We start from the raw sequence: 57671 nt of genomic DNA, 5'->3' as shown, positions 1-57671 counted from the left end.
CTCCCCCCAAAAAGCAAAATATAGACTCAGTTAAAGAAGTAGATTTTCAAGAAATTGACAGCAAAATTGTAAAGAAAGAAGAAAACCTTTAATGGATAGTTCATTTAAGATCTCTATAAGGCCGCGCAGGTTAAGAAAATCGTTCCAAATTAGACAACTTGTTCAAGAAAATCGGTTACACCCTTCTAATTTCGTTTTTCCACTATTTCTTGAAGAAGGTAGTAAGATCAAGAACCCCGTAAAGTCTATGCCCGGTATTTTTAGATTCTCAATTGATACAGCACTTTTTGAAATTGAAGAATTATTGAATTTGGGTATCTGTGCAGTCGATCTCTTTGGGATTCCGAACGCTAAGTCTGATGATGGGCACACTGCTTTAGACCCTAACGGAATCCTTCAACGTTCGATCAAAGAATTTAAAAAGCATTTCCCCGAACTCTGTATCATGACAGACGTCGCATTAGACCCTTTTACCGAACACGGGCATGATGGTATTGTTAAAAACGGTGAAATACTCAATGATGAAACCGTTAGCGTTTTGTGTAAGATGGCGCTTTCACATGCAGATGCTGGGGCAGATTTTGTTGCTCCAAGTGACATGATGGATGGCCGCGTAAAAGCGATAAGGGACACCTTAGATTCTTACGGGTTTTCTCAAACAGGTATTGTTGCATATTCCGCAAAGTATGCCTCTTCCTTTTATGGACCTTTTCGTGATGCACTAAATTCCTCCCCAAAATTTGGTGATAAAAAAACCTATCAAATGAACCCTGCAAATTCTCGCGAAGCTCTTCGTGAAGTATCTCTCGATCTTCAAGAAGGTGCTGATATTATCTTGATAAAACCGGGTTTATCATATCTTGATATTGTAAGTCAAGTACGAAATTTTATTGACTTACCACTTGCGGTTTATAATGTTTCCGGTGAATATTCTATGGTAAAAGCAGCTTCGGAAAAAGGTTGGATTGATGGAGAAAGAATCATGATGGAGATGTTGCTCTCTATGAAGCGTGCGGGAGCCGATATTATTTTCACATACTTTGCCAAAGAGGCCTCTCATATAATAAAAAGGGGGTATTGATTCATTTTGTTCTCAAATGATAAAGGGCTCCGAAGAGCCCTTTATCATTTTAAACCTTCAATTAAAATTGAGGATTTGGAGTAGGCGTTGGACTTGGCGCTGGTGTCGGTGCTGGTGTTTCCGGAGCTGGACTTGGCGCAGGCGTCGGTGCTGGTGTTTCTGGTGCCGGACTTGGCGCAGGCGTCGGTGCTGGTGTTTCTGGTGCTGGACTTGGCGCAGGCGTCGGTGCCGGTGTTTCTGGAGCTGGACTTGGCGCAGGCGTCGGTGCCGGTGTTTCTGGTGCCGGTGCCGGACTTGGGGCAGGTGCTTCTTCTACTGGCTTTTTAGATTCATTCAGTGCGCGTCTTATTTGTTCAAGATTTGCTTCAATACCTTGACGGCGGCGTCTGAACTCTTCAATTTTTCTTGCAATTGTTTCTTTATCTTCATCAATTTCTTGAATTTTCCTAATCAATGAATAAGAATCCTGCGATGATGGCATTACTTGACCATCAGAGAATTCATCAAATCCACCACTTCCACCAGAATAAGTCGTATTTCTGAAAGTCGGGAAATTCATTTCAAAACCAAGAATTCCTCTCCAATTGGTGTAAGGAACTCCTGTAATTGCTGAGGGGCGAGGAACAATACCGTTAATTGGGGAAAGAACTGTTGTTGATTCTGAACCGCCACCCACGCGATATTCAAAACCTAATGTTATGGAAAAACTACGAGAAGTTCTAAATTTCATCGCAGCTGATAAGAAAGATGCATTGAGTCTTGTATATGCATTTACTGGTGGTTCTGTTGCAAAAGACCAACCCCAATACTCAAGCATCAAGTCAAAATTTTGAAAAGGTATTTTTGCACCAATAGCATAATTTAGAGATGTGGTCGAGGCACCTTGATTGAGCAATTCACGGTCAGAAACATTTGCCAAATTACCGCCAACATCATTAAAGTTGTAAAAGCCAAAATTTGCAGTAAAACTTATCGATTCTTGTGGGAATATCTCGTCTAAGTAATAAGACAAAAGAACATTACCACTATATTCCACACCACCAGCAGAGTATGGGTTACCATAGGAATTCCAAACACTATTACCACCAGTTGGAACCATTACTGAAAGCAACAATCCAGCATAGATATTATCAGAAAAAAGAGAGATAGAACCCACTTTTCCTACTAAAGTAACATTATTAAGGAATGAACTGAACTTGTCACGATGGTTAATATCTTGATAGAGCATCGCATTTAAGCCAAATTGAACATTGTCAAGTAATGAGTAATCGGCGTGTAGCGATGTTCTCACTAATGAGTGAGCGACTGGGATTCCATTATTTCTATAAGCATCAGGTAAAAAGTTAAAATCCGTTCTGCTAAAAAAAGCATAGCTACCAGATCGTTGAATCAACGCTTCTTGAGCCTGAATCAATCTTCCACTTGCCGTATAAGTGTATTGTGCAAATGTTGAGCTAACTGTTAATACAAGCAGTGAAACTAATAACAAAAACTTTTTAGTATAATTTTTTGACATAAAGCGTTGATATTTGTTATTAAAAATTTATTTAGGTTCGTTTGTTGAAGGTTGAGAAGTCCCTTGTTGACTTTCTGCTTGACGCAAAATTTGCCTTAAGACTTCAAGATTTTGTTCTATTTCTATTCTTCTCCGACTCAATTCTTCTTTTCCTTTGGTTGTAATGGCATCATCCTTACCTCCGGGCCTGTAATTTTCTTCCAATTTGCGTAAAATTATCATAGCACCCTGAGATGTTGTTTCGGGCAGAAGAACTTCTTCTTCAGTTGAGCCAAATCTGGTGGTGCTTGCAGTTCCGTTACTGATATTGACTTGAATACCGATAATGGCTCTCCACTGTGTATAATTGATAGGGTTTGCTCCGGGCCTCTGAATGATATCATAAAATGAGTTGTAAGAGGTTTCATCTTTATTACCCGATAGCAAGTAATCAATTCCCAATGTTAAAGCAGCCGTTTCAAGTGGCCTCAATTTTAAGCCAACAGTGATAAAAGATAAATCTTCTCTTGTATAGGCTTGAAGTGGTGGCTTGTTTACAAACGACCATCCCCAAAATTCAGCCATTAACTCTACAGAAGAAGTTGGAAGCCTAAAAGCTAAAGCATAATTCAGCGCTGAAGCAGAGGCTGAAGAAGGCAACGGATTTGAGTTATTTGAGATGTCTTTACCGTTATCAAGAAAGTTATAATAACCTAAATTTAGGTTAACGCTAAATGATTCTCTAGGGAAAAGTTCATCGGTGTAATAGGATAAAATCGTCATAACTCCGATTTCAGTCCCACCAGCTGTGTAAGGATTTCCATAAGAATTATAGACACCTGAACCTAACGGAATCATTAAACTTCCTAAAAATCCAACATAAATATTTTCATTAAATAGAGGGAGAGATGCGTACTTCGCAACCAAAGTGATGTTTTCAAGGAAACTGCTTTTGGTATCAAGATGGTGAACATCTTGATAAAGCAAAGCCGCTCCCGAAACTTGTAAATTTTGGAAAACCACATAATCACCGACGGTGATATTTCTCATTAACCATTGTGGAACAGCTCCCCCAAACCCATCTCCATAAGCACCCGCTACCGTATTAAAGTCAAAGTGATTATAAATTGAAAACGCCCCCACATTTGGAAGATATGCTTCCTGAGCTCTCATCAGCCTTCCCCCAGATGTAAGTACATATTGAGAAAAAACCTTCTCTGTAGTAGAAGAGAAGAGAAACAGAATTAAGACAACTTGTAAAAATTTCTTCATAAGACACTTAGAGTGCAGTTTGTTAGGTCTGGAAGCAATAGTGTAAAATAGTACTTTTTTTTGTTTCAATAAAGGCTTCTTTTAAAAAAATCAACGATTTCTAAGCGTAACGAGAATTAAAGTAAAATTCATTAACCCAAGAATTGTTTGTAAAACAAAGTTAAAATCGCGTATCAAGTTTAGAGTTCCACCCGGTACAATGATTGTGTCTCCACGAAGCAACACTGGAATACCGGACATATCACCAGTCTCAATAAACCTATCTATATCAACTCTTAATACACGCTCAACAATTGTTGTGTCTTGATTTGAGTAACGGATGATACGGATTTCATCAAGCTTGGCCTCCCGATCTGGCCCACCAGCAACAGATAGCAAATCGATAAGGTTCGTTACATATGAAATGTAATGCTTTCCCGGCCGGCCTACAAAACCCCATAAATTTACATCAATTTGAACTCCCTTTGCCTGAGTAAATTGATAAACTGTTGGTCCTGCTGAGAAATCAACTCTTGGGGTTGAAACATCTTGGTTATTGCCAAAAGCTTGTGAAAAAATTTTTTCCGGTTGAACAGTAATCAGCAGAATTACAAAAAAAGGGATGGTCAGTTTAAACTTTTTCATTGAATTCAATTTTATGATGATAAAAAACCTATCGTATGATAAAAGGTAAGGCTTCAGAAGCTGATCCAAAATTAAGCTCTCTTCCTCTTGGATAAAGAAACACACGCCAACGATACTGCCTGTTTCCTGATTGTATTTTCTTAAAAACACGAATCCCTTCGTCAAAAGAAAGTTGTGTGCGAATCGTTCTAAAGTCAATCCTAAGTGAATCTGTAAACAAAAAGGTTGATTTCTGGTATCCTACTGCCATACATTCTTCTTCAATAAAGTTTTCAGACCCATTAAATTCGTAGACTTTAATAACATAATATCCACTGCTGACATTAGGTTTGTTCCAAAAAAAAGTTATTATACTATCACTTGGTAAATCTATAACATTTTTTGGGCCTAAAAGAGAAGGTCTTCTTGTTAATCGGTAACTTTCGGTGGTCGATAGATTGCTTTGAGTTCCAAATCTTGAATACGAGGCAACTTGATAATAATAAGCTGTATCAAGACCAACCTGTGTATCAAGAAAAGTAGTATCCCCGCCAATAACCTGAGTTCCAATTGGAATTTCGCGCAACAATCTGAAGTTAACAGGTCTTCCCCCTAAAGTATCAACGGTTCTAAATACACGATAACCTGAGATATCTCTTGAGTTAATGTTTTTCCATTCAATATAGATTCCATCTCTGCCATAGGCAGGCCTTATTCCTGTTTCGATTCTTGCAGTATCTGAACTCTTAGGGATAAATTCGGGAGTTGGTGGAACCGGTGGGTCGGCAGGTTCAACACATGCAGTTAAAAACAAAGTAATGGCATAGTAAAGAACTAACAAAACTTTTGTTGAGATCATCGATTCGAAATTTAAAACGGTTTTATATACTCTTTTGGAAGGTTTCATTAAAAGAGTTTTGCTAAATTCATCGTAAGACCTACTCTATGCGGACCTCCAAGATCATTGGCTTGATATGCATAATCAATATAAACCGCCTGAATAATCGCTATTCCTGCGCCAATAGTAAAGTTACCTTCTAATGTTCCAGCCCTTAGTGTTACTATATCTTGGAACTTATATTCAACCCCAATCGAATTTTCACCTTGATATTTGCTATTGAAAGTATAAGAGACGAGAAGTGAGCTGGATATAAAATTCAGTTGTTGCTTGTAAGATAAATTCACAAGAAACGATCTTTGTATGGTTGACCGTGTTCCTAAAAAAGTATTCCAAGAAACCGGCGTGTTAAACAAATCTCGAATTGTAAAACCCAAAGCAAAATCCCCAACAGCTTGTGTCTTAAAGAGTTGCCCTAAGTTCATCTTAAATAGTGTTCCTAAATCAACACCGATTCCACTTCCTCGGTAATCAACATTCGGATTCCCGCCAAAGCTTTGGTTGATATACTTAATCGTAAGACCAATTGGAATCTCGATTGGCACCTTAAAATATTGCCAACCAAAGTCAACTTGACTTAATAGATTTTTACCAAAGGTTAAAAATAGCGCGTCATCTGCGTTATTAAATTCACCTAAATTAAACTCACCATTTTTTACTCGTTGAATGATTTGATCAAACCCTTGTGTCGGGTCAATTGCTCCTGTTAATGGAATATTTGAAACACTGTTTCTAATCCAATTCACTGAAAATCCAAAACCACTTGAAAGTTCGTGAGAGTATCCAATATGAAAGTAATTTGAAAGAGGGCTTCCTATTGTACCAAATTGATTTGAATACATCGTAGAAATCACATTTCCTTTTGTTGCAGATACAGCAGCCGGGTTCCAGAAGAATGCTGTTCCGTCAATGTTATCGATGGGTGTAAACTGACCGCCTAAGGCTAATGCGCGTGCCCCCAAAGGGATATCTAAAAATGCGGCCGTGTATTGATAATCATCACGAACGGTTTGAGCTTCAATTTCTATTGAAAGCGCCGCTAAAAAAAGCAAAAACAATCCACTTTTTCTGAAGACAAAAACTTTTGATAACATAAAATAGATCATCCTCTCGGGTACGAAACACTTGGAAAAATTGAGTACGATTTTCATCTTACTTTAGCTGCTTTTAAGATTTGCTCAAAGCTTCTGCCTTGATAAGTCGCACGAATTCTGATGTAATAAACACCATTCGCAACTGGTGCACCATCTTTATCTTGACCCGTCCAGATTACGATTTTAGCACCAGTGCTATTCAAATCTGTAGAAGCTAAATTTTCAAGTATAAAGCCTGTAGCCCCAATTTCGCCGTTTCTCAAAGAATTAATGAGCTTTCCGGCAACATTATAGATTTTGATTTCAAGAACCTCGGCGGCTTGCTCTCCGCTAATCTCGTAAACAATTCGTGTTTGTTCCTCAAATGGATTTGGATAAACCCCATACACATTCAAGTTAAACTCTGTTTGCACCTGAAAAAGCATTGGTTCAGTTCGGGTCTCATTAAGATTTGCGTCGTTAAAAACAAATATTAATTCATGAGAACCTTGATCAAATTCATCATCATATACTACGCCAATTGTATTAGAATTGAATGATGCTTGAGGTATTAAGAGTTTTCCTTGAACTGCTTCCGAACTATCGCCATTTCGAATCACTTTCATTTGCCGTCGATCAACAAAAACCCCATTTTGATCTTGAATCGTGGCTGAAACTCTTGGCCTTTTTGGAGCCGGGCCATTTGGTAAATAAACCTGTCCCTCAATACCTAGCGTAACAATTGGCCTTTGTAAATCCGTCGTATGCATCAGTGCAAATTGACCTAGTTCGTTGACTTGACATGAAATTGTGGTATCGTTTAATCTCTGTTGATCAGGAATTTTTAACCACCTCTGAAAAGACGAATTGTAAATAAATGCATAAATGTTAGACCTGTCTGCGCTAAATACATTTTTGGCAATGTTAAATGTAAGTGTGACAGGTTTTAACAAAGGTTCAGCAGAATCTGAGGGTGAAATTTGAAATGCTATTGGATTGAAAGGATCGGATTGAAAAGGGACAAATTGATTGTCGGGCTGCAATATTTTTACTGGGTTAACAATTTTTGAAATTACAGTTGCTTTTGACAATTGAAATGTTGATGGTTCAAACTTAACTGTTAAATCTCCCGCAATCGAAATCGTCGTTGAAGTTAGATCATTTATTGTTTGAAGGGTGTAATTAATCGGAATTTGATTGGATAAGTTATTCTGATAACTTTCTTCATAACTCATACCGGAAGTATCTGCTAAAACCCTTATCCCGACATTCAGTGTGGAAAATAAATTAAGTGTGTCAGGAACTGGGATTGAGGCTCTAACGCCTGAGGTTTTGGTTGGGTCAAAAGCCGGAAGAGAAATCGTGTCAATTCCCAAAAGAATCGGGTTTGTTCTAAGGGTTGGTGGCTGTGATGTTTGTCTATTGATAACCGAATTATGATAGAAATAAACTAACGCCTTTTGAACTTCAGTTCCTTTCCAATTAAAGATATCAGCTCCAATTCTCGGTTTTCCATTTTCCATATAGAAACCAATTGTTTGGTTATCATAGTATTGGATTAACCCAGTTCTTGCTTTTGGAACCGCTGAGATGTCATTTGGATTGCCGATAAATTCAGATGAGACTTGTGATATTTGCCTCGTTCCGTTTCGAAATAACTCTGCATAATAAATGATGCGGTTGGAAAAGTTCATAAAGGCGGCCGGGATGGAATCAACCGCTATAAAGACATTCTGAGATCTGCTTGTCGAAAAGCTTCGGGTATAGATGAGGGTATTTTGATTTAGGTTGGTTGCACTTGGCCTGTAAATCTCAGAGACAATTCTGACACTATCAATTGGCTGACTAGACTCTGCTTGAACTGAAAAGGTTATCGATTTATTTTGCGCCTCTTGAATTGTTAATGATGGAATCACCTTTTGAATTGCCGTTCCCTGCAAAATAAAGGGTACTCTTCCCGAGATATCGGAAGGTTGCACACCATCTGGCTGAGCAGTTGAGCGAATGTAATACTTGAACTGCCCGCCTTTAAAATTTTGAACATTTGTAGCAGTAATCGTTGGAGGCTGAGTAATTTGAATAGCAAGCGTATCGCGAAACACGCCGCCAACGATTTGCCCTATTTTTCCTGAACGAACGACAAATGGTTGGAGTTGTACCGTAACATCAAAATTGTCTTGATCCGAAATTTTTGCAAAACCATTGCCTTCCGTAATACCCGGAATTGATCCGGTAATTCTTAATGAGTCATTTAACGCGACAAGGCTTGAAACTGCTTTAAGATTTGCGGTATTCGCTCCGCCTGAAAGTGAATTTCTGCTTCTTGTTACCCCTGCAGAAGCAAGCCTCAACGCAGGATCTCCAAAAACGCCGTATTGATACATCATTGAGGGTGCGATGTCGATGTCTGTGTATTTATACTGGAGGTAATAGCGTGTCTTACCTCGAAACAGCATATCACCGATTGAAAGCCCTTGATACTGGTCGGTTAATAAAAATTCAAAGACTGATTGGGACATCAGAAAGTCATTTCTGTACCAACCAAATCCCGCCGAAGCAATAACCCCAATCGAACCGACTCTTCTTGATAAAGTCAAAGCTTGAGAAAGCGTGTAGGCACCTATTCCATCGTCAAAAGCGCCTGTAAAGCAGGACATACTTGTAACGAATGGCAAGGCAGTGGTGTTGGATAGCCTCGAGACATCACCGAGTTCCATAACTTGACTATCGCTCCAAACCGCGCCCCCTCCGTGACCGATAAAGTTTAGGACCAAAGACCCATCGTTATTCATCAAGTTTCTTAATGTCTCACTGTTTCCAAGATGAATGTCTAGTTGCGGGTTAGATGGAAATCTTCCCTCACCTGTGTTGATTCTTGAAACAAAAAAATTGCGACCTAAATTTTGCCGGATAATTTCATCGGTTTGGATAATCTTATTATCGTTTGGATCGTTAAAACTGGTTCTACCCGCCTCTCCAGCGATCATAATCACTCGGTTTCGCCACTCTCCGGTAACAGCGTATTCTTCGTATTGCTTAAGCTTTTCTAAATAATTCGCTACATCTCCTGTGTTTGATGCCGCGATTCGTGAAATCTGCATATCAGGTAGGAGATCTAATTTTCCGGATTCATCTGTGCCATCAATCATGACATACCACGCATCAGCTGCGGTCGCTCCAAATTCAATGGTTTGAATTCTCATTGTTGGAACAAGATTCCCGGAATTTTTGATTCGGAAGGCACCCCCAATTAAGAGGACATAAATTGGAGATTCACGCCATTCGTGATAGGCATAATCAAGAAAATCTCGAATTGCTCTTGGACTTTTAATACCATAATTAAATTCATCGTAGATACTTTCTGCTGTAACCACCAATACTCTTGAACGCTCGCCAAGTTGTGCTAAGCGTTCCTCTCGGTATGTTTTATACTGAAAAATGACATTGCGAGAATCGTTAAAATTTTGCTCGCCAATAAATTTTGATGAGGTAATAATGATAAAACTGTAGTCATTTGTCTTATCAACCAATCTCACACCGGGCTCATAAAGATTTGAAGGAAGCAATTTTTCAACACGAAGTGGAAGCAATTTTTCTGTTTGTGGAATAGCGTCATAAATTACGTCATTTGGGTTGATGACATTATCTTGAAAGCGAATTCGATAAACTTGTTTTTCTATTCTTGTCGCAGAGCCATCTGGGTTTTCTATAATTTCAAAGTAAGGCTCTACAGTAAAGTTATTCAGGATACCAACACCTCTTTTGTAAATTTGAATATTCGGTGTTGTAAAACCGGTAATCAAAAATTCGTATCGACCCGCTGCGCGTCCAACAGGGATTGAAAAAGAGATTTTATCGTCAAATGCCTGATAGGTTCTTGGATATGAAATATTGAACCAATTAACAAAAAAAGAACGGCCTTCTTCTCCCGGCAGTACGGTCGAATTATCGTCCTGATTGGCAACTTGAATTGTTTTGATTGTATCATAATCTCTTCGAACACCCACAAAAAACTGACGGGCTGAGGTGACAAAGTTATCAATCTTCAGTTCTTGTGACTTTGCGCCATTTCCCCAATTGGTTTGACCTACAACAACGCCTCCCAACTGTAACACTGCTCGATTCTGTGGATTAAAGCGTGAATCGTAGCTTAAGCCGTGATAGGCAACTTTGATGCGGATAGAATCATCGGCGACATCCGCTAAGCCGGGAAGTTCAATCGGAAATTCCCGTTGCGAATTTAGAAATACCGCATCCCAAAATGCTCGGTCGCGAAAATCGCTTTCGTTCCTCGTCCTCTTATACTCTGTGGTATTGAACCTCGCGAACGCGCGACTGAGATTCTGTTCAATACTTTGGCTTGGTACAAGTCCACCTAATCCGCCAAGGTCTTCTTCGAAATGAAGGTTCGATCGAAAGGTTTGTGTTGCAAGATTAAAACCTCTTGCTACAGGATTCCTCACTTCCACGGGAATTTCAACAAGCCTTAAACCTCTATTGGTGTTGTTCAAACTGGGTTCCCAATACAAGTAATAGATGTTTTCATCGGAATAGGGATCGGTGTACATATCAGGCCGTTGGGAATCGGCAAATTTTAACGCATTTTTTTCGCCAAAAAACTCAATAAAGTCATTGCGATTAAATGCCCCATCTTGCTCACCTTTTACTAAAATCGGAATTTCAATTCCCTTATTAAACAAGCGTAAGGTTCTTGGGTCAGCCGTGAAAAAATCTGCTGTAATGCTTCCGCTCCTTAAATACTCTTGGAATTCAAAAAACCCGATACGATAAATTCCATCTTTATCGGTAATAATTTTTGCTTTTGGTCGAACCGGTAACGAAGAAAGTCCGGGAATTTGAGAAACCGGAAGATTTGCAATACGATTTTTACCTTCTCCAAGATTTGGGGAAGCCATTTGAATATTACCTTTTGATATACTTTGTGAGTAAGGTAATTTCTTTCTGGGTTTCGATTTTAAGATTGATTCTTCATCGATTCCAATTGCGATCTTATCGGACTCTGCGAGATCAAAACTTACTTCAACCGTCACGGTTTTTGAAACGGTTACCATTTTTTTTCGGGGATCATAACGATATGGTGAAACGGTAATTGTTGAAATTGGAACACCCCGCATCGACCCACCAAAGAAAAATGAAATCTCTTTTTCGGGAAATACATTGAATTCTTTTTGTCTTGATTCTCTTGAAACCGGTTTAGGCTTAGGTCCATCATTTCCGATTGGGATATCTTCAAATTCCTCGGGATGAAAGGTTAGCGAAAGCGGTAAGGATTCAAGATGCTCTTTCGAAACAATTTTTACTGAGGTGATTTTTCCTTGAATGATATATGAAAAAGAAGGGACATCGTATCCGATACCGGAAATTAAGTGATCAACTTTAGGCAAGCCAAGCGTTTCTTCAATTTTATCTGCGACACCCTTTAGCTTTTTGTAAGGAGAAGGAAAATTAAATGTAAGAATTGAAATCCCTTTCGACTTTTGCTTGAGAGATACAAGCGTTGGTTTTGTTTCACCGGTTGATTGTGACGCAAAACCTTCATCCAAAGTTTGAGGAAGTGACGACTCCAATGGGTTGGTATTTGTATTTAAGGGATTCTGAGCTGGACGATTTTCTTTTAATTCGCTTTGCGAATACACATCGCTTTGATTTAAAGCGATAAAAAGAAAAATTGCCAAAAAAGCAAAAAAAACTCTGTTCACGTTTAGCTTTTCAAAATAAAATGAATTCATTCTTGCGGATTCAATAATTCGACTTAAAAGAAATTGAAGCGAAATCTTTGGCTTATTCTAAATTAACGACAACCCCGACTTAATGTCAATGCCATCTCTTTGACCTGTGTTTTGGAACAAAAAATTCACACTAAAGCACGGGATTTCCAACCTACATTTTGCCGTGGCAGTTTTTATACTTCTTCCCACTGCCACAAAAACAGGGATCGTTGCGCCCCGGGGTTTTTTCAACTCGGATTGGTTCTTGTTTTGGTTTTTCTTCTTCAGCCACATCGGCACCACTTTCAGAGGCGGCCGCATGCGAGGCCGCAATGCTATATGCACTTTCAGCTGCAACATGTTTTGCAACTAATTTATCTTTTCTAACTCGTGCGCGAATTGAAATATCAGGAACTGATGCTGCTTTTCCCTTCCTTGCCCCGTCATCATTTGGGACGACCGGAAAGAGTTTAAAAGCCAATGAGAGCGTATTCTGTTGAATATTATCCAACATCTCTACAAAAAGTTTGAAGGCTTCTTGTTTGTATTCTAACAGTGGATCTTTTTGTCCATAGGCTCGGAGGTTAATCCCTTCCTTAAGATCATCGATATCGCGGAGGTGCTCGCGCCACGCTTCGTCAATAACACTTAGGACCGCAAACTTTTCAATTCTTGCCGTATAATCCTCACCAATTTGGTCTTCTTTTCGCTTGTAAAACTCAGCACCTGCATGATAAATCTTTTCGAGAACGCCTTCTTTTCCAATTTTTTGATACTCTTGTTCTGTAAGGGGCACATCAACAGAGAGTTCTCTGAGAACCGTTTCTCTTAAAGCAGTTGAATTGAACTCTGCGAAATAAGTTGAAGCGATACGCTCTGCATATTCATGAAGCATATCGAAGATTTCAATTCTTAACCTGTCTTTGAAAAGCGCATCTCTTCGGCGAGCGTAAATAATTTCTCGTTGTTGATTCATGACATTGTCATATTCCAACAGTCTTTTTCGAATTCCGAAATTTTGCTCTTCAACTCTCCGTTGGGCTCTTTCAATTGATTTTGTAAGTAATGGGTGTGCCAGCACTTCACCTTCTTGATAGCCTACCTTTTCCATATACGATGAAATCCGGTCGGAGCCGAAAAGGCGCATCAAATCATCTTCAAGTGAGACAAAAAATTGGGTAACACCGGGGTCACCCTGACGACCAGCTCGGCCTCGCAGCTGTCGGTCGATTCTCCGTGACTCATGCCGCTCGGTTCCTAAAATGAATAAACCTCCGTTTTCCTTTACTCCTTGACCCAATTTAATATCGGTTCCACGACCAGCCATATTGGTCGCAATCGTAATTGCCGAGCGTTGACCGGCTTGGGCTATTACCTCCGCTTCCCTTTGATTTTGTTTCGCATTTAAGACATTATGCTTAATGCCTTTACGCGTGAGCATTCTTGAAATAGTTTCTGAAACCTCGACACTAGTTGTTCCTACCAAAACCGGTTGACCATTTTCGCGCAGTTCGTCTATTTTATTGATAACAGCGTTATACTTTTCTCTTCTAGTTTTATAAATCAAATCATCATCGTCTTTTCTGACAATTTGACGATTGGTGGGAATGACAACGACATCGAGTTTATAAATTTCAAAAAATTCGGAGGCCTCTGTTTCTGCCGTGCCTGTCATCCCGCAAATCTTTTTGTAAAGTCGGAAATAATTTTGAAGGGTTATCGTCGCCATTGTTTGAGTTTCGCCTTCAATTTTTACACCTTCTTTCGCCTCAATTGCTTGGTGTAAACCATCGCTGTAACGGCGGCCAGAAAGGATCCGACCGGTAAATTCATCGACAATTAAAACCTTGCCATCTTGCACAACATATTCATCATCGCGTTCATAAAGAGAATAGGCTTTTAGCAATTGGGAGACATTGTGAATTCGCTCTGAACGCTCTGAAAAGACACGATAAAGTTCATCTTTTGCTTTAACTTTTTCATCGTCAGAGAGTTCATTTTTTGAATCGATTTTTGCAATTTCCGAACCGACATCCGGCAGGAGGAAAAAATCTGAATTTGATTCTGAATCTGTTAGAAAGCCTCTTCCCTTTTCAGTAAGGTCAATGGTGTGAAATCGCTCTTCAATAGCATAATAAAGTTCTTCATCCACCTCATGCATTTTTCTCGCATTGTCTCTGAGATATTCATTTTCAACAGCCTGTAACAATTTCATGTTTTGAGGTTCTCCAATGACCTTGAGATATCTCTTATTCTTGGGTTGTCCTCTTTTTGCACGCAATAATGCAAGCCCTGCTTTGAACTCCCATTCTTTATCGGCTTTCTCTTTTTCAAGAATTAATTTTTCTGCTTCAGCCAATAATTTCCCGACCAAGTTTTGTTGGCTTTTTACCAAACGATCGACTTTTGGTTTGAGCTCCGCATATTTATCGGAATTGGATTGAGGAACTGGTCCTGAAATAATGAGTGGCGTTCTTGCTTCATCAATCAAGACTGAATCGACTTCATCGATTATGGCATAATTAAACTTACGGTGAACAACATCAACTTTATCAGTCGCCATATTATCGCGGAGATAATCAAAACCGAATTCATTATTTGTTCCGTAAGTGATATCGGCTGAGTAGGCTTGGGCTCTTTCAGAAGAATCCATATCAGAAAGGATCACACTGACTTTAAGACCGTGGAATTCGAAGACGGGCCGCATCCACTCAGAGTCGCGTTGGGCGAGGTAGTCATTGACAGTGACAATATGAACGCCTTTACCGGTGAGTGCATTTAAGAATGTTGGCATTACAGCAACAAGGGTTTTTCCTTCCCCGGTTGCCATTTCAGCAATCTTTCCTTCATGAAGTACGATACCACCAATCAATTGAACATCATAAGGAATCATTTCCCATACGATTTCATTTCCGCCGGCCATCCATCTCTTTCCAACCAGCCTTCGGCAGGTATCTTTGACAATCGCAAAAGCTTCAGGAAGAATTTCATTTAGAACTTCTTCTTCGTTTTCGTGTAGATCTTTTTCGAGGGATTCAATTTCTTCTTTTATGACTTGAACCTCATCAAAAGTCAGATCCAGATTCTCAAGTTCCTTCTTTTTAGAAACTAACTCTTCTTCAATAGAGGAAACAGACTCTTGAATATGTTTTTTTAACGCCTCACTTTTGGAACGAAGATCATCATCGGAAAGAGAATTAAGTGTTTCATAAATTTCATTGATTTCGTCAACAATCGGGCGAATTCGTTTAACATCCTTTTCGTGTTTTGAGCCAAAAATTTTCTCAAGAAACTTAATCATTTGGTCGTCTCAAGTGTTTAAAAGTGGTTGCAATCAAATTTTTTGAACGGCAAATATCGTAAAAAATTCGCTATTAAAGGCGTTCTATTTCTCCAACGCTTTACCAGCGTTGCATCTCAATGCATGAGAAATTAAATGTGAAAATTTGCTAAGAATATTCGAGCACTAATTGAGCGAAAGGAAATTTTTGAGAATTTTCTTTCCTTCCTTTGTCATAATTGACTCCGGGTGAAATTGCACCCCAAAAAGTTTCAATTGCTCACTTTCGATTCCCATAATCATCCCATCTGTTGTCCACGCGGTTATACTCAACGTTGATGGGCAAGTTTCCCTTTCAATAATTAAGGAGTGATAACGTGTGGCTTCAAAAGGGTTTTCAACCCCACTAAAAATCCCTTTCGAAGAATGGCTAACTTGAGAAATTTTTCCGTGCATTGGCTTTGGGGCGCGAATCACTTTTCCACCCATTACTTCCCCAATTGACTGATGACCCAAGCAAACACCCAGAATTGGAAATTCTCCCTTAAATCGATGAATCAACGGCATAGAAATCCCCGCTTCTTTTGGGGTACAAGGTCCCGGAGAGATGACAATTTTCTGTGGTTTAAGTTTTGATATCTCATCGAGAGAAACTTCGTCATTTCGTTTCACGATAATCTCAGCTCCTAATTCAGAGAGATACTGAACCAAATTGTATGTGAATGAATCGTAATTATCAATTACTAAAATCATCGTCTTAGAATCTTTTGTGTTTAACTGTTTTCAAAAATGGATTAGCGAAATTTCATGAATTCAATTATTGACAGTGCCTGAAATACAACTTTAGAAAATTAATTGTTTCACGAACAGGTCTCATATAACTCTTTCCAACACCATAGATTGTTTGAATGGGTACAAACTGCACCTTAAAACCTTTTTGTGAAGCGAGGATAAGAAATTCAGTTTCGAACATATAACCATTTTCGGAGCAAAGAGGTAAAATGGTTTTTAAACATATTTTATTGATTAATCTAAATCCACACTGAGCGTCTTCAATGACTTGTCCGGTTAAACGGCTCATCATTCGTGAGGTTGTACGATTTGAAAATTGTCTTAAAAAGGGCATTTCACTCTCTAATTGAGTGAACGACGCTTTGCGGGAACCAATGATAATATCAGCGGTAGAACTTGCAGCGAGAAACGTTTGGATATCATTTGGGTCGTGCTGCAAGTCGCTATCTAAAGTTAAAACCGAAGTTGCGTTATTCTCAAGCGCGAAAGTATAACCGGTTTTGAGTGCGGCGCCTTTCCCTAAATTTTTTTTATGATGAATTACTTGAACATCAATTGAATTAAGTTTTTCAACCGTTTGGTCATAAGATCCGTCATTAACACAAATGATGGTATAAGGCGGTGCATCTTTCAATGCGAATTTGATTCGCTGAAATAGTGTATGAATCGAATTTTCTGCGTTATAGCACGGAATAAGAATAAATAAAGACACAGATTAAGACTTTTTTCGAGCCTGTTTTGATTTTTCCCTTTTTCCGGGCGTTTTTCCAACTTCGTGCCCGGATGAGAGAAGCGATTTGTACCGCTGTTGATCCATTAAAACTGAAATTGCTTCATTCAATTGGACATCCGAATTTAGGCTTGCTGCAATACCCATTCGCTCACCTTGATATCTGGTTATTATTTCCGTCTCAAGTACAGATAAAATTTCGTTTTTCTGTCTTTCAAGATCATTGTTTTTTTCTGAAACAAGATTGGCCTGTAAGGATTTAAGTTGCTTCACCAATTGATCGTTGTAATAATTTTTTTCAGCAGCTTCTATCAGTTCTTGAAGTTTCCGTTCCGCATCAGATTGGTAGTCAAATTTAGAACCTGCGAGATATTGCTTGAATTCATTGAAGAGTTTGTCATCGGCTTTAAACCCCTCTGGCAATTTCGGGTATTTTGCTTGATAAGAATTTGCAAATTTGAAGAAAAGTGAATTTCTCCATAAAGCAGTTTCTAAGGGTGTCGTTTCTCGCTCGTCGGTATGAACATCTGGCGCGATTCCTCCGCCGTCATAAACGGTTCTACCGATTTTTGTTTTGAAAGAATTGTGCAAGGTATCCGGCTCTTCGATAAACACATTTCGTTTTCCTTCTCGTTGATTCCGATGGAAGTAATCAACTGCTTGAATCAAGCGACCTGATGGGGTATAATATTTGGCGGTTGTAATTTTTAATGATGTGTTGTATGGCAAGCGGGTTATGGTTTGAACGAGCCCTTTCCCGAAAGAGCGAGTTCCAACTATTACACCTCGGTCAAGATCTTGCACTGCTCCAGCCACGATTTCCGAAGCTGACGCGCTATTGCCGTTGATCATTACTACCAAGGGAATATCTTTGAGGTATGGTGTGCTTACAGAATTGTAAACGCGGACTTTGCTTGAGTCTCGCCCTCTCGTTGTCACAATTGCACTGCCCTGAGGCACGAATTTGCTCGTAATCGAAACTGCGGCATCAAGTAACCCACCCGGATTTCCGCGAAGGTCAAGAATAAAACCTTTTAAGGGCGTTTTTCGATTCAACGCAGAATCCATAATCGACCGAATTTGAATTGACATTTCTTCGGCGGCATTCAAATTAAATCGTTCGAGCTTGATGTAACCGATGTTTCCCTCTATGATATCGGCAAAAGGAATATTCTTGATCATGATTTCTTGGCGAATCAGACTAAACTCAAGAATGCTTCTTTCCCCTTCACGCTCAATCGATAGCTTTACTTCGGTGCCTGCTTCGCCTTTCATCATTGTGCGAACATCAGATACCGCACGACCTTTTACGGCGGTTCCATTCACTTTTACTATTCGATCGCCAATTCTTAATCCTGCTTTATCAGCCGAGTAACCATCAGTTACCGAAACAATGATTACGCCACCGTCTTTATCAGTACCCGTGGTTACCCCAATTCCGGCATATTTCCCTGTTGTAAGTTGATCAATATCATCCGACTGCTCCTCATCCATAAAAACCGTGTATGGATCGAGTGTTGAAAGCATCCCATCGATTCCAGCACGCATAAATTGAGAGACGCTAATTTGATCGACATAGTTCATCGATACATCCTTATATATTCTTCCAAGCAACTCGATATTCTTTCCGATCTCAAAGAAATTTTCGGTTGGGCGCACAAACCCATAAGAGACGGCGATGGCTCCAATAAGCAAGAATACGCCGGCTATATAAACAGCGCTTGATTTTACAACGGATTTCAGTTTTTGCTTCATAATTTTTTTTTTGTATTGAGGCGAAAATGAATCTAATTAAAACAATCAAAATATGATGTAAAAGAAGTTTGCCCAATCAAATTCGGCCATTTCGCCTCTTTAATCCAATATTTTTAATCTTTTCGGTATGTAATTGGAAACTTACTTATGTAGTTTCAATTCAGTTAAGTTTCTAATGTTTGTTCCATTCAAGGAGGTTTGTTTATGTCATTATTCAATAAAATCTTTAAGGGCGTTGTTGGTCATTATTCATATGATGAAAGCTATTTAACGCGCTTGTTGGAAGATGAAAAAAAGGAACAACGATTAAAAAAGTTAATTGATATCAGCGATAAACTGATTGAAGAAAATCCAAACTTTGTTGATGAAGTTAAGAAAAGCGAAACAGGTTGTTGGATGGATCAGATGTTTGGTACTCATGAATGTACCATTTGTGATTTTATAGATGACTGCCCCATTAAACTTGAAGCCGATTGGAACAAATACCTTGATTCACTTACCCCTGAACAAAAAGAAGTTTTACTTCAAGCAAATCCACATTTAGGGTCAGCGAGTTCAAAGTAATATTTTCTTACTTGTTTTTATCAAGAGACATTAAGACAACTGAAGCCACACAACAAGTTCCAGCAATAACTGTTTGTGGGGTAACGCCCTCTCCAGCAATCAGCCACCCTAAAAAAACTGCAACAATCGGGTTCACATACGCATAAGTCACAACATGCGAAGGCTTCGCATTTTTAACAAGCCAAGTATAGGCAGTGTATGCAATCAACGAGCCAAACACAATGAGGTACGATAAACCCAACCAAGATTGAAGTGTTACTTCTGAAGCCTTGAAGGATGCCCAGTCTCCTTTTACAAATGCGAAAACAAAAAGCAAAACACCCGCGCATAGCATTTGTGCGGCTGAAGACATCGCAGGGTTTTTCGGTTGAGTAATTGATTTGCTATAAACAGAACCTAAAGACCAAGTTAATGTTGCAAAAATGAGTAACATGATTGCAATTCCTTGGGTCTTAAAATTTGCTTGGCTTACTGAAAGTAGTGGCTGACAAAGCAGATATATTCCAAGGCATCCTAAAAACAACCCCAAAAACGTTACAATCTTAGGGACAGACTTCGTTTTGAACCAATCAATCGCCACAACCCAAACCGGGCTGATTGAAACTATAAGTGCCACAAGCCCAGAAGGCACTGTTTTTTCTGCGATAGAAACACTTCCATTTCCACAAAAAAGTAATAAAAATCCTATTCCCCCGGCTCCTAGCCATTCATTTAATGATGGCATTGGTGCCCGTTGGATGGTAGCCCAAATAAATAAGATGATTCCTCCACAAATAAATCGAAAACTTGATTGGAGAAGCGGCGGAATAGTTTCAACAGCATAATGAATGGCAAGGTAAGTTGAGCCCCAAATGATATAAACGGCGGCGAAGCTAAGAATTAATTTTAGCTGAAACGCCTTTTCCTCTTGATGGCTTCTTTGAGGGTTAATTGCTGATGAATCGAGTGAGTCTTTGTATTCCAAGTTTGAATCAATTTTTGGCAGTGAAGATACAGTAAATGCGTTCACTTCTTTTAAGTTGCGAGGTAAAATTTACTTAAAGGGAACATTTTGTAGGCTTGGATTCAATGTGATTTATAGTATTTTAGACTAATTCTAAATTATTTGACACTTTCTATGCCTTTCTCTGAAATCGTAGGAATTTGGGATGCTTTTCCCGAATCCGGGATTCCTAAGGATGAAACTTTTCGACAATACACCTTCAAAGAAAACGGTGCTTTTATCTGCCATACCGCTCGTTCAAACAAACAAGTTCAACTTTTAGAGGGGACTTTTAAGCTTGATAAAGAAAAGGTTCGCTTTTTTTATGGAAAAGGAAAATTTACAAGCAGCTATCATTACCGTCTTGACGGGGATTGGCTTTTATTTAAGAATGAACACTTGGAGATGAGACTCCGTAAGCATATCGGGTAACCTCGCACAATCTTTGAAATGGCTTAATTTGTAAGGCAGATTTACTTAAATGATTTGCTATTACTTTTTTTATCTCCACCTCGCTTCGCTATTATTTACTTCAAGTTTCATGCATATTTATGCCTATTGATGCATAATCCCTTAAACTTAAGGCGTTTTTTTGCTAAAAGGATCAAAAATGACTTAATAAATAAGGTCTCTTTCCACGCTTCGTTTAACTTAGGGCAAACAAAAGATAAAAGCCAAATTTTTTCGGCTGAAATCAAACCAATATTTTATGACTTGGACAGCGTGGATTCCTAATTTTGAAAATGAATCGCTTACATTACGGCAGGTTTATGCGTCTTTGCCGGGCTTTGAGCAAAGTGAGATAAGTCCATTAGTACGAGCCCTTGAAAATCCCCAAAGCCCTTTTTCACTGACAGGTGCCGTAGATCTTTTTGGTCACGATTGTATTCACATTTTGCTTGGAAGAGGGTTGATGGCCCAAGATGAGGCATTTACGATTGGGTTTACAATGGGAACAAGCAAATCACTGAGCCGATTGGAACAAAATCTATTTAAGTTTGCGACACGATTTTTATACCCGAAAGAATATCGTTTTAGTCAAGACGATTTAAAAGTCTTTGATTTGGGAGTTCAAGCGGGGAAAAAATCCGGAGCGATGGAAATTTACAAAGTCAATTTCATTCCTTTTCTTGATGAACCCATTTGGAAAATTCGTCGTGCTTTAGGTATTCAGACATCACAATTGAGAGAGTTTTATGCCGAAGAAGCACGACTTTTACCTGAGAGTGAGGTCTCAAAACGATTGCCGAAACCAAAAGCGCAACGGACTTCGATTATGGCTCTTCCTTCTTTTCATAGACTTGGGAATCGTAAAGCACGCCCATTTGAGCGTGTAACATTTGCTTAAGACAATTAGGCAAAATTTTTTTTGAATAGTGGATTAATTTTTGTTATTTGAATAATCCTTATTCAAATAACTTATTTCCTTATGCGCCTCAATTTTTACACTCAACTTATATTCTTCTTCTCCTTATTGCTCTCTTTTCTTCATCCAACAGTAGGTTTCTCACAAAACTCGGTTTCGGGAAGTGATTCGCAAAACCTTTTGGATTCTTCGCGTCAAGATTCATCGAAGATGCCCCAATCTTATCCATTTCATCGGCATCAAATAGGGGTTTCAGCATCTTCTTTTTCGGGATATGGTCTATCTTATCGAATTGCATTTTCAGAAAAAATTTTGATTCGGTTTACAGGATTTGGATTTGTTAATTCATCAAATGTTTCCACAATCAATGAAAGGACTGAATCTACCTTGGTTTTAGGTACCGAATTGCAATACACACTTAAGTCGTTTGAATCGGTTAGGTTTTACCTCTTAGGTGGTGTAAATCGATTTTATGAGCAAACTACGAATTCAGCTTCTGTTAGGTCAAATAATGTAATGAACTCGATGGAAGATTGGAGATTTGGATTTGGATTTGGAACAGAATTTAAAATATTCAATTCATTCTTTTTGAATATTGACATTGGTGGCATATATGAAAATTCCTCCACGTTTTCGGAATTCCGGATTCCGCCTGAAGCAAGATCAACGTTCATTGGTTTTGGGTTAGGGCTTGGGTTAAGTTACGGATTATAACATACATCCTATTTTCTAATGAAACCCTTTTCTCTTATGATAAGCCAAAATCGCATTATTCTTCTTTCATTTTTTTTGGCTTCATCCCTATTGGCTCAAAGTCAAGATTTTCATTCTCAAGACAATATTGCTTATTCAAAAAGGGAAGAATTAAGACGGTTTCGTGTTGGCTTTTCTTACTCTCAGTTTTCTGCTTATGGATTAAACTTCTCATATTTTTGGAATGAGCGGTTAACCTCTAAAGTCATTTTCTTTGGTTATCGAAATACCGATTCCGAAAATCAAAGCCTGAATAACTTCTCAAATTCTGCCAGCTTAGGATTCGAACTTCAATATTCGCTGATTTATCAACATCAAAACCGCTTCTATCTTTTCTTGGGAAGTGGTATTAATTATAATGATGAAAGTCGTCAATTATTTTCTTTTTCATCAATGTCCAATCAAGCGGTGTATGAACGCTTTCGAAGGCTAAATTTCGGGTCGGGAATTGGCTTTGAATTGATCGCATTTGACCTTTTGGCTATTAACTTTGAAACGGGTTTACGATATTCCCCGTATTCTGAATTTGATCAACGAAACAGTCCCGATTTCTCTTCCACCTCAGGGCGTCACGTGGGCTTTGGTTTTGGGGGAGGATTGTCTTTTGCTTTTTAGTAATTAATTACTTTGTTTTCATGATATAAACGCCATCCCAATCTTCAGGCATTGTTTGACCTCGGAGCGACTCACACCGCTCAAGGTAAGTATTGGCCGGTCCATCTTTCGGGTTAATTTTTAAGACTTCGTTAAAACGAATGATGGCTAAGTCGAAGAGTTGACTTCGATAAAGCCGAAGTCCTTCGTGGAAAGTATCAATTTTTTCCTTTTCATTTCCAATCAAATTTCCTTTCTCAGTAACCACTTCAAAAAGTCGAATCGGGATTTCTTTTCCTTTGACTCGTAACAAATCGAGTTCGCGAACTTCGACGGCTTCTTTGGCCTGATTGTAGGTACTTTCGCTGATAAGAATATTCGTACCATATTGTTTATTTGCCCCTTCAAGTCGTGAGGCAAGATTAACGGTATCTCCGATGGCGGTAAAATCTAAGCGATTGGAGGAGCCTACATTTCCAAGCACAAGTCTTCCTGTATTGAGACCAATACGGGTTTCGAAGTGAGGCATCTCCGTTGATTTTTTTGAATAATAATCAGCCATCCTCCGTTGAATCTCAAGTGAGGTGAGACAAGCGTTTGAGGCATGACCGGGCTTTGGAATCGGGGCACCAAAAATGGCCATTATGGCGTCACCGATGTATTTATCAATCATTGCATCCCGAGCCAAAATAATTTCTGACCCTACCGTGAGATACTCATTTAGGAAAAGGATGAGTTCTTTTGGAGGTAGTTTTTCAGCGATTGAAGTAAATCCTGCAATATCTGAGAAAAAAACGGTGGCTTCAATTTCAGTTCCTCCCAATTCGAGTTTATCGGGATTTTGAATGATCTGATCAATAACCTGTGGATTCAAGTAGCGGTTGAACGCTTTCCTAAGTTCTTGTTTCTGCTGACCTTCCGTGGCGTAGCTTGCTACGGCAGAGAGTATCAAGGTGAAGAGAGCGGAGATAAACGGGAATGCAACCGGTAACCACAATCTTGATTCGTAGAATTGCCAAAAGGCAATTGCTACATAAATACTGACACTTAACGAAATCAATGGGATTGATATTGTCACGCGTTTGATAGTAAAAAAAAGAACTGCAACGATAATCGAAAGCGCAAGCGCAATAAGATAATTCCAGTGCTTGGGTGACTCTCGGATGTAATGTTCATTGCGAAGATTGCTTAAAATGGTCGCGTGAATTTCCATCCCGGGATACTCTTCCAAATTGGTAAAAGGGGTCGGTTTAAAGTCGCTGAGACCCGCTGCTGACGCACCAACAATAACATACTTGTCCTTAAAGACACTCATATCAATTGCGGGGGTTTCGCCTGAAGCCATTTGAACTGCCGATTGAAGAACACCTGCAAATGGATAGTATTTAAATACACCGTTTGGACCGCCCTTCCCGTACCAATAAATCATAAATTCCCCTTTGTCATCGACAGGTAAATATTGGCACATTGATTGTAAATCAGTGTTGGCATTCGCCACTTTTAGGGAAATATTTTTTCCGATTGAAAGGGTTGAAAGAGAAAAATGTGGAATGATGTATGGCCCCCAACGGTAAAGCAATGGTGTTCTTCGGCAAATGCCATCATCATCGGCCTTAAAATTAAACACGCCTAATCTTGAGGCAACTGATTGAAAAGTGTCAAGTGGGGCGGTCGCGCGTTGATACGAAGGGATTTTTAACCGAGGGAATTCGCCTGTTGCAAAAAAGTTTGAATGAATTCTTCCACCTGCAGCGTCGCCTTCTTCTATCGGCATTAATTGAACACCAAGCATTACGTTCCCTGCATTTTGAACCGCACTTGCAAAGGCACCGTCGGATTCCGCACCGTCAATCTCGAGCCTATTGACATCGGGGCTTGAGAAAATAATATCAAACGAAATTGTTTTTGCGCCTGCTTTTGCCAAGTAATCCACCACAAGACCGTGAAATTGACGTGGCCAAGGAAACCCAAATTTCAATTCTTGCTCAAAATAATCAAGACTATTTTGATCAATTGCAATCATGACAATGTTAGTATCGGCAAGCTCAGGGTGTGAGGCATATTGGAATCGTTTGTCCAATATTTTATTTTCGAAAATCTCTAATCCGTTGAAAGACTTCATCAAAACAGCCAAAGCAAACCCAGCAATGATGACTGCACCAACAAGGATAATTTTTGATTTTTTTAAGAAGCTAAGAATCGATTTAAGAAAACTCATCGGATAAAATTTAAAATTTGTTAGTTCGATGAACCTTTTTGTGATTCATTTTCAGGCAACGGTTTCTTTTTATCGAGAAACTCCTTTCGGTAAACTGCAACTAAAAAAGCTGAAAGAGGCACTGCTAGTAGAACTCCAATAAAGTTGAAGAAAAACCCAAAAATAAATACAGAAAAGAGCAAGACTAATGGATTAAGATGAACTTTAGAACCAATGATTTTGGGAACCAAATAGAAGTTTTCAAAAAGATGAATCACCGCATAAATCACAACAATTAATCCGATTGTTTGAAAAATATTTTCTCCGAAAAGGGCAGCAATCAATGCTAAAGCCACAGAAATAATCCCTCCGATATACGGTATAAAAGAAAGAACCCCGAATAAAACACCGATGAGCAAAGAATACTTGAGGTCGATGAGCCAAAAGGCTGTCGAATACAACACAGATAAAATGAGGACGATAATGAATTGCCCTTGCAAATACTGACGAAAAATGGTTCCGGCAAGCCTTAAATACTCATTGACTTTTTCTGAATACTTTGGCGATATCATTTCCTTAAAGGTTTCTTCTACGATTGGAAAATCAGCGATGAAATAATACGATAAAAAAGGGATAAGAATAAGGTTAAGGATAATTGAAAATGCTTTCGGAACATTTCCGGCGAGTTCAACGGCGAGTTCGGTACCTAATTTGCTGAAATCAAAAAGTTGGGTGTGGATTTTTTCAAAAAATAGAGATTGAAGTGTTTGAACATTAATTCCATATTTCGAGAAAAATTCAACTGTTTGATGGTCATTGAAGACGGATTGAACTTGCTCCGGTAGAAACTTTAGCGTTTCGGCAAGTGACTGAATCTGCTCGTAGAGTCTTGGCGTCGCAAAAGAAATTAATCCAACAATCGATGTAACAATGGTCAAGGTAATTAGAAGTGCCGCGGAAGACCTTGATAACGTTTTACCTAAAATGGGTTTGCTTGTCAAAAAATGGGTTAGCGGTTCAAGAAGGAATGCGGCAACCAAGCCGATAATAAACGGGAAAATGATACCTGAAAGCGTTCGAAAGAACCATAATGCAAAAATCGTAGAAGCGAGTATGATTAATCGATTGGCAAAAAGGTTTTTTCGTATTGGATAAAGAATGAAAATTGACAATAGATACAAAAAAAGTGGGCTAAAGTAATCACGAATTTCAAATCCTAAATACGCGACAAGGAACGCTCCAAGAGCCAACCAAAATGAGATTATTCTATTCTCTACGATCATTCCTAATGATATTTTGGATTTTTTTTGGATGCTTAAATCGGTCACGAAAATCTTCTAATCGGTGCATCCAAACCGTCAGTTCTGAAAAAGCGTTAATCATCCTAAGCCGTATCAATTCTTGCGGAATCCCCGCTGCTTTCTTAATTAAATGATTGATTGTATCTGTTCGATACACGGCTAAGCTCCGCTTTACAAAGCCATCAGAAGATGATCTTGAAATTGAGATTGCCGATTCGAATCCGGCTTCTTTAGTTAACTCCAAAACCCTTTGATTAAAATTTCCAAACGGGAAGGAAATTTCATTCACCTTTATCCCGAGCAATTGCTCTAATTCGTCTTTTGACTTTTTCAATTCTTCTTTCACCCGTTCACTTGAAAGTGCCGTTAACGCGCGGTGCGAAAATCCGTGGCTTCCTATTTTCCACCCCGCTTTGAAAAGTGATTTTAACTCTGTGTCATTGATGTGCCTAAAATTTCCTAAAAAATCTGCGTCCCAAGTATTGAGCTTTCCAATCATACCCCCAATGACATAAATGGTAGCCGTGAGTCCGGCTTTTTCAAGAATTGGGAACGCGGTATGGAATGTATCCTCATAACCATCGTCGAAAATGATTCTTGGTCGTTCGTTATGTGGAAGTGAAGAAATCCACGAGATATCATGCTTAAAATCGTCGATTTTACGCGTGCAAATTCCGAAGTCGAGCCGGTCGGTAATTTTGTGATAAGTAAAAATCGAATTCATTTTGTTTTAAGAAATCATGTATTTGAGGGAAGATAACAAAAAAGTCTGACCCGTTTTTTGAAGAAGAACAAAGTAAAAAAGGCCAAGACTGAAATGTTGTATAGACGGCACGGAATCTCTACCTTTACAAGTTATTGAGATCCTCGCAATGAAACTTCATATCAATTAATCTTTTATTCAACACTTGTGAAAATTGGGTTAAACTATTATCTGTGGATAAGTGCATTTATGTTCACAGTTGGCGTATTGGGTGTTCTTACTCGTCGAAACGCGATCGTCATCTTCATGTGTATTGAACTCATGCTGAATGCCGTGAATTTATCGTTTGTCGCTTTTTCCCATTTTATGGGAGACATTCAAGGGCAGATGATGGTCTTTTTTGTGATGACTGTTGCCGCGGCCGAAGCAGCGATTGGCCTTGCAATCGTGATTTCATTATTTCGAAACAAAGAAACTGTGAACATCGATGAAATCAATATTCTTAAAGGATAAATAGGATCTGCATTTCTTGAAGACGACAATTTGAATGCGGCATTTCTCAATATCGAGATCTATTCTGTCATGTTTTTACTCATCAAACGAAGTAATCAGTATTTATTTCTATGCATCAGCTCATCAGTTACACCGTCATCCTACCACTTGTCGGATTTCTCTTTAATTCTTTCCTTTTTCTTTTTTCACCCAAAGCGAAAAAAAATACGGCCGTTGAACAAATCTCTGGAACAGTAGGGACGGCCGTCATTTTCGGTTCATTTGTTATATCCTTGTTAATCTTTTTTGAATTGGTTGGGCTTTCCTCAGAGAGCCGGCTTTTTATCGTTCCTGTTTTTGATTGGTTTTATGCCGGAAATTTATCTGTGAGTTTTTCTTATCAAGTCGATACCCTCTCGATGGCAATGTCTCTTGCAGTGTCAGGTGTAGGTTGCCTCATCCATCTTTATTCCATCGGCTATATGCACGGCGACGAAGATTTTGCGAGATTCTTCGCCTATTTGAATCTCTTTATTTTCTCGATGATGAATTTGATTCTTGCAGATAACTTAATTGTTATGTTTTTGGGTTGGGAGGGGGTTGGTCTCTGTTCTTATCTGCTCATTGGCTTTTGGTATCAACGTAAATTTGATGGTGTTGAGATTTCAACGACCGGCGAAGCAGCCGATAAGGCTTTTATCATGAATCGCATCGGAGATTTTGCAATGCTCGCAGCTTTTTTTATACTTTTCCAAGCGATTGGTAGCTTTAATTTTCAGGCGGTTTTGATTGGAAAATCTGCTTTAACAAACGAACAACTTTTTTGGGTAACGATTTTGATTTTTATTGGTTGTACTGGAAAATCAGCTCAGATCCCTTTATTTACTTGGCTTCCTGATGCAATGGCAGGTCCGACACCGGTCTCAGCATTAATTCATGCCGCTACAATGGTAACGAGCGGCTTATATCTCACCGCGCGTCTTTCTCCAATTTTTTATTCCTCCCCTGAAACCCAAATTGTAATTGCTTCGATTGGTGCTACAACGGCAATTCTTGCAGCGTCAATCGCCCTATTTCAAAATGATATTAAAAAAGTTCTTGCTTACTCTACGGTTTCACAACTCGGATATATGTTTTTGGCCGTAGGTGTTGGCGCCTATTCAACGGCGATATTTCATGTAATTACTCATGCATTCTTCAAAGCCTGTCTCTTTTTAGGAAGCGGTTCAGTCATTCATGCGTTGCACGAAGAACAGGACATTCGAAAAATGGGTGGGCTTCATAAAAAAATGCCAATTACCTCACTAACTTTTCTGATCGGTTCTTTAGCTTTAGCCGGATTCCCGCTTACTTCTGGCTTTTTTAGTAAAGATGAAATTTTAACCAATACTTTTGCTGGCGGTTATACATTCTTTTATGTGATTGGTTTATTCACAGCTTTACTTACCGCTTTTTATTCGATTCGACTTTATACACTCACCTTTTTAGGGGATAGCCGTATCGACAGTTCCCGACACCCACTTGAATCGCCGCTTACGATGACCATTCCACTTATTTTACTTGCTTCACTCTCATTACTGGGTGGCTTTTTAGGGTTACCCGAGGTGATTTCATCAAATAACTTTATGAAAGACTGGCTTTTAACTTCGACAGTCTTAACAGAAGCTCATAAAATTTCTCACTCGACCGAATGGGTGCTTCTCGCATTATCCGCTTTCATTTCGATCATAGGAGTAAGTACCGCCTATTTCATTTACTCTAAAAACATTCACTTTTTAAGCAATGAAACAGGCTTCGGAAAACTTGCTTATCAAAAATACTTGGTAGATGAAATTTACGATCGTGTTGCTGTTAAGTCGGTTCAATTTTTCTCCGAAAAAATTGCAAGCCCTTTTGAAAGATTCATAATCAAAGGTTTCTTTTCGGGTTTTGGCGAATCAATTTTGGGTCTTGGAAATATCCTTCGAATGGCTCAGACAGGGGTTGCACAAAATTACGCAATTATTATGGCACTTGGCTTTGTTTTAATTCTTGGTGTTGTCATTTTCTCAGGAAAGTAACGCAACCATCTTCCTGATGAATCATAAATGAATGTGCCAATTTCAAGCAATCAAATGCCCTCCTCCGAAAAGCTTTCAATGGTGCTTTCAGAAACTGTTTCTAAAAATAACCTTACCGGCGACGAAGGTCAATTACTTGATGCTCTCAAACTTTCACTATTTCAACGAACCTCACGATTAATCAATAGTTCACAGGGAATCTTCCATACTGAAGCTGTCGGCAAAAAGCTTGCATTATTTTGCGATTCCCTTCTTCAAGGGTTGAATTCCGATTTTGGGTGTGTCACACTTCTTAATGAAGATTCTTCAATAGTCAAGTCTCACATATCATTTTCTCAGGATCTTTCGGGAGAAGAACGTGTGCTACATAAAACGAAATTTATTGAGCATCTTCAAACCCCTGCCTCACAGCGAAATTCACTATATGCCGGGATACTTGCCCAAAATGACAATCCATCAATTAGCAAGGGAGGATCGATTTTACTTTCTTCATCGTTTATCGCTGAAATTCTTAAATCGGAACGAATCTCGCTTCAATCATTGCCAGTCACTTTCAATCGAATCATTTCGGTAAGAGAGTCGAACGGAGATTTTTTTCAGACTTACATTGAATATTTCCGAAGCGAAAACCCACTGTATGTATTTACTCCGCTGACAAATATTGACGGGAGTTTATTTGGATTTGTTATTTATAGAACCCCTACTAATTCGAAAACAAATCTGAAATCTTATACTGATCAAGATTTACAGCTTTTCATCAATTCAGTTCATGCCTTTATTAAGCAAATCGGCTCACACCTAGAGCAAGACAGGCTTTATCGCCAAGCGATTGAGGATAATCTTAGAATTCAAGCCACGCAAGTTTTCGCGCAAGAATTGATTTCAAGTGAGCGATTTATCAACGGAAATGCAGAAAAAAAAATGAAGCATTTTTGTGAAACACTTACGAATCAAAATTTTGCAGCGATAGCTTCATTAATCGTTCTCGATGATAATGGCGTGATTCGACAACGCAGTATTTCAGTCAGAAAACCAAATAGTCCGTTTCTTCCCTTTTATAATGATCGGTTTGCCCAAGGAAAGAACATTGATCTCTCCTTTTTCACTGCGAGTTCCTTAAGCGCAAGAAAAGTTTCAAGCGCTTATGTTGTGAAAGAAAAGGATCTTCGAAGAGAAACCGTATCCGTTCAAAGCGATTTGAAAAGAGAAATTATCTTTCTACCAATTTTTGAATCGGAATCAAAACTTACTGGTATTCTCTCGGCTTTAATGGAAACTGATTTAACAAGTGAAAGTGCTGTACAATTACTTGAGCTCTATGTCCGAATTGCAGGAAAGGAACTCACATCTGTTCAGCAGACTGAGGTTGTGGAAGCAGCCAATGAACTTATTGATTTAGAGTTTAAAACTGAAGAAGATGCTTTGCGCTTCGCACTTTCAAAGGTCATTTCGTTTTTCAAATCAGCAAATGCGGTGTTCTTTTACTCAACAGATTTTCAAAGTATTGACCTCTCAATTTTTTCTGGTTCAGACGAAGATCGGAAACGGATGAATCTTATTCCTAAATATGAGCTGGAAGTAGCGGCTTCATTTTCGGGGTTTCAAGTTGAAAAATCGATTTGTTTTAGCATCGAACAACAAACAAGATTACTTCTTGCACTTGAAGAGGGAATGAACCCTCCAATTGATTTAAGATCTGCTGGAAATGCAGAAGCAAATCTCATTGAGTTTTCGAAAGATAACGAGTTCTACCGGCTGCTGATTCCTCTCAAAATTCAAAATGATCTTTTGGGTTACATTGAGGTATCTCATCCAAGATCAACTGAAATTTCTGTCGTTCGGCTTGCTTTACAAACCCTTTCTCCGATTCTCAAGGAGGCTTCACTTAGGCTTCAAACTTTCCGCCTTACAAGAGATTTAGAAAAGCTTAATAGCAAGCATGTCATACTGAAAGACTTGCTCGGTTCACTTATTGAAGTGAATAAAGGGCTTCGGAAAGCCGGTAATTTACAAGAAAAATTGACTCATGTAACCGAGTCAATCACAATGACTTTCGGGTTTAAGTTTTGCTCAATTGCGATATGGAATGAGGAAAATCTCATTAGGGAAAGCGCCTTTACCTTTCACCCGGAATCAGAAGTTCATCCGCAAACTGAAAATATTGAAAAGAGTTTTAAGGTCGGTTCAAAAGTACCTGTAAATGCGATTAAATCCATCATTTCTCCTTTATTAGAATTTGGGTATGCTTTTGTCGTTTCCAAAAAGGAAATCGAACAAGCATCGAGTGTCCTGAAACCGCAAGACGATCAATTGAATCAGAACTTGAATCGATACTTTTCAGGAGATCCTGATATCGAACTTTATATCCCATTGTATAGCGAAGACCAAACATTTATGGGTTATATGCGATTAGGAGGATTAATGATCTTAAATGAGATTGATCGTGCAAGCTTTCTTGAACGGTTAAAACTTATTTCCCTTTTTGCAAAGCAACTTTCTCAAGAAATCGATTTGATTGAGTCGTTAAAAATTCGAGCAAGTGAGATTTCAGAAAAAAGCCGGTTAAGTAAAACGCTTGCAACACTTTTTGAAGTTGGAACCGCTATATCTCAAACCGGTTCAATGAATGATAAGCTTCGTTTATTATGCGAAGCCCTTTCAGTTTCTACAGGAATTCACTTTGCGATTGCCTGTCTCTATGATGAACTGGGCAAGATTGAATTTTCTCAATATTATGCCGATACAACCTTTAAATGGAAATTAAAAGGCCTCTTAGAAGAGCATTTTTCTCCCGGCAAAACTATTAATACCGCGGTTTATCAAACTCTATTTCAAACGCCTCGATTTAAAGTCGGGCAACTGAATGTTTATTGTGCCGATGTTCGTGTTCTTTCGGCAATCCTGAATAAAACCGATTTAACAGTCTTTGGATCTGAAAATATTTCGAAGTCACAAGTATTCCCTACTCAAGAAACGACTGACTCAGGTAGCGATTACTTAGAACGATACTTTGAAAACCGTGGAACGCCCGAAGAAGACAGATACATTTTAGCAATCCCATTTACCTTTGATTCGAATTCTCCTTCTAAAGTCGTCGGTTTCTTGACCTTAGGAAGCTTTTCAGATATTGAATCAGTTCCAGACCTCTATAGCCGACTTTCGGCGATTGATTTATTTGTTAGCATTGTTAATGCTGATTTAAAGAATTTTCTTTTGAATCGCTTTCTCGTTCGTTCAGAGGCACAATTCAGAAATATCGTTGAAAATATTCAACTCGGATTTTTGATTACTCGCCACGATGGAAAAATTGACTACGCCAATCCTTCTTTGAAATCCACCCTCGGTTGGGGAGATATCGACTTAAAAGGCAAATTGTTGGAGGAATTCGTTCACGGCTCGTCGTTTGACGAAACCGTTTTACATCGAGAAAAAGTATATCGCGGTGAAACGGTTTCTTCTGAGGTTTTACTCAAAGCGCAAAACGGAGAGTTTATTCCGATGGAGTTAAAAACTTCACCACAGTTTATCATAAGCGATACCGGAGAGCTTTCTGTCATTGGCGCATTTAGTGTCTTGAGGGATAGACGAAAAGAAAAAGAATTGGAACTTCAAGAAAAAGAAATGGAAACAATCAAAAATAACTTTTATGCGATGGTTGTTCATGATATGAAAGTTCCACTTTCAGCTATCTATGGTTACTCAGAAATGTTGAAAGATTCCAATCCCTCCGATATTCCCATCGAACGCTTCAAAAGCATGATGGAACAAATGTTTCTCTCTTCAACCAACATTACCCGACTTGTTCAAGAAATTCTTGAATTTTCAAAGTATGAATCGCGTAAAACAAAATTGGAATATCAAAAGCAAAACTTCCAGCTTTGTATTGATCTTGTGGTTGAACAATTGCAGTATGATATTCATAATAAAGGCATTTTAGTGAAGCGTTCTGTTGAAGGAACTGAAGATTGGATTTTTTATTTTGATTTTGATCGAATTGTTCGTGTTGTTAGTAACCTATTGGGGAACGCCGTTAAGTTTTCTAAATCAAATTCAATCATCGAAATTAATCTTCGAAAACTTGAAAAGTTTGGAAGAGAATATGCTTTGGTTACCATAAAGGACAGTGGCGAGGGAATTGCGCCGGATGAAGTAGATTTAATATTTGATGCTTATCGACAAGCGAATTCAAAGCACGGCTCACGAGGTACAGGCTTAGGGCTTTCAATTGCAAAGCAAATTATTACCTTGCATAATGGAGAAATAACAGCAGAATCTTATTTAGGAAAAGGAACTATTATTTCCTTCACCTTACCGATGCTGCAAGTTAATCCAAACTAAATAACATTTAAGTAAATGACTTTTTTCTCGATTGTTCTTAAAAATCTTTCTGAAAGAAAAGTTTCGCTTCTTCTTACGCTTCTGTCAGTCGCGCTCGGCGTCGGTCTCATATCTTCAACTATTGAAATTTCAAAGCAAGTTGAAGAGCGATTTAACCAAACCTCCAGTGGTTATGAATTAATTTTAGGTGCAAAAGGGAGTCCTTTACAAATAGTACTCAACACGGTTTATCATTTAGGCAATCCGACCGGCAATATTCCTTATTCAGCTTATGAACGTTATAAGCGAAATCCTTTTGTAGCTTACGCAATTCCGATGGGCTTGGGCGATAGCTATCGCGGATACAGAATTATATGCACCTCACCCGATTTTTTTTCAAAACTAAAAATTAAAGGTGATTTCGCGCTTGAATTCGCTTCAGGCAGAGTCTTTGAATCAAATGAAGTTTATAAGGTTGTTGTCGGTTCAGAAGTAATTGCAAAAACCGGATTAAAAATTGGCGATAAGTTTCTAGCCACTCACGGGCTGCAAGAGTCTCTTGAAGAGATGGGAAATGTACATGATCAGCATTTTTTTGAGGTTATCGGCACACTTCAAACAACAAATACACCAATTGATAAAGGGATTTATGCCGCTCTCCCAACTGTATGGATGCTTCATGAAAAGGAATCCGTTGATCAACAAGATTCGACCGAACAGGCATCTGATGAGCATCATCACGAGATTCCCAATGAAGGGGATATCACCGCAGTTATTCTCAAAGCCAAAGCGCCGATTTTTGCTTTGCAACTTTATTCGCTAATCAATCGTGAACCCTACGCACAAGCCGCTTTTGTTGTCAATGAGATTAAAGACCTTATCAACATTGTCGGAAATGTTAGTGATGCCTTCCTATTCCTAACCATTGTTGTCATTTTGGTCGCAATATTCAGCGTTATGATTTCGATTTATAATTCTATCAATGAACGCCGGAGAGAGATTGCAATCTTACGATCTCTAGGCGCAACACGTTCATTTATTTTTGGATTGGTCACGATGGAATCTGTTATGGTTTGCTTTTTTGGTGCCTTTCTTGGTATCGTACTTTGCAAACTTGGGTTAATTTTGAGTTCTCAACTGATTTCAGTTAAGTTTGGTACGGTTGTTCAAGTGGGGATTCTAACAATAAATGAATTGAAAATTCTTTTGGTTGTAACTTTGGCTGGGGGAATTGCTGGGATTATTCCCGCATTTCGTGCGTATCGGACGGATGTCTCACTAAACTTGACACCAATCAGTTAATTAAACCGAGGTATTATGTTTAAATCTAGACTTTCTTTCTTTGGGCTTTTTATTGGGCTTCTTTCGCTCAATTTTGTTGCAACAGAATACTACAATTCAAAGTCGCTTTTTGTTGAATCGGTTTCGAAAGTTCGCAACCACAAAGCAACGCTTTCTTTCGACGAAACACCATTGGCTATCGTTGAAAATGAACAGCCTATAGGCGCATCATTTCGAATCACCTTTAATGATTTAAGAGAGTATAAATATAACCGCCGCGGGAATTCCAAAGTGCCTGATAAGCTTAAAGGCTTAGAAGGAAAAGAAGTGGAAATTGCCGGTTATATGATTCCAATGAATGAAGCGATGGAAGTTAGAGAGTTTATGTTGGTTCAAATTCCTTTCTTTGGCTGCTGTTACAGCGTGCCTCCGGAACCAAATGAAACCATAATGATTCGTATGGAAAAGGGAAAATCAACTGAGTATGTCTATACTCCTATTCGCGTAAAAGGAAAGTTTAAAATATCCGAAACGAAAATTGATGATTTTGTTGTCTCAATCTACCAAATGGAAGCCTCAGATGTAAAGGCAGCAACTGCCGATGATAAAGATGTTATTCAACATCAACAAGGGTCTGCAATTCCGGTTAGATAACCATAAGAATTACGCATTCATGTCAGAGTTAATCTTTTTAGGGATGGTGAAAAGAAGCCTATTGATAATGGCAGCTTTTGTTTCTGTTGCCCAAGCTCAGGACCGTTTTTCATTAGTTCCTGAACTCAATCTTCAGAATCAATCAGGATTGGCTTTGTGTGCTTGCCCTCGGCACCAGTCTCTCGGTAATGGCGGTGAAACCCGAAGGCTTGGTGTTTCTGGAGTTATGGTGTTAGATAGTCTTCCTCCTAATTCTGCCATCTTAACTACCGTGCGATATGAATTTCCTCTCTCGGATAATGAAACCGACAATGGTGGGTACAAAAAATTTTTCTCTCTCTTACAGCTTAAACAACTTGCTTCGAATCACGGTGCAAATGCACTTGTTAAAATTGAAGAGAAGCGAGATACAGTGAAAAAAATTCTCTCTTTTGAGGCGCTTGCCGTAAGGGTTGTGCGTTAATATTTGAAAATAATTTATGGCAAAAAAAGGTCAAGATCAGAGTCAAGAAAAAATTCACTGCTCTTTTTGCGGGCGTTCAAGTGATGAGGTGATGAGTATGGTGGCTGGACCGGGAGTCTTTATTTGCGATCGTTGCATTCAAAGTTCCGTTGAAATTATCAAAAATGATATTTCTGCTCTCTCAACAAGGAGAAAGCCAAAAAAAGGAAGATTGCAAACCCCTTTTCAAATCAAGGAAGAGCTCGACAGGCATATCATTGGTCAGGATAAAGCAAAGAAGGCACTTTCAGTCGCCGTGTATAATCATTACAAGCGAATTGAAATGCATAACCTTTCGGTGTTTGACGAATCGGATGTATCAATTGATAAAAGCAATATTTTACTTGTGGGGCCAACCGGAACTGGAAAAACACTTCTTGCTCAAACCTTGGCGAAAATTATCGATGTTCCCATCACAATTGCCGACGCTACCTCGCTCACCGAAGCCGGTTATGTCGGCGACGATGTCGAAAGCATTTTGATGCATCTATTTCAATCTGCCGACCAAAATTTAGAGCGTACAGAACGCGGAATCATCTATATCGATGAAATTGATAAAGTTGCTCGAAAGGGTGCCAATGTATCCATCACACGTGATGTTTCGGGAGAAGGTGTTCAGCAAGCTTTACTGAAAATTTTAGAAGGTACGATTGCAGGTGTTCCGCCAAAGGGAGGAAGAAAACACCCTGAGCAAACTTTGCTCAATATCAACACCAAAAATATTCTCTTTATTTGCGGTGGAGCATTTGAAGGTTTAGACGCAATCATTGCGCGTCGATTGGCAAAAAATTCAATGGGTTTTGGTGCTTCCATTCCAACAAAATCGGAGCGCGAAGGTTCTCAATTACTCCAATATGTTGCACCCGAAGATTTGGTCGAATTTGGACTGATTCCTGAATTTATCGGAAGGTTACCGGTCCTTACAACACTCGAATCTCTTGATAAGAATGCAATGAGAAGCATTCTTACTGAACCAAAGAATGCAATCACCAAGCAGTATAAAAAACTTTTCGAAATGGAAGGGGTTGAATTAATTTTCGATACCGATGCCTTGGATATGGTTGTTGACATTGCGATAAAGCGCGGTACCGGCGCCCGTGCGCTACGATCAATTATAGAAGGAGCAATGACGGATATTATGTTCGAACTTCCTTCGAAAAAAAATGTTCGCACCTGTGTGATCACGAAGGAAGTGATATCGGAGCATAAAAGCCCAATTTATCTCTATACAGAAAGCAAAGAGCAAGAAGAAAGAAAAATCGCCTAAGCTAATCTCGCTTTATTCTTTGTTGCATTTTTTCAATCCAATCTCCCACTTCTCCTCCGGCTCTCCAAATTACATTGATATGATTGGTATTAGAAAAGATAAGCAGTTCCTTTTCCTCCGTATTCAATCTTCGAAAAGTCTCTTTTGCCCCACAAACACTTATCACCTCATCTTGATTACCCACAATAAGCAATGACGGAAAAGTTGAGAGGAGATATGCCATTTCTAAATCGACAGGAAATGCTGCCAAAAAAAATTGAAAGGAATATTCAGAAACAAGAAGTTTTTTACTGACTGCTTCACGAACAATTTCTTCGTCAGGAAGCACCAAACGAATAGGTTTTAAGTGAATTCCCATAAACCCTAATGGGAAATAAGTTAAGGCTTCTAAAAAATTGAGTGTCGCAAATTTGGAATGAACTGTATCGCTTGTAACAACCAACTTGCTTGAATTTTTATCTTTTATCGAATCAGCACTATTACACTCCTCAACAGGAATCGGTACAAACCCTCCTGAAATAAGAACCAATCCATCTGGTTTAATAAATAATGAATCCCTTTCAGCAAAGTTTTGGAGGTACTTTAAGGTAAGACCAGCACCTAAGCTATGCCCGCCAAGAAAAATCTTTTTTTCAGGATACTTTTTTTTAAGATGAATCATCACTATGCGTAAGTCACGAATGAGGTCATTGACATCACGAACATCACCGGGTTCACCCTCCGAGAGCCCGTGACCGCGCAAATCCATTAAAACTGTTCCGATTCCGCGTCTAAGAAGGGAATCGCGAAGAGGCAAATAAAGTCTTGATTGTGCAGCTGTTCCGTGCAAAAATAGTAACACTGAATTTGAACTGCTTGGTACCTTACTTTTAATGGCAATCTGGCTTAAATCAAATGAGGATATGAATTCCGTCGAATCCTGATCATTATCAATCAAATCTCGAAATACCTTTCGATCTTCCTCGGAGAGTGTGAAAATTGAACGAACAGTTTCATTCTGATGTGAACAAGAAGAAATGAAAATTGTTAGCACAATTGCATAACAAATCGTAAAAGAACGACTGAAGTATTTTCTCATATAGTTTCGTGAATTCGAACCATCAATGCTCATCTATAAATCGAGACGTAATTTTTTCGTAATGATCAATTCGCCGGTCTCTCAAAAATGGCCAATGTTGTCTGTAAAATTCAATTTGCTCTAAATCGCATTCGACTAAAAGCGTTTCCTCGTCTTTTGCTCCGGCTTTTGCAAGAATTTCTCCAAAAGGTGAAGTCAAAAAACTTTGTCCCCAAAATTGCAATCCGTTTTGATTTTCGTCCGGCGGCATCTCAACGCCCACACGATTGGTAACGGCAACATAAACGCCATTGGCGATTGCATGCGAGCGTTGAATGGTTTGCCAAGCTTCATGTTGATTTGCCTTGACTTTATTTGATGTTTCTCCGGTTGCCCACCCGATAGCGGTAGGGTAAAAAAGAATCTCTGCACCGCGAAGCGCTGTGAGCCTCGCCGCTTCAGGATACCATTGATCCCAACAAATTAAAACGCCAATTTTGGCATATCGGGTTTCAAAAACCTTGAAACCAGTATCTCCGGGGGTGAAATAAAACTTTTCATAAAAATTTGGATCGTCAGGAATGTGCATCTTTCGATATTTCCCAAGATAATTGCCGTCAGCATCAATGACTGCCGCGGTATTGTGATAAAGCCCTTGAGCTCTTTTTTCAAAAATCGGGGCTACAATTACAACTTTATTCTCCTTTGCAACTTTACAGAGCAAATCGGTTGTTTCACCCGGAATAGGTTCTGCGTATTGAAAAGGCTCATAATCTTCTGTTTGGCAAAAGTACAATGTGTTAAACATTTCTTGCAATCCAATAATCTGAGCGCCATTACTTGCAGCTCTAATTATCGAATCGATTGTGGATTCAAGATTATCCTTTGGGGAAAGGCCGCACGATTTTTGTATCAAGGCAACCGTTACTTTTTTTGACTTTTTCATTCTTTAAGGTTTTCTTAAAATTTTTTTGAATAATAATTTTTTCGTTAACTTTGTTCAGTTATTTCACCCATCTTACACAATATTAATTTTCATTGAAAATCTAATTATGTCAAAATACCAACCGGCTCTTCGTACTCAAAATTACAAATATGCGATACGAAATATCGTAGTTGAAGCACAAAAAGTTGAGGCACAAGGAAAAAAAGTTACTTATCTAAATATTGGTGATCCTTCCATCTATGGATTTCAGCCCCCAATGGAACTGGTAGAAGCGCATAAAAGAGCTTTGCAAGATGGCTTCAACGGCTATTCGCCTTCAGCCGGAATTCCAAGTGCCCGCAAAGCTGTTGCTCGTGAGGCCAATTCGCGCGGTATCTCTACCACTGAAGACGATATTCTTTTTACTTATGGGGCTTCAGAGGCTGCTGACCTCATTTTTGCAGCTTTTCTTGAAGCGGGAGATGAAGTTCTTGTACCAGCACCCGGCTATCCGCTTTACACCGCAATCTGTTCAAAATTAGGCGTTAAAGAAGTAAAGTATCGGCAGAACGCTTCCAATTCTTGGCAGCCAGATTCTGAAGAACTGCGGTCTCTTGTTACTCCAAAAACTAAGATTCTTGTCATCATCAACCCCAATAACCCAACAGGTGCACTTTATTCAGAGCAAACCTTGAAACAAATGCTTAATGTGGCCAAAGAATTTGGTCTGTTGGTCATTGCCGATGAGGTTTATCATAAACTCATTTTCGAGGGAAGCCATACACCAATTGCCAAATTAGCGGGATCAGATTTGCCTGTGATTACACTCGAATCGCTTTCGAAAAATTACCTCGCACCGGGTTGGCGTTTAGGTTGGATGACAATGAGCAATTCTTCTCTCATGCCCGATTTGAAAGCTGCTATTCGAAAAATGGCCGATGCAAGGCTTTGCGCGCCAATGGCAGCACAACACACCATTGAAGCCGCAATGAACTTGCCCCAAAGCTATTTGGAACCCACAATGGCGAGGCTTCGTGCACAGCGAGATATAACCTTTGAAGAATTAAACCGCATACAGGGAATTCGTTGCAACAAGCCTGAAGGCGCATTTTATGCGATGGCTCAAGTTGATTTGCATTCAACTTCAACTACAGATGAAGCCTTTGTTTTGGGTCTTCTTCGTGAAGAAGGCGTGCTTTTTGTTCACGGTTCAGGTTTTGGAACCAACCCAACGGAGGGTTTCTTTAGAATTGTGTTCCTTCCCGAACTTGAAGTCCTTAAAGATGTTTATTCGCGAGTTGCAAACTATACAGAACGGTTTTTTCAATTACATTCAGCAGTTTCAGTTTGATTCTGCATCCATTTAAGATCATTGATATTCATCTGCAATGTGTGGAATAGCAGCCATTTATAGCCCTTTACAAAACGACCGAACGTTTTTTAAGGACAAGATCGAACAAATGACTTCGGCGATGATTCATCGTGGGCCTGATGGTCAAGGGCATTATATCGATGATCATATTGCCTTAGGACATCGAAGATTGTCTATTCTTGATTTAAGTGATGCTGGCAGCCAACCAATGTTTTCAAAACAGGATGGCGGGCGTTATGTGATCAGTTTCAATGGAGAAATTTACAACTACAAAGCTCTCAATGCTCTTCTCGAAAAAAAAGGGTACAAGACTTACTCTACTTGCGATACCGAAACTGTTCTTAATCTCTATGCTTGTTTTGGCGAAGGTTGCCTTTCTTACCTTGAAGGAATGTTCGCTTTTGTGATTTGGGATCTTAAAGAAAAAACGCTTTTTGCCGCTCGAGATCGATTTGGACAAAAGCCACTGCTCTTTTCTAACCAAAATGGACATTGGTATTTCGCTTCAGAGTTGAAGGCTTTTCTCAAATCAAAAGTGATTGCACCGCTTCTTGATACTGTTTCCGCGGCGATGCTCATTGAAACCGGTTCTGTCATTCAACCGAGGTCTATTATTTCCGGTGTTTTTCACCTTCAAGCAGGCCACGCAATGAAGATTGAAAATGGAAAAGAAAGAATCTGGCAGTATTGGGATTTAGCTTTTTCACAACAAGAATCCGAACAAGTTGATTATCAAACGGCAAAAGAGAAACTCAACCGTCTTTTCATTCAAGCTGTTGAATCTCACATAATCAGCGATGTACCCTTAGGTGTTTTTCTTTCAGGCGGTATCGATTCCTCTTTGATTGCCGCTGCTATGAAACTTCTCGGAAAAAATGTTCAATCTTTTTCTTTAGGATTTGATAGTGGCGGAAAAAACTATAACGAAACTGAATATGCCTCGATTGTTTCGAAGCATCTTGGAACAAATCACACGGAGGTGATACTTTCTGAGCATGATGTTGTTACGGCTCTTCCCGATTTTATTCGTGGAATCGATCAACCTTCAAGCGATGGATTAAACACATTTCTTGTTTCTAAACTTGCAAAAGAAAAAGTTACAGTTGCATTATCAGGGCTTGGTTCCGATGAAATTTTTGCGGGTTATTCTACATTTAAGTTTTATCAGTTTCTCCGAGATTTAAATCCTTTTTTAACCGCAACACCGCGCGCTCTCTCGCTTCTTGCGGGTCAAATTGGCAATCGCATTCCTGAACGGCTTTCTGAACATTGGATTGCTCGTGGCGCTATCGGTTTGATGGGTGGATATAATGAAATTGCTGATTTGTATTCTACTCGCCACTTAACATCATTTGAGCTGAGTAGAAAAATTTTTGGGCTGCCCTATAACAACGGTAATTCACTGCATTTTCAAAACTACTACCTTGACGCACTCAAAAAAGCTGGTCTTTTGAATTCTCATCCTATACACGGGCTTTCTTACTTGGAAGCAAAAATGTATTTGTGTAATACCTTGCTTCGCGATTCTGATTCAACCAGTATGGCGCATTCATTGGAGTTAAGAGTCCCGTTTCTTGATCATCAATTTGCATCGTATGCGGCTATGCTTCCCGCTGAGTTTAAGATTGATCGAAACTCTCGACATACAGGAAAAAAGATTCTCATTGATAGCTTAGGTAAGTTGATACCCGATGAGGTTATCAAGCGAAAAAAAATGGGATTTGCACTTCCTCTCGCTTATTGGATGAGAAAGGGCCGCTTGAATCGGGTTATTCGGCAGTCACTTTCTGAATCTTCAGTAAAAAAATTGGGCATTTGCTCGCAAAAGGAAGTTGATGAATTACTCGGCGATTTTTTTTCGAGTGGCAATGAAAAATGGAAGTTTCGATCATACTTGAGAGTTTGGACACTTTCTTTGCTCCATCAATGGATGCTTGAATACGGCGTTACCTCCTCATTAGATTAGTTCTGCTTTTCATAGATACTCAAATTTTACCCCCATTTTTTTTGCAATCAATTGTGAACAGGAAACCCCTGAATAAGTAACTGCTATCACGCCCTGTCCCGGAAAGCAGCTATCACCTACGGCAAAAAGATTTTTAACCGGCGTCGAATTTTGAGGTTTTTGTAACACAATTTGTCCCTTTTTTAATAATGGTCCATACGAACCTAAATGCCGTTTTAAATACCGTTTGTGTGTTAAAGGTGTTGCGATATATTTTTTTTCAATTGCTTTAGAAAGGTTAGGCAAAATTGTTTTTTCTAGTCTTTCTATTAGAATTTCCGACTCTTTCTCTTTTTCAGCCTCATAGTCAGGGTCTTTTGGAAATCTTTTTTTCCATTGATCTACGGTACTGGTTGTAAATGCATGAAGGACATGTTTTCCTTCGGGAGCGCAAGTTCTATCGAGTAGTGAGGGTGCTGACACTCTGATTGTTCCGCCCAACTGACGGTAATTTTTCCAATCTTCCGCGATGATATGATGAACATGAAATCCTTCCGGAAAAATCGACGCATCAACGCCCAAATGAAGTTGAAACCAACTGGGAGAAATCTCAAATTTTGATTCGTCGATGTGATACTTTTTTTCTTTCACGAGTCTTCCAAAAGTATCCCAAATCGTGGCGTTGCTAACAATTACTTTCGCATAGTGAACTTCGCCGTTTTGAAGTTTCACTCCAATCGCTTTCCCCTTTTCAATTAGAACTTCTTCAACAGGCGTTGAAAATCGAACCCTTCCCCCATATTTTTCAATTCCTTTGACAAGCGTTTCAGCAATAACTCCGGAACTTCCAATGGGGTAATTAATACCGCCGTGATGCCGGTCAGCAAGGCAAATTCCAGCATTGACAAAAGGCGTTGAACTTGCATCTTGTAAAGCCCACGATTCACACTCCATATCGATAAATTTCAGCAATTCCTCATTTTTGATATAGCGGCGAGCGACCCCACCCATTGAAAACATCGTGTAATAAGCAAGCATTACAACTTTTTTTGGAAACCGCAGTGCTAATTTCAATATATGACTTGGGTCTTCCAAAGAACCTGCGGGAAAGGCGCTAATAATGTCGAAGACCTTTTCAAGTTCATCATAAAAGTCGCGAATCCCTGAGGCTTCATTCGGGAAGCGAGAAATAAGTTCAGCAAGAAACTTTTCGCGATCGTAATGAGAACTTACTTCAAATCCATCCGGCAAATGATAATGAATTTGTACGGGGTCAAAAACCGTTCGAACATTTAAACCTAAGCGATTAAAAATTCTCGTATGCAGGTTTAAGGTTCCGCTGGTTTCATTTTTTCCAAAACCATAAAACATAGAGGCGCCTGCGTCGAATGTATAACCCTTCTTTCTAAAAAGCGACGCGCTTCCACCGGCAATTGTATGTTGCTCGAAGGTGAGTGTATGCAAACCGGCATGTTGCAAAAGGGCTGATACGGTTAACCCGCCAACTCCTGCCCCAATAATGATTACATCTGCTGATTGATTCATTTTTTTTTATTTCGATGAGATAAGCACATAACTAAATTCAAGCTAAGAAAATTCAACGCAATGAATATTAATTTGGTGAATACTGAACTTTCGCTATCTTTGCCGCTCAAATTTTGCTCTGTCTAAAAACAAGCGGTTATTTTTTATACGGTTATTTCAGTCGTATTTTATTTTCAAATTGTTTTTGATTTGAGCAGTAAATGGGGCTATAGCTCAGTTGGTAGAGCGCTTCAATGGCATTGAAGAGGTCAGGAGTTCGAATCTCCTTAGCTCCACATAAGCTCACCATCCTTTTAACAACTTCATTTTAATCTCGATGTCAGAGCTTTTGCAACTTTCTTTGATTTTTGTTGCAATGCTTTCTTCTGCCTTTTTTTCAGGCACTGAAATCGCTTTTATTACCGCCAACTCAATTAAACTCGAAATGTTTGAGCGAAAGCGCCTTTTTGGCTCTCGCTCGGCTGTGTATTTTACTCAAAACATTGATAAAACGCTCACGACGCTTCTTGTCGGAAATAATTTTGCAAATGTGATTATTTCCTCATTAATGGCAATTCTACTTGAGCGATATTTTTTCAGTCAGTCTCCGATTACCGTTACAACAGTTACTGCGCTCACGATTTTATTTTTATGTGAAGTGATTCCTAAACTCGGTTCAAGAGCGTTAGCAGAGTATGTTGTATTGGTTTCCGCACCCTTTCTCAGAGTTGTTTATTTCACTCTATATCCAATGGTGAGAATTTCCCAAGGGGTTGCTTCAAGCGTTGCACAATTGTTTGGTACGAATAGCACAGATGTAAATCAGTTTTTTAGAAAGCAGGATCTTGAAATTTTAATCCGTGAAAACGCCACAAGTCGCGGGGCTGAAGGGAAAGCTGAAACGGAGATGTTTTCGAAAGCCTTAGCGATTTCTGAAATCAGAGTTAAAGAATCGATGGTGCCAAGAACGGAAATTGAAGGAATTGAAAAAGGCTCTACAATGAAAGAAGTCTTTGCGCGATTTGCGGAATCGGGTTATTCACGGATGCCCGTTTATGAGGAAAGCATTGATAAAATTATAGGGATTGTGACCATTCACGATTTATTTACTAAGCCAAAAAATCTTGAAAAGATTACCAAAGAAATTTTATTTGTGCCTGAAACCAAGAGATCTGTTGAGTTGCTACAAGAATTTACAGCAAGTGGTCAAAGTATTGCGATAGTTGTTGATGAATTTGGAGGAACAGCTGGAATTGTCACTTCGGAAGATTTGGTTGAAGAACTCGTAGGAGATATTCAAGATGAATTTGATAGTGACGAAGATGTTTTAAGGGCCTTATCCGAAAATACATTTTTGATTTCCGGTAGGGTAGAAATCGATATTATCAATGAGCGTTTTAACTTGACGATACCTAAAGATGATTATGAAACACTTGCAGGGTACATTTTAAGCAAGGCAGGTAAAATTCCTCAACAAGGAGAAATTCTTTCGATTGATGAGTTCATGATAACAATTGCAAAAGCAAATAAAACGAAAATTGATATGGTAAAATTGCAAGTACTACAATCCCGTCGGGAGATAAAGAATTCATAATCAAACATCAATGCTTTCTTTTTTTTCTACACATTTATTTCTTCAACCAAAGCCGGATGAAACCTATGTTTCAAGCGGGGATGAAGCGATTAGCTTTGCTCTTTGGCTTGAAGTTGTTTTTAATGAATACCCATTTTCTCTTTTGGTATCCATTCTTCTTGTCGGTTTTGGATTCACTTATTCCTACATTTTATATCGTAGAAAGCGACGCCTTCAAAAAAATGACCAAACCCAAGCCCGCGCATTGTTTTATGCAATTCTTACAATTCTTTCTTTATCCTCTACTGGTTTTTCATTCCTTTTATCAACCCTATCACTTGTAGGGTATTTTCCAAATGAGCTTTTCGGAACTTTTTTTTGGACTTCTTGGCAAATTGGATTTAATGGCTTTGTTGGTTTTGGGTTTATGTTTGGGCTCAGTTATTTGCGAACAAAATCAAGCAACGACATATTTCAAATCACGAGTCTTTTTTTACTCATGTTTGCGATTTTCGCTTTGTATAATCAAGTGGTTTGGGGGTTAGCTTTTATTTTTGCGGATCCTTCAATTCATCAAGCGCCGATACTTCCGCCCGGATTTGAGAATCAGTTTACCGTAATCAGTCGCGCATCGAATATTTCACTATTAATTCACTTCGCAATGTGGGTTGGCTTTTATAGTTTCATTGCTTGGCGAATATTTAAGCGAAGTGCTCATTATGTCGATGAAAGTTCAAAAACAGCGGCACAAAATCTTTCCTTTATTTTTGCTGCGATTTCACTCGTAGGGTTGTTTCTCTTTGTCCTTTCCAGACTTGAAATTGATGTATTAATTCATTCAACCTTTTTAATCGCTTTTCTCCTTCAAATTGTTTTCTACTACGCAGTTTTAGGCATGTATAAACACGGCAGATACAAACGCGTGTAGGTCTATTGATTCGCAACGGGATTTAACGAATAAACTTCGATGACATGTGTGGAATTTTTGGGATTTATAACTCTAAACACGCGGCTTTAGATACGTTTTACGGGCTTTATGCCTTGCAACATCGCGGGCAAGAAGGGGCAGGTATCGTTTCCGCTTCATTTGAGACAAACAAAAAGCAAAGCGTTTTTCGCTTTCACAAAGAATTTGGTTTGGTTTCAGAAGTGTTTAAGGATGAAAAAGTTATTGAACAATTAAAAGGAACTGCTGCGATAGGTCACAACCGTTACTCTACAACCGGTTCAGGAAAACTCAAGCAAAATATCCAACCTTTTGCGGTCAATTATAAATCAGGTCATTTGGCTCTTGGGCATAATGGAAATTTGACCAATGCTAAGCAACTCAGACATCATCTCACCGATGAAGGGGTAATTTTTCAAGCAACTTCCGATAGCGAAATCATTCTTCATCTTATTGCCCGAAGCAAAGGCAAAACTATTCTTGAACAAATTCGCGAGGCTCTTCTCCAAGTTCAAGGGGCATATTCACTTGCGATCTTAACCGATGAAGGATTAATTGCAGCGAGAGATCCTAAAGGCTTCCGTCCTTTGGCCCTAGGAAAAAAGGAAAACAAGGATGGTCCGCCTTCTTATATTATAGCCAGCGAAACTTGTGCTTTTGATATTATCAGTGCACAGTATGTTCGCGAGATTGAACCCGGAGAAATTCTCTTGATTAATGATGAGACAGTTTCAAACGGAACATTTGAGCAAGAAAAACTTCCTGATACACCTCATCGCGCAAGATGCATTTTTGAATATGTGTATTTCTCAAGGCCTGATAGCACTATTTTCGGAGAGTCTGTGGATAAGGTTCGAAGAAAGCTTGGGAAAAATCTTTCGCATGAATCGGCCTTAAGCCCAAATGACGATGAAAAATATGTTACTGTCATCAGTGTACCCGATTCTTCAAATACCGCAGCACTTGGTTATGTCACTGAAAGCAATAAGCATGATATTGCTTCAAGGCTTGAATTGGGTTTAATTCGCAATCATTATGTTGGTAGAACTTTTATTCAACCCGGAGATTTATCTCGTGAATTGAAGGTTCGCTCGAAGTATAATGTTGTTCGAGGGGTATTAAAAGATCGCCGAATAGTGGTTGTTGATGATTCTATTGTAAGAGGAACCACTTCGCGAATGCTTGTTCAACTTTTGCGAGAAGCACTCCCTAAAGAAATTCATCTTCGTATCAGTTCCCCACCAATCATCAGCCCTTGTTATTATGGAATGGATTTTCCAACCAAGGATAAACTTATTGCAAATCAAGTCGGCGGTGATGTTGAAAAAATTCGGGAAGAACTTGGGGTTGATACTTTGGCCTATCTCTCTCATGAAGCCCTTCTTGCCAGTGTTCCTGCCTACGAAGGTGAAGAAGAAAGTTACTGCACAGCTTGTTTTAGCGGCCGTCATCCTTTGCCAACAAACGATGTTACAACAGAAAAGGAAGAGCTTGAAATTCCAATTACACAAGCGTAATGACCACGATTGAAATATTAAAAAGCCTTAAAACCCTTGCTGTAGTTGGTCTTTCCGATAACCCGACAAGAACGAGTTATCTTGTTTCAAAGTATATGCTTGAAGCAGGATATAAAATTATTCCAATTAATCCCAATGCAAATTCGGTGTTTGGAATTCAATCCTATCCCTCATTGAGCGACATGCCGCCTCATCTCAAGCAAGAGCCAATTCTCGTAAATGTATTTCGAAAGTCTGAAGATGTTCCTCCAATTGTTGATGAAGCCATTGCAATTGGCGCAAAAGGAATTTGGCTGCAATTGGGAATCACTCACCAAACTGCTATTGAAAAAGCTAAGTCTGCGGGGCTAGTCACTGTTCAAAATCGATGTATTATGGTTGAGCATCAGTACCTTTAACATCAAACAAACTATTTTTTTTTCAACCCGCTCTTTAACTTCATTTCCCTCCCTTTTCAGTTTTTCGCCAAGCTCACCAATCTTGTGATTTAAACAACATTTTGAACCAGTTTGAATGACACGTTTGTGTCATTTTTAAGCATTTTTTTGCTTTTGGATAACTAAGGAAATATTTATGCACTAATCCGATTGAGAAACGGAAATGTTTTGAGAAATCAATTAATTAGGAGCATTACAATGAAGCGACTTATTTTAGCAATTATCATTTTATTTACCGCGAACTCATTAATCTCAGCACAAGAGGGTGGAGATGAAAGAATTCGCAGGCAGTTGGAAGGACGAGGTCTTAAATTTTCAATGACAACCACGAATGATTTTAAGATGCAGTATGAAACTACAGACGGAAGAACTCAGTTAATTTTCATCAACTCAAAGACCGAGAAGTATAAAAATTTTGAGGTTCGAGAAATTTGGTCACCCGCCTATAAATTCACCGATCAAGTTCCCGCCATTGTCGCAAATCGTTTACTATCAAATAGTTATGATAAAATCCTTGGCGGTTGGCAAACGCATACTTTTGGAGGTTCAAAACTTGCGTCATTTGCAGTGAAAGCGGCAGCAGAACTAGAGGTGGAGGATTTAATCAACATCATCGAATCGGTCGTTAAAACGGCCGACGCTATGGAAAAAGAACTTTCTGGAGCAGACGACCTTTAATTAAATCATCATAGCTTGTAAAATTCAGGATTAGGGCTAAATTGAAACCGAGTTGAATAAACTCGGTTTTTTTTTGAGCACATTTTTACATTAAAGAAACTTCACCATTTAACTTATGTCGATGCAAAATTCATCTTTGGCGATGCCATTTGAAACCGCTTCACCAATGTTTAACGCACCAATTTCTAAAACATCAAGACCGGCTGTGTTTGCAGGTGATCTTTATCCTGCTGATCCGGTTGTACTTACTTCGCAAATTGACGCTGCACTAGAAGTTGCAGCAAAAGATACGCCAAGTAAACCTCAGGGTAAAGTTCGAGTGATGATCATGCCTTACGGGCCATTTCAACATTCATTGTCAGTTTTAGCTAAAGGCTATCAGAGGCTCTCCGGCGAGCGCTATGACACCGTGGTTCTTATCAGTCCCTCTGTAAATCCATTTAACAAACTCGCCATTTCGGGATACGGCTTTTTTGATACTCCTCTTGGTAAGGTTGAAATCAATGATTTTATTCGAAATGAGTATTGCGATGAAGACGACGATTTTTTTATTTCAGAAGACGGTGTTCCTAAAGGGAGTTCTATTGAGATTCAACTCCCGTTCTTAATTAGAACGATAGGCCAACAGTCCCCATTTACAATTGTTCCCATCCTAGTGGGTAATCAATCCATTGACCTTTGCAATGAAACAGCCTCTGTTACATCAGAAATCCTACAAGGCAGAAACGCATTGGTGATTGCGATTAATAACTTCTTTACTCCCAACGCCAATCACCCCGAAATTGAACAGGCTGTGGAAATGCTCACTGATTTAAACTATGGGGCATTGCTTCGATTTGCCGGAATTCATCAAAAGGAATTCGGTTCAGGGCTAGGGGTAATGGCTGTTGCTGCTCGTGTAGCTCATGAAATGAGTGCCAAAAATTTTGAATTAATTGAGAAAAAAGGAATCGCTGAACTTGGTCAAACCTATTTGGCCGGGACATTCAGCCGGTGATTCTTTCCTCTTCCCCCTTTTCACCAAATCACTTATATGGCTTTAAGTAAATCTATTTGTTTGAAATCCCCTACTTTATTGGTTTCTCGCTTTTCTTTTAATTTAATTCTCATTTTTTCAAATCTTCTTTTTCATCAAATTGCTTTTTCAGGTTGGATTTTTTCCACAGATACGACTAAGATTGGTAATACAGAGACCAATAAGCACATTGAAACTTCGTTTCAAAGAATTTTCAACACCGTTTTTTTTAAGTCAAAAGCAGATTATTTAATTACAACGAACACCTTTCAGCTAAGTGTAATGGGAAATTTTCTTTCTACCCTTGCTGACTTTGAAGAGCGTGCGATTCGCGATGAAACTCGAATTGAAACTGAAGCGCTCTATCGGCTCTCTTCAATACTTAAAACAGGTTTATCTTTTAGCCGCTTCTCACTAAATGACAATAGACGGCTCTTTCGCAATGACGCTTCCATTACTTCACTCTCAGGTGGCTTTATCTTGACACCAACATTTGAAACTGCCATACAAACCAACCTTTCCCCTTTCATTAAATTTTTTGGGGGTTTCAAAGACGATGCTCAATTAGGCAATCAAACCGACGGTTTTTTTTATCAGGCATTAGGTTCCATAGATCAAGTTCGGCTAAACGATTTTATTTTTTCGCTTCGGGGCTCAAGCCAAGATGACTTTTTAGGAGAGAGACGAAATTATTCTCGTGGGATTCAATTTGGTACCAACGGTAATTTCTTAAATCAAGACGGTGAAGAAATCTCAACACTTGGCGTTTCATTTGGATATGACGAAACTCGTCGCGACTTCTTCTCCATTCTTGGGGCTCAAGATGCCGCGCCAATCATTGAAAGAAGAATAGAACGGATGTTTTTTACCAGTGATAGTGTCTCTTATCGGGCATTTCAGCATCTGAGAATTGTTGTTGAAGCAGATTTACGCTCACGATTAATTCGAAGAGAAAATTCACAACAGTTTCTCGACCTTTCCTCGCGACTTTATGACAATCAAATTAGTCAAAATGGGTTAGGCGGAAGAATTGCAGCTCAATTTGAAAATCAGTCTATCTTTTTTTCCCTTTCAATAGCCTATCAATTTCAAACAGAAAACTATCAACCAATTAATAGCACCAGCGATTCATTAACTGCCATTCGACTAGAAGCATTTCGAAACAACAACTTTGAGGTTGCTTCAATCAATGCCCATATTCGTACTGATATGGGTAAAGCCGACGACCCGTTTTTCAATCGAATATTTTTTGGGGGTCAGATTCGAGGATTCGCGTACAACACGCCTTCGCTTGAAAATACTGATGACCGCGATGAACTTGGCTTTTATGCCGATCTCACCGATTCACTTTTCGTCTCACCACAGTTTTTGATTTCGGCTACGCTTTCCGCTGCCTTAACCCACACTGTATTTATTTTTGCGGCACAAAGTGGGAATAATCGATGGAATCGAATTTTTCGATTTGCTCCTTCAACAAAATGGAATTTCAAGTCTTGGTTGACAACCCACAATAGTTTCAGTGTTCTTGCAAACTACACGGTATATGATTTCGAGTCGCCTGTTTCGGTTCGAAGCTTTTCGTTTCGCCAATTTTCATTTACCGATTCAACACTGTTTCGAATTTCAACAAGACATTCACTCAAATTTATTTATGAAACAAGGCGCTACGAGCGAGGTGAACTCTATTGGAATTCTTTTTCGGAAAGGCCAATCAATGCTTTTCACGATCAATTATTTGTTTCAGCATTTATTGTTGAATCCTCGTCCCTAAAGGGCAGTATTGGAATTCGATGGTTTAAGCGAGAGCAGTTTGGGTTTGTAAATTCAGAAAGGCGGCTTCAAACCTCATTGACCTATTTTGGACCAACGGCTTCCGTCAGTTTTAGCCCACAATCGAATATTGTTTTATCAGCTGAGGGTTGGTATCAAATTGAAGAAACCAATGGAAGTTTTACTCGAGCGACACCCAACCTTTCATTATTTGTCAGTGCGCTGTGGTAATATTGTTGCAATGGTTTAAATTGAAAGAAAATTTTTGCCTCTGAATGAATCATCTTTATGAATTAAAGCTTGAAAGCAATCCGCAGGAAGTTCACCGAGTTGAGGCTTTAATTAAACAAATATCGGCAGAACATCACTTCAGTCAAGCTTTCCTATATGATGTCATGCTCCTTGTAACGGAGGCGACAAATAACGCCATTCTTCACGGCAACAAATGCAACCCCACCAAAAATGCTTTTTTGAAATGTTTGATTAAAGACGACGAGCTTTTCATTGAAGTGAAAGATGAAGGAAGCGGCTTTGATCCGAATAATCTCCCTGACCCTTTAGCAGAAGAAAATCTACTTAAGCCCTCGGGCCGTGGCGTTTTTCTTATGCGACAATTTTCACAAGAAGTCAATTATAGTTTTTCAGAGTCAGGCACAACCTTAAAAATTAAAGTTCCGATTCAACGCAGTTAATTCAATCCGGAGAATGGAAAAAAAGCATTCGATCGACCCTATTTCGATTTCTTCACAAGACCTCTATAAAATTCTTATCGGTTCAGTTTTACCTCGTCCAATTGCTTGGGTATCGAGTAAAAGCAAAGAGGGTATAAACAACTTAGCACCATTTTCCTTTTTTACGATTGCAAGTGTGAAACCTCCTGTTTTATGTTTCGCACCTGCAATGAAAGGGGCTCGCCCCGAAAATGCGAGCGTTGGCGGCCCTAAGGATACTTTAAATAACATTCGAGATACGAAAGAATTTGTTGTGAATATTGTGAGTCGGAGTCTCGTTGAACCAATGAACCAAACGAGTTATGACTATCCTCCGGATGTAAGTGAATTTGTCGAAACCGGTATGTCTCCAATTCCTTCGTTAAAAGTTCAGCCGCCGAGAGTTGGCGAATCCTTGATTAATATTGAGTGTAAACTCTTTCAATTAATTGAAATCGGCACAGAGCCACAGGGCGGGACACTCATCTTGGGGGAAATCGTACACTTGCATATCGATGAAAGGGTCATTACAGATTATAAAATTGATATGGATGTTTTAGATCCCATCGGCCGTTTAGGAGGATTGTGGTATAGTGGCATAAAAGACCGCTTTGAACTTCCACGACCCAAAGCAGGAAATCCAATTAAATCACTTTAATGAACGATTCCGATTCTTACTACGCCAAAGTTCATCACCTTGTTCGCACAATTCCTTATGGTAAAGTAAGTACTTACGGAACAATCGCTGAAAAGCTTGGCAGCCGAATTTCTGCCCGAATGGTTGGATATGCACTACATCAAGCTGCTGGAAGTGATGTCCCTTGCCACAGAGTCGTTAATCGATACGGGGCGCTCACCGGAAAAATTCATTTTAGCCATCCAAACCTTATGAAAGACTTGCTTTTGAAAGAAGGGGTTCGCTTCAAGGATGATGATACAGTGGATCTTCAACAGCATTTTTATGATTTTCGAGTCGTTTCGAAAACATCACGCAATACTTCTTTAAAGAAGAAAAAAAAGTAAATGTGTGGCAAAGCTTCAACAAGGGAATTTCAGAATTAGAGAGACCGCCTATCTTGATTTTGCAACTCAAATTTTGCAAAATGGAATTATCAATGACCCTTGGCTTTATGGGGAAGAACGGTTTCTGTTAGATGCAATAATTCTTACGAAACATGAACTTAAATCGCTTTTTGAAGCGGCAGAATCAATTGGTTCTTTGTATCATGAGTTCACAGAGATTATTCTCAAGAATCCTCACTTTTTAGAATCTTATTTCGCCTTAACACCCTTTCAAAAACTGATGTGGTTTTCTTCTCGAGGAGAGTGGCATGCCATTTCAAGACTCGATTTATTTCTATGCCAGAATGGTCAAATTCGGTGTTGTGAGATGAATTCTGATACACCCTCAGGAGAGGCAGAAACCGTTTTACTCAACGAATTGCTGCTTCATGCTTTTCCAAGCTTTGAAAACCCGAATGCCGACTTCAAGAGTCGATTTCTTCGTCTTGTTGAACGCGTTTCAGAAGCCGACGTTTCAACACCTAAAACCATTGGAATAATTTATCCAACAGAACACACTGAGGATCTCTCGATGATTCTTTCTTATGAAAAGTGGCTAAGCGAAAACGGCTTTAAGGTTTTATTGGGATCGCCTTACAATCTTTCCTGTGATAAGAATCTTAATTTGCTTTTGTTTGATACAAAACTTGACCTCATTCTGCGTCATTATAAAACGGATTGGTGGGGCGAGCGGATCCCAATATGGAAAGACAGTGAGGACTTCGCCGACCCTGACCCCTTAGAAAATCCGTTACTTTCAATTATCAAAGCCGAAACCGCTGGAAAGGTAAAAGTTCTCAACCCGTTTGGTGCTATACTGACACAGAATAAGCTCTCGATGGCGTTTTTTTTTGATTTCATTCATCTCTTTTCTTCTCAATCTCAAAAGACCATTCATGATTTTTTTCCGCTCACACGCTCTCTCAGGGTGGAAGATTTATCGAATTATCTTTCTGAAAAAAATGATTGGGTATTAAAATCCGTTTATGGGTGTGAAGGGGCTGAGGTCATTATCGGAAAAAATGTAACAGACGAAATTTGGCAAGAAACTTTAGAGAAACTAATCCCTCGTTATTGGATTGCTCAAAAGTTTTTTGAATCATCGACGATTCACTCACAATACCCTGTCGCTAACTTTGGAGTTTATCTCTGTGGAGGAATTTCTTCAGGAATATTTACGAGGCTTTCTCCAAGTTCAACCGATTTCAGTGCGAAAACTGCCCCAACTTATATTGAAAAAAATTAATCTGGAGTTATATACAATGATGTCTTTTGTTCGAGAAAAAATCGCTGAAATCAGAAAGGACTACTCACTAAAATCGCTTTCAAAAGAAGATTTGGCTCACAACCCTTATGAGCAATTTCAAACTTGGTTTTCTGAAGCGATAAAAAGTGAAATTTTAGAACCCAATGCAATGACACTTTCCACTGCAAGTAAAGATGGAATCCCCTCTTCACGCGTGGTACTTTTGAAAGGCTTTGATGAACGAGGATTTGTGTTTTATACCAATTACAACAGTAAGAAAGGTCAAGAACTCGCTCAAAACCCGAATGCATCACTGAATTTTTTTTGGAAAGAATTGGAAAGACAAGTCATAATTAGCGGTGTGGTTGAACGGGTTAGTCCAGAGGAATCGGATGAATACTTTAAATCAAGACCGTTGCCAAGCAGGCTTGGGGCTTGGGCTTCAGCACAAAGCGAAGTGATTGAAAATAGTCTGTCACTAATCAAAAAATTCAAAGATTTTGAAATGCGCTATTTTTTGGGAGATGTTCCGAGACCGCCCCATTGGGGCGGGTTTCGAGTCATTCCAAATTCAATTGAATTTTGGCAAGGTAGACCAAGCAGACTTCATGACCGGTTTCGATATACCCATCACTCAACCGGATGGCGCATAGATCAACTTTCGCCTTAAATAGGATTTCAAATCTTTTCATAGAGGCTCCATTTCGGAGCTTTTTTTATTGCAACTATTTTGGGGATTAATCGAAATAGTAGTATTATGATATCAATATAGTATCATTTTTATTTTTAATAACTAAGCTTAAAACACCTATGACACCTGATAAGAAAAAGGAATTTATGAAAGAGACCTTGGCAATGCCGAGTTCCGGTTACGGAATGCTCATCGCTGTACTTGCGCTCTTTGGGGTTGGAATTTCTCTCTTGTTGATGAGGCTTTTTTTACCGGGCATTCTCATTCTTTTACTTGCGATCGTTCTTCTTTTTGGGTTTATCATTGTGAACCCTAATGAAGCTACAGTATTAATTCTATTTGGAAGTTATATCGGTACAGTAAAGCACAACGGATTTTTTTGGGTGAATCCATTTTTAAGCAAAAAGGAAATTTCTCTTCGGGCAAAGAACTTAAATGGTCCACATTTGAAGGTCAATGATAAGGTAGGAAATCCGATTGAAATTGCGGCAGTCATTGTATGGCAAGTTCAAGAAACCGCCCGCGCATCGTTCGAAGTTGATGATTATAATAATTACATCGCAACACAAAGCGAAGCTGCTTTGCGTCACTTAGCGAGCACTTTACCTTACGATAATTTTAATGATGACTCCGAGCTCACGCTTCGCGGAGGAGCTGATAAAGTCAATAAACTTTTAGAAGCAGAACTTTCAGAACGATTGGATCGAGCCGGTGTAACGGTTATAGAGGCAAGAATCAGCCACTTGGCTTATGCGCCAGAAATTGCCGGTGCAATGCTTCAAAGGCAACAGGCAACGGCAGTCGTGGCTGCTCGAAAGCAAATTGTTGAAGGTGCTGTTGGAATGGTCGAGATGGCTTTGGAAAAATTGAGCGAAAAGAAAGTGGTTGAATTGGATGAAGAACGAAAATCTGCAATGGTCAGTAATTTGTTGGTCGTTTTGTGCGGTGAGCGAAATGTTCAGCCAATTGTCAATACAGGAACGCTTTATCATTAATTGAAGGTATGGCTGAAAAACAGGCTTCGGAAAAGGGGGGTGAAAAAAAGGCCTTCGTGCTTCGGCTGAACGCCTCTGTCCTCAAGGAGATTGAGGCTTGGGCTTCGGATGAATTTCGCAGTGTTAATGGTCAAATCGAGTATCTTTTGAATAAAGCACTCGATGAAAATCGTCGAAAGAAAAAGCCATCAAAATAGACGCTGCTTGAAAATTTTCGGATATTTTTTTTGAACATCTAAACAAATGAATTATGGCATTTCAGTATGAATATAAATTTGTACCGATCAAACAAAAATGGACTGGTTCACCAAAAGAGAACTACTTATCGATGATTGAAGATATGGGACGGCAAGGGTGGCGATTTATATCATTAATGGGGCCTGAGCGTGCAATTTCATTAGGCTTCACAGAGCCTACCCTTGTTTTCGAAAAGGTGCGTTGAAGTTTGAATCAAAGAGAGGGGGGTA

General features: G+C 39.2%; 47 protein-coding genes and 1 tRNA gene. 31 read left to right on the top strand and 17 right to left on the bottom strand.

The features are described from left to right. Positions 1–91 precede the first annotated feature (91 nt). The gene (gene hemB / locus SFU91_00445; GenBank protein ID MDX2127487.1) at positions 92–1081 is read left to right on the top strand and encodes a porphobilinogen synthase; all 990 of its coding nucleotides are present in this window, start codon (positions 92–94) and stop codon (positions 1079–1081) included. A gap of 61 nt (positions 1082–1142) precedes the next feature. Here hemB and SFU91_00440 read toward each other — a convergent pair whose 3' ends face one another. The 10 genes from SFU91_00440 to SFU91_00395 form a co-directional block, all read right to left on the bottom strand. After that, positions 1143–2570 carry a hypothetical protein gene (locus tag SFU91_00440; protein ID MDX2127486.1) on the bottom strand — a complete coding sequence of 476 codons (1428 nt, stop codon included), beginning with the start codon at positions 2568–2570 and terminating at the stop codon, positions 1143–1145. Positions 2571–2624: 54 nt separating this feature from the next. Then, on the bottom strand, positions 2625–3848 hold the full coding sequence (locus SFU91_00435; GenBank protein ID MDX2127485.1) for a hypothetical protein: 1224 nt from the start codon (positions 3846–3848) through the stop codon (positions 2625–2627). 90 nt (positions 3849–3938) lie between these two features. Beyond that, on the bottom strand, positions 3939–4472 hold the full coding sequence (locus SFU91_00430) for a hypothetical protein (GenBank protein MDX2127484.1): 534 nt from the start codon (positions 4470–4472) through the stop codon (positions 3939–3941). 28 nt (positions 4473–4500) lie between these two features. Next, on the bottom strand, positions 4501–5310 hold the full coding sequence (locus tag SFU91_00425; GenBank protein ID MDX2127483.1) for a hypothetical protein: 810 nt from the start codon (positions 5308–5310) through the stop codon (positions 4501–4503). A 47-nt stretch (positions 5311–5357) separates the two neighbouring features. Continuing rightward, positions 5358–6443 (bottom strand): hypothetical protein, encoded by a 1086-nt coding sequence (locus SFU91_00420; protein MDX2127482.1) that lies wholly within the window; start codon positions 6441–6443, stop codon positions 5358–5360. A 53-nt stretch (positions 6444–6496) separates the two neighbouring features. Continuing rightward, positions 6497–12172, bottom strand: a complete 5676-nt coding sequence (locus SFU91_00415; protein ID MDX2127481.1) for a C25 family cysteine peptidase — start codon at positions 12170–12172, stop codon at positions 6497–6499. A gap of 151 nt (positions 12173–12323) precedes the next feature. Beyond that, a complete protein-coding gene (gene secA, locus SFU91_00410; GenBank protein ID MDX2127480.1) occupies positions 12324–15452 on the bottom strand; it encodes a preprotein translocase subunit SecA in 3129 nt (1042 codons plus the stop codon). A 165-nt stretch (positions 15453–15617) separates the two neighbouring features. Continuing rightward, positions 15618–16184 (bottom strand): aminodeoxychorismate/anthranilate synthase component II, encoded by a 567-nt coding sequence (locus tag SFU91_00405; GenBank protein MDX2127479.1) that lies wholly within the window; start codon positions 16182–16184, stop codon positions 15618–15620. Between the two features lie 64 nt (positions 16185–16248). Beyond that, positions 16249–16935: a glycosyltransferase family 2 protein gene (locus tag SFU91_00400; GenBank protein MDX2127478.1), complete on the bottom strand. Its 687-nt coding sequence runs from the start codon at positions 16933–16935 to the stop codon at positions 16249–16251. Positions 16936–16938: 3 nt separating this feature from the next. After that, a complete protein-coding gene (locus tag SFU91_00395) occupies positions 16939–18708 on the bottom strand; it encodes a S41 family peptidase (GenBank protein MDX2127477.1) in 1770 nt (589 codons plus the stop codon). A gap of 204 nt (positions 18709–18912) precedes the next feature. Between SFU91_00395 and SFU91_00390 the strand changes: the two genes are divergently transcribed. Then, on the top strand, positions 18913–19272 hold the full coding sequence (locus SFU91_00390) for a hypothetical protein (GenBank protein MDX2127476.1): 360 nt from the start codon (positions 18913–18915) through the stop codon (positions 19270–19272). Between the two features lie 7 nt (positions 19273–19279). Here SFU91_00390 and SFU91_00385 read toward each other — a convergent pair whose 3' ends face one another. Next, positions 19280–20281, bottom strand: coding sequence for an EamA family transporter (locus SFU91_00385; protein MDX2127475.1), 1002 nt, complete (start codon positions 20279–20281; stop codon positions 19280–19282). Between the two features lie 108 nt (positions 20282–20389). Between SFU91_00385 and SFU91_00380 the strand changes: the two genes are divergently transcribed. From SFU91_00380 to SFU91_00365, 4 genes are all read left to right on the top strand, one after another. Then, a complete protein-coding gene (locus SFU91_00380) occupies positions 20390–20686 on the top strand; it encodes a hypothetical protein (GenBank protein MDX2127474.1) in 297 nt (98 codons plus the stop codon). 277 nt (positions 20687–20963) lie between these two features. Next, positions 20964–21602 (top strand): hypothetical protein, encoded by a 639-nt coding sequence (locus SFU91_00375; GenBank protein ID MDX2127473.1) that lies wholly within the window; start codon positions 20964–20966, stop codon positions 21600–21602. An 81-nt stretch (positions 21603–21683) separates the two neighbouring features. Next, positions 21684–22334 carry a hypothetical protein gene (locus SFU91_00370; GenBank protein ID MDX2127472.1) on the top strand — a complete coding sequence of 217 codons (651 nt, stop codon included), beginning with the start codon at positions 21684–21686 and terminating at the stop codon, positions 22332–22334. Positions 22335–22370: 36 nt separating this feature from the next. Next, the gene (locus SFU91_00365) at positions 22371–22988 is read left to right on the top strand and encodes a hypothetical protein (protein MDX2127471.1); all 618 of its coding nucleotides are present in this window, start codon (positions 22371–22373) and stop codon (positions 22986–22988) included. Between the two features lie 7 nt (positions 22989–22995). Here the strand turns inward: SFU91_00365 and SFU91_00360 are convergent, their stop codons facing one another. The 3 genes from SFU91_00360 to SFU91_00350 are packed head-to-tail and all read right to left on the bottom strand — an operon-like array spanning position 22996 to position 27189. Then, positions 22996–25185 carry an adenylate/guanylate cyclase domain-containing protein gene (locus SFU91_00360; GenBank protein MDX2127470.1) on the bottom strand — a complete coding sequence of 730 codons (2190 nt, stop codon included), beginning with the start codon at positions 25183–25185 and terminating at the stop codon, positions 22996–22998. 20 nt (positions 25186–25205) lie between these two features. Beyond that, positions 25206–26447 carry an AI-2E family transporter gene (locus SFU91_00355; protein MDX2127469.1) on the bottom strand — a complete coding sequence of 414 codons (1242 nt, stop codon included), beginning with the start codon at positions 26445–26447 and terminating at the stop codon, positions 25206–25208. Further along, positions 26431–27189 (bottom strand): polysaccharide deacetylase family protein, encoded by a 759-nt coding sequence (locus SFU91_00350; protein ID MDX2127468.1) that lies wholly within the window; start codon positions 27187–27189, stop codon positions 26431–26433. The genes SFU91_00355 and SFU91_00350 overlap by 17 nt, the downstream gene beginning before the upstream one ends. Before the next feature lie 186 nt (positions 27190–27375). On the opposite strand from SFU91_00350, the gene nuoK reads away from it, so the two are divergent. The 7 genes from nuoK to clpX all read left to right on the top strand — a co-directional run bounded on the left by nuoK (position 27376) and on the right by clpX (position 37741). Beyond that, on the top strand, positions 27376–27681 hold the full coding sequence (nuoK, locus tag SFU91_00345; protein ID MDX2127467.1) for an NADH-quinone oxidoreductase subunit NuoK: 306 nt from the start codon (positions 27376–27378) through the stop codon (positions 27679–27681). 110 nt (positions 27682–27791) lie between these two features. After that, positions 27792–29720 (top strand): NADH-quinone oxidoreductase subunit L, encoded by a 1929-nt coding sequence (nuoL, locus tag SFU91_00340; protein MDX2127466.1) that lies wholly within the window; start codon positions 27792–27794, stop codon positions 29718–29720. Between the two features lie 27 nt (positions 29721–29747). After that, on the top strand, positions 29748–34058 hold the full coding sequence (locus SFU91_00335; protein MDX2127465.1) for a PAS domain-containing sensor histidine kinase: 4311 nt from the start codon (positions 29748–29750) through the stop codon (positions 34056–34058). A 15-nt stretch (positions 34059–34073) separates the two neighbouring features. Continuing rightward, positions 34074–35339 (top strand): ABC transporter permease, encoded by a 1266-nt coding sequence (locus tag SFU91_00330; GenBank protein MDX2127464.1) that lies wholly within the window; start codon positions 34074–34076, stop codon positions 35337–35339. Positions 35340–35354: 15 nt separating this feature from the next. After that, the gene (locus SFU91_00325) at positions 35355–35972 is read left to right on the top strand and encodes a DUF3299 domain-containing protein (GenBank protein MDX2127463.1); all 618 of its coding nucleotides are present in this window, start codon (positions 35355–35357) and stop codon (positions 35970–35972) included. A 19-nt stretch (positions 35973–35991) separates the two neighbouring features. Beyond that, positions 35992–36435: a hypothetical protein gene (locus SFU91_00320; GenBank protein ID MDX2127462.1), complete on the top strand. Its 444-nt coding sequence runs from the start codon at positions 35992–35994 to the stop codon at positions 36433–36435. A 16-nt stretch (positions 36436–36451) separates the two neighbouring features. Continuing rightward, positions 36452–37741 carry an ATP-dependent Clp protease ATP-binding subunit ClpX gene (gene clpX / locus SFU91_00315; GenBank protein MDX2127461.1) on the top strand — a complete coding sequence of 430 codons (1290 nt, stop codon included), beginning with the start codon at positions 36452–36454 and terminating at the stop codon, positions 37739–37741. A 1-nt stretch (position 37742) separates the two neighbouring features. Here clpX and SFU91_00310 read toward each other — a convergent pair whose 3' ends face one another. Together SFU91_00310 and SFU91_00305 are read right to left on the bottom strand one after the other, a co-directional pair. Beyond that, entirely contained in the window at positions 37743–38819 is a 1077-nt protein-coding gene (locus tag SFU91_00310; protein ID MDX2127460.1) for an alpha/beta fold hydrolase, read from the bottom strand. 22 nt (positions 38820–38841) lie between these two features. Next, positions 38842–39744: a carbon-nitrogen hydrolase gene (locus SFU91_00305; protein MDX2127459.1), complete on the bottom strand. Its 903-nt coding sequence runs from the start codon at positions 39742–39744 to the stop codon at positions 38842–38844. 106 nt (positions 39745–39850) lie between these two features. Between SFU91_00305 and SFU91_00300 the strand changes: the two genes are divergently transcribed. After that, the gene (locus SFU91_00300; protein MDX2127458.1) at positions 39851–41074 is read left to right on the top strand and encodes an aminotransferase class I/II-fold pyridoxal phosphate-dependent enzyme; all 1224 of its coding nucleotides are present in this window, start codon (positions 39851–39853) and stop codon (positions 41072–41074) included. Between the two features lie 37 nt (positions 41075–41111). Then, entirely contained in the window at positions 41112–43061 is a 1950-nt protein-coding gene (gene asnB / locus SFU91_00295) for an asparagine synthase (glutamine-hydrolyzing) (protein ID MDX2127457.1), read from the top strand. 9 nt (positions 43062–43070) lie between these two features. Here asnB and SFU91_00290 read toward each other — a convergent pair whose 3' ends face one another. Further along, positions 43071–44585, bottom strand: a complete 1515-nt coding sequence (locus tag SFU91_00290) for an NAD(P)/FAD-dependent oxidoreductase (protein ID MDX2127456.1) — start codon at positions 44583–44585, stop codon at positions 43071–43073. Between the two features lie 202 nt (positions 44586–44787). On the opposite strand from SFU91_00290, the gene SFU91_00285 reads away from it, so the two are divergent. The 16 genes from SFU91_00285 (at position 44788) to SFU91_00210 (ending at position 57646) form a co-directional block, all read left to right on the top strand. Further along, a tRNA-Ala gene (locus tag SFU91_00285) sits at positions 44788–44860 on the top strand. Between the two features lie 41 nt (positions 44861–44901). Beyond that, the gene (locus SFU91_00280; GenBank protein MDX2127455.1) at positions 44902–46158 is read left to right on the top strand and encodes a hemolysin family protein; all 1257 of its coding nucleotides are present in this window, start codon (positions 44902–44904) and stop codon (positions 46156–46158) included. Between the two features lie 10 nt (positions 46159–46168). Continuing rightward, complete coding sequence (locus tag SFU91_00275; protein ID MDX2127454.1) at positions 46169–47065, top strand: hypothetical protein; 897 nt, start codon at positions 46169–46171, stop codon at positions 47063–47065. Positions 47066–47109: 44 nt separating this feature from the next. After that, positions 47110–48600 carry an amidophosphoribosyltransferase gene (purF, locus tag SFU91_00270; GenBank protein MDX2127453.1) on the top strand — a complete coding sequence of 497 codons (1491 nt, stop codon included), beginning with the start codon at positions 47110–47112 and terminating at the stop codon, positions 48598–48600. Continuing rightward, entirely contained in the window at positions 48600–48998 is a 399-nt protein-coding gene (locus tag SFU91_00265; GenBank protein MDX2127452.1) for a CoA-binding protein, read from the top strand. The genes purF and SFU91_00265 overlap by 1 nt, the downstream gene beginning before the upstream one ends. Before the next feature lie 237 nt (positions 48999–49235). Then, positions 49236–49715, top strand: a complete 480-nt coding sequence (locus tag SFU91_00260; GenBank protein ID MDX2127451.1) for a hypothetical protein — start codon at positions 49236–49238, stop codon at positions 49713–49715. A gap of 115 nt (positions 49716–49830) precedes the next feature. Further along, positions 49831–50712, top strand: a complete 882-nt coding sequence (gene amrB, locus SFU91_00255) for an AmmeMemoRadiSam system protein B (protein ID MDX2127450.1) — start codon at positions 49831–49833, stop codon at positions 50710–50712. 36 nt (positions 50713–50748) lie between these two features. Further along, a complete protein-coding gene (locus SFU91_00250; protein MDX2127449.1) occupies positions 50749–52731 on the top strand; it encodes a hypothetical protein in 1983 nt (660 codons plus the stop codon). Positions 52732–52775: 44 nt separating this feature from the next. Then, entirely contained in the window at positions 52776–53192 is a 417-nt protein-coding gene (locus tag SFU91_00245; protein MDX2127448.1) for an ATP-binding protein, read from the top strand. Between the two features lie 13 nt (positions 53193–53205). Further along, positions 53206–53868: a flavin reductase family protein gene (locus SFU91_00240; protein MDX2127447.1), complete on the top strand. Its 663-nt coding sequence runs from the start codon at positions 53206–53208 to the stop codon at positions 53866–53868. Continuing rightward, positions 53868–54233 (top strand): MGMT family protein, encoded by a 366-nt coding sequence (locus SFU91_00235; protein MDX2127446.1) that lies wholly within the window; start codon positions 53868–53870, stop codon positions 54231–54233. Before SFU91_00240 ends, SFU91_00235 begins: the two co-directional genes overlap by 1 nt. 4 nt (positions 54234–54237) lie before the next feature. After that, entirely contained in the window at positions 54238–55518 is a 1281-nt protein-coding gene (locus SFU91_00230) for a glutathionylspermidine synthase family protein (GenBank protein ID MDX2127445.1), read from the top strand. A gap of 16 nt (positions 55519–55534) precedes the next feature. Beyond that, positions 55535–56188 (top strand): pyridoxamine 5'-phosphate oxidase, encoded by a 654-nt coding sequence (gene pdxH, locus SFU91_00225; protein MDX2127444.1) that lies wholly within the window; start codon positions 55535–55537, stop codon positions 56186–56188. Between the two features lie 140 nt (positions 56189–56328). Continuing rightward, a complete protein-coding gene (locus tag SFU91_00220) occupies positions 56329–57204 on the top strand; it encodes an SPFH domain-containing protein (GenBank protein ID MDX2127443.1) in 876 nt (291 codons plus the stop codon). An 8-nt stretch (positions 57205–57212) separates the two neighbouring features. Further along, a complete protein-coding gene (locus tag SFU91_00215; protein ID MDX2127442.1) occupies positions 57213–57401 on the top strand; it encodes a DNA-binding protein in 189 nt (62 codons plus the stop codon). 53 nt (positions 57402–57454) lie between these two features. Then, positions 57455–57646 carry a DUF4177 domain-containing protein gene (locus tag SFU91_00210; GenBank protein MDX2127441.1) on the top strand — a complete coding sequence of 64 codons (192 nt, stop codon included), beginning with the start codon at positions 57455–57457 and terminating at the stop codon, positions 57644–57646. Positions 57647–57671 lie beyond the last annotated feature (25 nt).

The organism is Chloroherpetonaceae bacterium (assembly GCA_033763895.1).
Lineage (GTDB): Bacteria > Bacteroidota > Chlorobiia > Chlorobiales > Thermochlorobacteraceae > JANRJQ01.
The sequence above is the reverse complement of the archived record's forward strand: the minus strand, read 5'-3'. Positions and strand labels throughout refer to the sequence as shown.

Bases quoted from the DNA above. Each gene is read 5' to 3' on its own strand.
- hemB (MDX2127487.1), top strand. From the start codon at position 92: ATGGATAGTTCATTTAAGATCTCTATAAGGCCGCGCAGGTTAAGAAAA.
- SFU91_00435 (MDX2127485.1), bottom strand. From the start codon at position 3,848: ATGAAGAAATTTTTACAAGTTGTCTTAATTCTGTTTCTCTTCTCTTCT.
- SFU91_00430 (MDX2127484.1), bottom strand. From the start codon at position 4,472: ATGAAAAAGTTTAAACTGACCATCCCTTTTTTTGTAATTCTGCTGATT.
- SFU91_00425 (MDX2127483.1), bottom strand. From the start codon at position 5,310: ATGATCTCAACAAAAGTTTTGTTAGTTCTTTACTATGCCATTACTTTG.
- SFU91_00420 (MDX2127482.1), bottom strand. From the start codon at position 6,443: ATGTTATCAAAAGTTTTTGTCTTCAGAAAAAGTGGATTGTTTTTGCTT.
- SFU91_00415 (MDX2127481.1), bottom strand. From the start codon at position 12,172: ATGAATTCATTTTATTTTGAAAAGCTAAACGTGAACAGAGTTTTTTTT.
- secA (MDX2127480.1), bottom strand. From the start codon at position 15,452: ATGATTAAGTTTCTTGAGAAAATTTTTGGCTCAAAACACGAAAAGGAT.
- SFU91_00405 (MDX2127479.1), bottom strand. From the start codon at position 16,184: ATGATTTTAGTAATTGATAATTACGATTCATTCACATACAATTTGGTT.
- SFU91_00395 (MDX2127477.1), bottom strand. From the start codon at position 18,708: ATGAAGCAAAAACTGAAATCCGTTGTAAAATCAAGCGCTGTTTATATA.
- SFU91_00390 (MDX2127476.1), top strand. From the start codon at position 18,913: ATGTCATTATTCAATAAAATCTTTAAGGGCGTTGTTGGTCATTATTCA.
- SFU91_00380 (MDX2127474.1), top strand. From the start codon at position 20,390: ATGCCTTTCTCTGAAATCGTAGGAATTTGGGATGCTTTTCCCGAATCC.
- SFU91_00375 (MDX2127473.1), top strand. From the start codon at position 20,964: ATGACTTGGACAGCGTGGATTCCTAATTTTGAAAATGAATCGCTTACA.
- SFU91_00370 (MDX2127472.1), top strand. From the start codon at position 21,684: ATGCGCCTCAATTTTTACACTCAACTTATATTCTTCTTCTCCTTATTG.
- SFU91_00365 (MDX2127471.1), top strand. From the start codon at position 22,371: ATGATAAGCCAAAATCGCATTATTCTTCTTTCATTTTTTTTGGCTTCA.
- SFU91_00360 (MDX2127470.1), bottom strand. From the start codon at position 25,185: ATGAGTTTTCTTAAATCGATTCTTAGCTTCTTAAAAAAATCAAAAATT.
- SFU91_00355 (MDX2127469.1), bottom strand. From the start codon at position 26,447: ATGATCGTAGAGAATAGAATAATCTCATTTTGGTTGGCTCTTGGAGCG.
- SFU91_00350 (MDX2127468.1), bottom strand. From the start codon at position 27,189: ATGAATTCGATTTTTACTTATCACAAAATTACCGACCGGCTCGACTTC.
- nuoL (MDX2127466.1), top strand. From the start codon at position 27,792: ATGCATCAGCTCATCAGTTACACCGTCATCCTACCACTTGTCGGATTT.
- SFU91_00335 (MDX2127465.1), top strand. From the start codon at position 29,748: ATGAATGTGCCAATTTCAAGCAATCAAATGCCCTCCTCCGAAAAGCTT.
- SFU91_00330 (MDX2127464.1), top strand. From the start codon at position 34,074: ATGACTTTTTTCTCGATTGTTCTTAAAAATCTTTCTGAAAGAAAAGTT.
- SFU91_00325 (MDX2127463.1), top strand. From the start codon at position 35,355: ATGTTTAAATCTAGACTTTCTTTCTTTGGGCTTTTTATTGGGCTTCTT.
- SFU91_00320 (MDX2127462.1), top strand. From the start codon at position 35,992: ATGTCAGAGTTAATCTTTTTAGGGATGGTGAAAAGAAGCCTATTGATA.
- clpX (MDX2127461.1), top strand. From the start codon at position 36,452: ATGGCAAAAAAAGGTCAAGATCAGAGTCAAGAAAAAATTCACTGCTCT.
- SFU91_00310 (MDX2127460.1), bottom strand. From the start codon at position 38,819: ATGAGAAAATACTTCAGTCGTTCTTTTACGATTTGTTATGCAATTGTG.
- SFU91_00305 (MDX2127459.1), bottom strand. From the start codon at position 39,744: ATGAAAAAGTCAAAAAAAGTAACGGTTGCCTTGATACAAAAATCGTGC.
- SFU91_00300 (MDX2127458.1), top strand. From the start codon at position 39,851: ATGTCAAAATACCAACCGGCTCTTCGTACTCAAAATTACAAATATGCG.
- asnB (MDX2127457.1), top strand. From the start codon at position 41,112: ATGTGTGGAATAGCAGCCATTTATAGCCCTTTACAAAACGACCGAACG.
- SFU91_00290 (MDX2127456.1), bottom strand. From the start codon at position 44,585: ATGAATCAATCAGCAGATGTAATCATTATTGGGGCAGGAGTTGGCGGG.
- SFU91_00280 (MDX2127455.1), top strand. From the start codon at position 44,902: ATGTCAGAGCTTTTGCAACTTTCTTTGATTTTTGTTGCAATGCTTTCT.
- SFU91_00275 (MDX2127454.1), top strand. From the start codon at position 46,169: ATGCTTTCTTTTTTTTCTACACATTTATTTCTTCAACCAAAGCCGGAT.
- purF (MDX2127453.1), top strand. From the start codon at position 47,110: ATGTGTGGAATTTTTGGGATTTATAACTCTAAACACGCGGCTTTAGAT.
- SFU91_00265 (MDX2127452.1), top strand. From the start codon at position 48,600: ATGACCACGATTGAAATATTAAAAAGCCTTAAAACCCTTGCTGTAGTT.
- SFU91_00260 (MDX2127451.1), top strand. From the start codon at position 49,236: ATGAAGCGACTTATTTTAGCAATTATCATTTTATTTACCGCGAACTCA.
- amrB (MDX2127450.1), top strand. From the start codon at position 49,831: ATGTCGATGCAAAATTCATCTTTGGCGATGCCATTTGAAACCGCTTCA.
- SFU91_00250 (MDX2127449.1), top strand. From the start codon at position 50,749: ATGGCTTTAAGTAAATCTATTTGTTTGAAATCCCCTACTTTATTGGTT.
- SFU91_00245 (MDX2127448.1), top strand. From the start codon at position 52,776: ATGAATCATCTTTATGAATTAAAGCTTGAAAGCAATCCGCAGGAAGTT.
- SFU91_00240 (MDX2127447.1), top strand. From the start codon at position 53,206: ATGGAAAAAAAGCATTCGATCGACCCTATTTCGATTTCTTCACAAGAC.
- SFU91_00235 (MDX2127446.1), top strand. From the start codon at position 53,868: ATGAACGATTCCGATTCTTACTACGCCAAAGTTCATCACCTTGTTCGC.
- pdxH (MDX2127444.1), top strand. From the start codon at position 55,535: ATGATGTCTTTTGTTCGAGAAAAAATCGCTGAAATCAGAAAGGACTAC.
- SFU91_00220 (MDX2127443.1), top strand. From the start codon at position 56,329: ATGACACCTGATAAGAAAAAGGAATTTATGAAAGAGACCTTGGCAATG.
- SFU91_00215 (MDX2127442.1), top strand. From the start codon at position 57,213: ATGGCTGAAAAACAGGCTTCGGAAAAGGGGGGTGAAAAAAAGGCCTTC.
- SFU91_00210 (MDX2127441.1), top strand. From the start codon at position 57,455: ATGGCATTTCAGTATGAATATAAATTTGTACCGATCAAACAAAAATGG.